Below are 55291 nucleotides of genomic sequence, written 5' to 3' on the forward strand. Positions count from 1 at the left end.
TTGAAGAAGCAGCGAAAAGCAGCATAACCGTTTCTTTTGCTCAATTTCCCGGGGAATCTGGAACAAGTAAGGTGTTTCAACAGACGCTCAGTGAGATGAAGAGAGCGGCACAAACAGATGCCAATGTATATATTTGGGGCGAAACAGGTACAGGGAAGGAACTGGCCGCTAGAGCTATTCACTCAGCCAGTGAAAGGCATAGAGGACCGTTTATTGCTGTTAATTGCGGAGCCATTCCTGAAAGCCTGTTAGAAAGCGAATTATTCGGCTATGCTGAAGGGGCTTTTACAGGGGCAAAACGTCACGGAGCTAAAGGGAAATTTGAACAAGCTCATAAAGGAACACTCTTTTTAGACGAAATTGGCGAAATCCCATATGCGATGCAAGTAGCACTTCTTCGGGTGATAGAAGAAAGGAAAGTCGTTCCGCTCGGCGGGACACACGAAATCCCTTTGGATATTCGAATCATTACAGCAACACACCGTAATATGAACGAACTGCTGAAGGAAGGAAAAATACGAGAAGACTTGTATTACCGTCTTCATGTCTATCCGATCAACATCCCGCCGCTTAGAGAAAGAAAAGAAGACATTCATGATTTATATCGTTATTACCAAAAGAAGCACCACTGGAATGCGGCGTTTCCTGAATCATTTTTTCAGACATTGCAGGAATACCACTGGCCGGGAAACATACGAGAGCTTTTTAATCTGTTTGAACATCTAAGGGTCCTCTTTCCTAAAGGCGGATGGATTGGTGAATCGCAATATGCTTCAGTATTAGAGACGATTGATCAGAAAAAGCAGAAGCTGCATCCAGAAGAGTGTACCGAGATTCCAAAAGAACTCACGTTTAGGGAGCGCATTCAAAAGCAAACAGTGATAGAAGCACTGCATAATACGAAAGGTCATGTGTCAGAAGCAGCGAAGTTAGCAGGGGTGCCAAGAAGTACTTTTTATAAGTGGATGCGAAAGTTTAAGCTGTCTTAGCCTCCTGAGGAAGGCTGCATCAAGGCCCTTGGTCTACGTTAAGAGGTCGGGGGCTTTCTGCCAAGTTAAACAAATGGCATGGAAAAAGGCTTGACTGTTATATTAGTATATGTTAAATTATAAAAGTCGTCGCAAATGGGGCAGGAATGAAACGCTTAAAAATTCTTGACACATTTTTCTGGCATATATATAATGAAACATGTCTTATTATTCCGCAGTAGCTCAGTGGTAGAGCTATCGGCTGTTAACCGATCGGTCGTAGGTTCGAGTCCTACCTGCGGAGCCATAATGGAGAAGTACTCAAGTGGCTGAAGAGGCGCCCCTGCTAAGGGTGTAGGTCGCGTAAGCGGCGCGAGGGTTCAAATCCCTCCTTCTCCGCCATTATTGTATGGCCCGTTGGTCAAGCGGTTAAGACACCGCCCTTTCACGGCGGTAACACGGGTTCGAATCCCGTACGGGTCATGTTTTGTTTTTTGATTCGTTGGGCTATAGCCAAGCGGTAAGGCAACGGACTTTGACTCCGTCATGCGTTGGTTCGAATCCAGCTAGCCCAGCCATTTTTTATATATGTTTTTCTGCATAGCAGATGAGCCATTAGCTCAGTTGGTAGAGCATCTGACTTTTAATCAGAGGGTCGAAGGTTCGAGTCCTTCATGGCTCACCATTGTCACGCGGGTGTGGCGGAATTGGCAGACGCGCTAGACTTAGGATCTAGTGTCTTTATGACGTGGGGGTTCAAGTCCCTTCACCCGCATTGTTTTTTCAAACAGTGCACTTATGAATATAAGAGCACATCATACACGCGGTCGTGGCGGAATGGCAGACGCGCTAGGTTGAGGGCCTAGTGGGTGAATAACCCGTGGAGGTTCAAGTCCTCTCGGCCGCATCCCAATAATACCAAGGGTTTAACCACCTTTGGTATTATTTTTTTTGTGCGGAAAATACAGCTATGGGAGAAGACTTGCTTACCAAAACCATGCACTTTTTACAGCAGAAATATTGAATATTGCTAGTAAAGTAGTAACGGTTTTTTTTCATAATATCTTTTAGCATAATCAAACGCTATGTCATAGGATTTAGATCTAGTATATCCTACTGAAAGAGTTATAGTCTCTGATTAATTTGGAAACAAACTTATATGTACCTCCAATAGCTAGTCTTGGTACTGGTGAAAAGACGATCTATATTTTAGCGGCTAAAGTCCTGAATGCATCAGCAAATTGAGTTGATCTCAATGCATCTAAAGCCAAGCCTGATAACGCCGCAAATGGGGCACGCATTTTACAAGAAACTAGCGGCCATTTTATCCTAAAATGATGGCTTATTTTTTATCAAGTAAATTTATGATGCGTTTTCCTCGTCCACCTCCAGCTTCTAAGGAATGATGAGCTTTGGCAACATCAGATAAAAAATAAATGCTATCAATAACTGGTCTGACCTTGTTGGAATCTACATAAGATGCTAATTCTTTTAGAAGTTCATTTTTGGGATTTGCACTGAATGTGCGAACTCTACGAGAACCGAAAGTAGTTGAAGCTAATATATATATTAAGGACGAAAAACTAGGAAATCCAATAGTAACCATTCTACCGTTCTTTGCAAGCAAGCGCCTATAATGTTTGAGGTCAGTTCCCACTGTGTCCATGACTACATCAAACTTTTTAAGATCAGTAGGAGATGTTTTTTTATAATCAAATACTTCGTCTGCACCTAGCTCTTGAAGAAAAGTAAGATGTTTTTCGTTTGCAAGAGCAGTTACATGAGCACCCAACATTTTGCCAATTTGAATCGCAATGCTTCCGACTCCTCCACTTGCACCACGTACAAGTAACTTTTCGCCTTTTCTAAGTTTAGTTTTATATTTTAAAGCAATAATTGCAGTAGCACCTACGCCAGGCAATGCCGCAGCTTGTAAGAGATCAACCTTTGTAGGAATTTTAGATATTTTCTCAGGTGATATAGCTACATATTCAGCGGCACTACCAATTTGGCTCCTTAATTTCATAGGAAGAACTCCCCACACTCTATCACCTAATTGATAATTTTTTACGTTCGATCCTACCTCAACAACCTCACCAGAAAAGTCTGCCCCTGTTCCTTTAGGGAATTGATTACCCGTTAATAGTTTCATCTTGCCTGATCGAAAAAGCGTATCCATAGAGTTTACACTCGACCCATGTACACGAATGAGTACTTCTCCAGTTTCTATAACAGGTTTTGATATAGAATCTTCAAAAAGAACATTCGGTGATCCATATTTAGTATATTGTGCAGCACGCATCTTTTCATTTTTCATTTACTCACTCCATCTCCTAGAAAAAGTATGAACTTGAAGGGTTTTAAAATCAATTTAGCTCTCTAATACATGGGTGACATGGTTTACATATTTGATTATAATAAATGGAATTGATTTAACAAGTACTCAATATAAACTGACTAAGTAAGGAAAAACTGACTAAGGAGTGGATAAAATATGACTGAAAGTGAGCTAAATAAAGCGATAGCTCCAGCAAGTTATGCCTTAAATATATTAGCGGGAAAATGGAATTTAAAAATCTTAGCTGTACTATGTAGTTACAATGATATTCGATATAATGAGTTAAAGCGTAAAGTGTATGGAATTACAGGAACAATGCTCAATCAATCATTAAAGGATTTGATTGAAAACGGAATTGTTCAACGAGTTCAGTATAATGAAGTTCCATCAAGAGTAGAATATTCATTGACTGGGGCAGGACTAGAGCTGATCCCTATATTTGAACAACTTCTTTTATGGGGCGAAAACCAATTAGAAAAATCAAAATAAAATGAATATAAAAAGAAAACTAGATTATCCAAGGGTAACTTTTGCAGTGCTTGATATGGCTGGCCACAACCTGCAAATTGAACAACCCGATGTATTTAACTCATTAGTCCATAACTGGTTAAACAGACTTGAGTCTGAAAATGTTAAGTAGTTTTTCTCTAAATGACTGTCCACTCATCTTAAGTAAGTGGACGTTTTTGTTTGAGAATAATATTTTTATATAATGCAGTCCAATCATCCCCATACCGTTTGAAAGGTTTTTTTGCTATCCATCGAAATGCTTCAACTATTAGTAAGATTTATATGTTTTCTACCGATTTGACCTATGTTAAAAAAGTCTAACTAAACAATCATAAGGCGGGTTGAGTAAATGCTTGGATTACCAAGAGGGGAGGTTTTTTAGTTCCTTGGTCTGTTGAATGGGTCAAAGAATTTGAAATGGAAAAGAAACGAATAGTAGAGGTTATCGGTCAGTACACAGTGAATGTCCACCATATTGGAAGTACAGCAGTAAAGGGTTTAAGTGCGAAGCCAATTATTGATATTGCAATTGAAATAGATGATTTTCTTGACGGAGAACAGTGCGTAACAGCTTTGGAAGGGCTAGGTTATTCATATAAAGGAACCAATGTTTTACCTGAAAGACACTATTTCAACAAAGGAGAACCACGTACACACCAAATCCATATGTATCAAACAGGCAATAGGTATTTACTCGAACAGTTAAATTTCAGGGATTATTTAAGAAGTAACGAACTAGTAAGAAGTGAGTACGAGCAGCTCAAACTGAACCTATCAATTTTAAATAAAAATGAAAAACACAAATATGCAGAGGGGAAAACTGACTTTGTTCAGTCGATTTTAGAGAGAATTTAGAAAAGATTCTCTCTTTTGGTGATCAAACTAACTGATTTTATGCACAAGTGGACTCGCTACAAAGGGGAGTTTCTTCTTTTTAACCAAAATCAACATTATTCTTTAACATAGCTAAATTAACAAGGGTGAGGGATATGAAATTTGTTTATTCGTTTCATCATTAAACCCCTGTCTTATTTGTGTCACTATATCACGTTTGGTGCTCTTTTAAATCCTAAATTGCAATTATTTCCGATTCATGTTACAATAAGAATAATTATTTTTGTTCGGCGTAAAGGATAGCATGAAGAAAGACTTTTCGTCTTGAGGATACTTTGGGCAAGGATAGTATAATACATTGTGTGGTAACGCACTAGGAGGCAACAAACATGGAACAAGGTACAGTAAAATGGTTTAACGCAGAAAAAGGTTTTGGATTTATCGAACGTGAAGAAGGCGACGATGTATTCGTACATTTCTCAGCTATCCAAGGTGACGGATTCAAATCTTTAGACGAAGGTCAAAAAGTAACATTTGACGTAGAGCAAGGTTCTCGTGGAGCTCAAGCTGCTAACGTTCAAAAAACTGCTTAATCTTCATTTTTAAAAACAGGTTCTCTGTAGAGAGCCTGTTTTTTTGTGTTTCCAATTATTTCTTCAATAAAAAACCCTACTCAGCGTACAAGTAGGGAGATGTTACAAGGTAATCGTAAAAAAATTCATGCTTCAAAGGTTTATCAACAGTATAGCATATTGGATTTACAATATGCGGAATTTGCCTAAATAAATTCTTTTTTCTTTCATAAGTTGAAGGGTGGATAGGTTCTTAGAGAACATGTATTCAAAAATGGTGAGGGATGCCCAAAAGAGCGGCAGAGTTCTTAACAGAAACTTTTTATTTGCTTTTCTGTAATCCCTTTGATGACTTCTAATTCACTTAGCAAAAATTCATGGGCATCATCTAGCATTTTCTTTTCACTTGCATTTAGTGCTTTCTCTTTCTTCATACGCATCAGGTCACGTACAACTTCAGCACCGTCTTGGATGCTACCCGTTTTTATTTTGTTTGTATTAATTGTATGCCGTTCTTTCCATGTCAGTATTTGATCTGATTTGCCATGCTGGAAAATGTGTATCACACTGTTTAATGCCAGTATATCTGTAACAGGTCTAATACGTGAACCCGACATTTTCCGTGTTGGAATCATCACTTTCATATGACTGATTGACATATTAATCACATAATACTGTTGTTTTTCATCAGAAAATTCTTTTTCTTCTATGGCTTCAATTATACCTGCTCCATGCATTGGATACACAATGTTATCACCAATTTGAAACATATCATCCACCTCCATATTAAGTACCTACTATAAGGGTACCACAAATCGATCCGAAATAATCAAATTTTTAATAATAACATGTTTATTTATTTTTTGTCAATAAATTTAGTTCTAAAAAAGAGAGATTATTTTGAAGGAATTTTGGGTGTGATTTTTTTTTTATTATCCATGATTTTTGAACATATCCTCTAGAATCCTCGCTATAAGAAAAACAGGATATCCACCATTAAAAAAGACCAGCCATTGAGCTAGTCTTTCAAAATAGAATCCGATCATAATGTCGAAATATCAATGACAAACCGATAACGCACATCACTTTTCAGCACACGTTCATACGCTTCATCAACTTGACTTGCGTTGATCACTTCAATTTGTGGTGCGATATTGTGAGCAGCTGCGAAATCGAGCATTTCTTGTGTTTCTTGTATGCCTCCAACGAGTGAACCGGCAATGCTGCGGCGGCCAGTAATCAATGAAAAGACGTGGAATTGATCTGGCTCAGGTGGTGCACCGACGTTCACCAAGGTTCCATCCACACGAAGTAGGGACAAATAGGCGTCTATATTGATATTGGCAGAAACTGTGTTGAGAATGAGGTCATACTGACCGGCTAGTGACTGAAAGGTATGAGGATCACTTGTAGCAAAATAATCTTTTGCACCAAATGACAGCGCCTCTTCTTTTTTATTCAAAGAGCGGCTCAATACCGTGACTTCAGCGCCAAGTGCACGTGCGAATTGAATGGCCACGTGACCGAGTCCGCCCATCCCGACGATGGCAACTTTTTTACCTGGCCCTGCTTTCCAGTGCTTTAACGGTGAATAAGTTGTGATTCCAGCGCAGAGAAGAGGACTTGCGGCATCAAGGGATAGTTGATCTGGAATGCTGACGACAAAGCGCTCTGTCACGACAATCTTCTGACTATAGCCGCCGTAAGTCGGTTCCCCGTCATAATCGAGGTTATTATAGGTTTGGACGACCCCTTTCGTGCAATATTGCTCGTCTCCATTTTGGCAATATTCACAGGTGCCGCAGGAATCAACAAAGCAGCCAACACCTACACGGTCTCCGATCTGAAATTTCGTCACATCATCACCAACAGCGGCAACGACTCCAGTGATCTCATGACCCGGAACCATTGGGAAAATACCGCCGCCCCATTCATCAAAGGCACTGTGGATATCTGAATGACAGATCCCGCTAAATTGAATATCGATTAAAATATCATGTGGACGAAGCGCTCTTCGTTCAATGGTTGTCCGTTCAAAGCTCGCTTTTGCATGTGAAACACTTAAAACGTTTGAATGGTGCGTCTGACACATTCTTGATCATCCTTTCAAAAGTAAGATTCTTTACTTCTATACTGTACGTCTTAAAGTGAACTCTAAGTCAATAGAGAACCCTCTTCAAGCTTTTCAACATCCTTAAATAAAGAATTGAGCCAAAAGCATCTTGCGTTCTCTATCAAATTGGAGATGATGAGAAGAAGGAATTTCATTTTTCATAAGGTGAGAGAAGAAGAGAAGGGTGAAAACAATGAAAATAGCACAAGCCGCCAAGCAGCTCGATTTATCTACTGCCACGCTCAGATACTACGAGAATATTGGTTTAATTCGACCGATCCGGCGTGATGAAAACGGTGTTCGTGATTATGCAGAAGAAGATATTCAGTGGATTGAATTTATCAAATGTATGAGAAATGCGGGTCTCTCAATTGATGCACTTAGAGAATATACGGCTTTATTTATCGAGGGCGAGGATCGTACCCTGTCCTCGCGGAAAAGTATTTTGGTCAATGAGAGAGAAAGACTTGTAGAAAAACAAAAGGAAATCGAAGAGACGATTAAGCGGTTAGATTACAAGATAGAAAGTTATGAAGATATTATCCACAGCTATGAACAAAAGCTGGTTCATCAACTAAAAACCAGCTTAATTTAAATGAAGAAAAACCTGTGACTTTTCACAGGTTTTGTGATGTGGTTATCTTTTTGTGTAACGCACCCAGTTATAATGTGCGTGGAGCGGTGTAACACCGTTATAGGAGCCGAGCCATTCATCGACACCTGCACCATTCCAGAGGTTCATCATAATCTTTCCTGGAGTTTGAGGGATTTGAGTAGTGGCAGTATGTTTTAATTGTCCATCTACATACCATTTAATCGAGTTAGGCTGCCAGTCAAATGCATACGTGTGATAAGAGTTTGCTGCATCAAAACCAAGGTTGACGATCTTTTCATGATTTCCTACACCATTGGTATAGTAGTTAAACTGAACCTTTGTCGTATCTTTTCCTAGAAATTCGATATCAATTTCATCCCAAGGCGTACCATCAGTCGGTCCCGTATAAGTAAAGAACGAAGACACGATCCCTACATTTTTGGCTGGTTTCATGCTGACTTCATATAGACCGTAGCCATATGTTTGAGTGGAGCGGTTTTCTCCGCAGTCAAACTTATTATAGGAGGGACTTGTGAGCGATAATCGCATTTCACCTAATGACGTCATGGAGACATTATTTGCACGCCACGTACAGTTAAACATGTTTCCATTCGAGTACCCATCGGCTTTTTGCCATAACCCCGTATTATAGTTGTTAAAAGGCTCGTAAAACGACCCGCCTGTTTGTGCCGAGGCACCCGCAGTAAATGTGGACAAACTCAAGACTATTCCAGTGACAAGCAGCATCAACATTCGTTTCACACGGTAAGACATGTAGGCATTCCCCTCTCCTTTTTTGAAAGCGTTTTCTTAATTGATCATACATGATTCTCTCAAAATGGAAAATCGGTCTAATATATGATATTAAAGAGGATTTTTTGCTAGATTCTTCTCTTATTTCATAGGAAGTTACTAAAGAAAATGGTATAAACAGCAAAAGGTCATCAAAAACTCATTCGTTAAAATTGAGTTTTTGATATTTTTCATGCCATTTAATAAAGAATGATTGACAAAGCGGACAGTTGTCCGTAAGATAATATCGGGACAATTGTCCTAATGAGAATCAAAAGAGATGAGATTTAACACATAGAGATAAGTGCAATATGGATGAAGGTAAAGAAGGTGAGGCATCATGGAAAAGGATATTGGAAAGGAAATTGAAGAGGTCGCTTTTTCTTTGTTTCAGGAATTTGGCGTGGAAAATGTCAGCATGCATAAAATTGCCAAAACAGCTGGTGTTGGGCAGGGCACTCTTTACCGCCGCTATGCCAATAAAAGTGATTTGTGCCTTTCTATCCTTGGAGAAAGATTTGAACAGCTGATCCCTGCTTTGCATCTTTACTTGAGCAAAATCAGTGACCAGCCGGTTCGTGAACGTTTGCGTTATGTGCTCGAAGAAATTCATCTCATCGTCGGTCATCATTTAGACTGGATTCGGATGCTTACAATCTCTGGGAATTTAGAACAGACAAGTAAAGTGTATGATTGTCATTACAGTCAATCGCTTAAACAAATCATTCGTGATTTGCTGGAGGAAGCAGAAGAAAAAGGGGAAGCGAACATACAGGATATTGAGCTGACGACATTATGTATGTCCTCTCCGATGACGCCTGAACTGATGTTTTATATTTGTGAATCTGGTTATTCAATCGAAAAAATCGCTCAATTCGCTGCAGAGAAACAGATTTTATCTGTTTTCAATAGACATTGAAGTGGCTCATTTCTGACCAGCCTGACTTCCTATGATTGATCTAAATTGAAAAAGAAAAGGAGCCAACCTACTATGAACAAACAGCAAGCAGCAGCTTCTCATATTCGAACGCTGCCCATTATTATCTCATTTATCACAGCTGGTTTTATTGGCCTGTTCAGTGAAACAGCACTAAATATGGCGCTGAGAAGCTTAACGTTAGACTTTGGTATTGAAGCAACGACAGCTCAGTGGCTGACAACAGGATATTTATTAACACTTGGTATTCTGGTACCAATTTCAGGACTCATTCTTCAATGGTTTACAACAAGACAGCTTTTCATTACGTCGCTCATCTTTTCGATCATTGGAACATTTATTGCGGCGGTTGCGCCAGTCTTTAGTATTTTAATGGTGGCACGTGTCGTACAGGCAGTCGGTACAGCATTGCTTCTTCCATTGATGTTCAATACGATTTTGGTGATCATCCCGCCTCATAAACGAGGCAGATCAATGGGGATTATAGGTCTTGTGATCATGTTTGCACCAGCTGTTGGTCCAACAGTCTCTGGTCTTATTTTGAAATCGCTGACTTGGCATTGGATTTTCTGGATTTCACTTCCGTTATTAATAGCTGCACTCGTCTTTGGTTTTATCTTTATGCAAAATATTACGGAGCCAACAAGACCAAAAATCGACATTTTATCGATTGTGCTTTCAACCATTGGTTTCGGAGGAATTGTGTATGGCTTTAGCAGTGCCGGTGAAGGCGGCGGCTGGAGCAGTATGCATGTGATCGTTGCAATTGTAGTAGGTGTCATTGGGATTCTTGTATTCTCTCTCAGACAGTTGAATATGAAGGAACCGATGTTGAACTTAAGCCCGTTTAAATATCCGATGTTTGTCATTGGGTTACTGCTGATCTTAGTGTGTATGATGGTGATGCTGTCTGCTATGATGATTTTGCCATTGTATCTGCAAACATCCTTGGCACTAACTACATTTACAGCAGGTTTAATGCTATTGCCTGGTGGAATTATCAACGGTCTGCTATCTCCAATCATGGGTGGGCTATTTGATAAGTTTGGGCCAAAATGGCTTGTGATTCCAGGGCTTGTCATTGTCGCAGCGACGATGTTTGGCTTCACGAATTTAAGTGTGAATACATCGATTGGATACATTGTGACCCTTCATATTACGTTAATGGTCGGAATCGCGATGATCATGATGCCTGCACAAACAAATGGATTAAATCAGCTGCCGCCAGAGCTATATCCGCATGGTACAGCGATTATGAATACATTGCAGCAGGTGTCAGGAGCTATTGGTACTGCGGTCGGTATTTCGATCCTTTCATCAGGGACCCGCAGCTTTATGGAAAATGTGGCTGATCCCGCAAATCCGATGAACCAGCTGCTCGCCTTTACAAATGGCGTCCAGCATGCATTTATCTTTGCTGTGATCATGACCGTCATTGGTTTGATCATCGCTTTCTTCATTAAACGAGTGAAAGTAGAACAGCAAGTTTCATAAAATAGATGAAAAGTACTGAGGACCTAGCGCCGCAGTGCTTTTTTATTTGCCCAATGCTTGTTTCAAAGAGAGCGAAAATGGGGAGATAGATAAAAAGTGAACCAATGAGAATGTGCTGCTGATTCAGTAGAAGGAAAAGAGGAAAAAGGAACGAATGAGTTAGAAGAAATGAATAAGATAGGAGACTGAGATCATGAACTTAGAAGAACAAATCAAAATCGCTGCGTCATTACGTCAACCAGCTGAAGGTTCATTACCGAGTCAATCGGAACTAAAACCAGTCCATCCTCCTGAAGTAAACAAAATGGAATATGACATTCCAACAAGTGCTGGCGAAACAAAGGTATGGGTATTTAAGCCGGTCAACACATCAAAGCAGCCGCTTCCTGTTTTTGTGAATTTACATGGCGGAGGATTTATCCTAGGCAGTGCTGAAATGGATAACCATTGGTGTCCGGTCATTGCAGACCGAGCGCAATGTATCGTCGTCAATGTGGAGTATCAGCTTGCTCCAGAGCACCCTTTCCCGGCCGCTCTTCATGAATGCTACGATGTGCTGAAGTGGCTGTATGAACACCCTGATGAGCTTCAAATAGATCCCAAAGCAATAGCCATTGGCGGACATAGCGCAGGAGGAAACTTGGCAACGGCTGCTTGTCTCTTAAATATTCAAAAAGGGCACCAACTTCCTATTGTCTATCAAGTGCTTGATTATCCGCCGCTTGATTTAGCCACTGATCCAGCACAAAAGCCAGCGTTTGAAGAAGCGATCCCAGTTGAAATGGCGAGACTCTTTAATGCCTTCTATCTGCAAGGCCAAGATCCGCACAATCCGCTCGTTTCTCCGATCTTTGCTGATCGTTCATCCTTGGCACAAATGCCACCAGCTCTCGTCATCACAGCTGAGAGAGATTCGCTAGCTCAAGAAGCCGAGCAATATGCGGACAAGTTAAAAGAAGCAGGGGTAGACGTCACGTACAGACAGTTTAAAGGAGTCCCTCACGCCTTCACGCATGCCGGAGATTTAGCAATAGCTGAAGAGGCTTGGCATCTGATGAGTGATCAATTGAAGAAGGCATTTGAATAAGAAAGGAACAGTGATGTTAAAGCACAGAGCCCAGCGGGACTGTGCTTTTATTGTTGCTTAAGAAAGAAGTGGGTTACAAAAGATCAGATATCTGCCTTCATTGTCGATATAATAGAAAGAATAGAAGACGACTTAAAAAAGGAGCGAATCTAATGGAAAAAGAGAAACTACAGGCATTTTGTCTTTCTTTAAAAGGAGTAACCCATGATTATCAGCCAGAATGGCAGGCAGATCGTTATCATATTGGTGGAAAGATGTTTGCTATGATGGGCGGAGATGCGAATCGAAAACCTGTCATCACTTTAAAATGTGACCCTCAACGTGCTGAAGAACTAAGAGAGGCGCATGAGGGGATTATTCCGGGCTATTATATGAATAAGACTCATTGGAATTCGATTTACCTTGATGCGGACATTCCATCTTCATTTGTAGAGGAGTTAATCGAACATTCCTACCAATTGGTTTTTCACAAATTAACAAAAAAAACTCAACATGACATCCTCCAACATGATGAATGAAGTGAGACAAGTTAATAAACCCTGTGATTCTCTTCAAAATTGACTAGAGCGAAGTGCTGTCGTTATAATTTAACCAGTTAGAAGACGTTAATAGGGGGATATAATTGAGCTATACAGTCATTACAGGAGCAAGTTCAGGTATTGGGTATGAGGCGGCGCTAGCCTTTGCGGCACGAGGCAAAAACCTTATTTTAGCTGCACGACGGCTCGAGAAACTCCAAGAACTGAAGAAAGAGATTCTTGATCAATATCCCGAGATCAAAGTAAACATACAGTCTGTCGATTTAACCGACATGGAGCAAGTGTATTCATTTTATGAATCGTTGGCTGAATATGAGCTTGACACCTTCATTAATAATGCAGGGTTTGGCCATTTCGGTTCAATAGGAGAACAGGATGTAAGTAAAATTGGGGATATGCTTCATCTGAATATCGAAGCCTTAACGATTTTATCCACTTTATTTGTTCGTGATTATGAGCAAGTAGAAGGGGCTCAGCTGATCAACATTTCTTCAAGAGCGGGCTATACAGTCGTCGGCAATGCCGTCACCTATTCAGCCACGAAGTTTTACGTGAGTGCCTTTACAGAAGGACTGGCACTAGAGTTGAAAGAAAAAGGAGCTAACTTACAGGCAAAAGTATTAGCGCCTTCCGCGACAGAATCAGAATTTGCAAAGCGTTCATTAGATGTAGACCAATTTGAATATGAAGGCAATATCAAGAAATATCATACATCAAAAGAAATGGCAGGTTGTCTGCTCGAGCTTTATGATCATGAAAAAACAGTCGGTATTGTTGACGGCAAGACATTCGACTTTGAATTGAAAGATCCGATTTTTTCACATGCTGGTCCAAGTATGAAATAGAAATGACACATCACTGAGGGCAGATTTCCTCGGTGATTTTTTTATGGCATGATTGACTGTGTGGTAACCACATGGTTTAGAATGTGTACACAAGGAGGGAATCTAGTGACGTATGTAACAAGTGGAGAAGTATGTAAGCTATTAAACATCACAAAGTATACGCTCGTCATTATATAGAACAGGAACTCGTCCGCCCTGCGAAATCCGCTCAAACTCAAAATGGATAACAATTATTTGATGAAAAAAACACCTTCACATTAGGTGTTTTGTTCATATGTTCTTTGATAAAGCAAAGAATCAGAGACCCAGTAGATGAGACTGCTCATGATGACGATAGGCACAGATGCCGAGCTCCCAATACCATCAATGACAAAAAGCATGACAACCATTGCAATCAGTAAATAAGCAGCTAAATAAAGAGGATGGAAAGCCTTTGGCTGCAAAGAAAACAACAACTGCAAAGGAACCGCAAAAACGAAATAATAAACAAAAAAGATGGGAATGTAAAATACCAGGAACGCAGGCTCTCCCTGAATCGGTGGATAGAAGCATACGAACAGACTGAGTAAAATCGAACTAAGGAATAGTGTTATTAGGATTTTGTGAAATGATTGAAGCATTTGCAATACGTATACTTCTTTTTTGTAAAATTTACTATATTTTATCATAAATTGATGATCTAGTATTGTTTACTTTTATTGATTGAACAACCTCAATATCTCCTCTTTTAAAAGTAAAGTTAGGTATTTAGATGTAAATAAATGATTGTGATAATGACCATTTTTCCTTTATTTGGTTCTGTATCTTTCGCCTCATGCCGATGAATGAAGGAATGGTATAAAGTAAACCCTATAGAAAGAGATCTAGCTTTGAATCCATCACATTTAAGAAGAGAGATGATCGAATGAACGTAACAAAATGGTTAGGTGCTGTCCTTCTTTCTGCTTTATTACTGTCGACAGCAGCTTGTGCCAATACAAGTACCCAAGAGAAAAATCAAAGCGAAAAAGAAAGCGCAACTAATGAATCAAAGGACAAAACGACAGCCGTAGAAACAGGGAATAAGTCCTTATCTAATATTAAGGTATTAGCGACAGGCGGGACGATTGCTGGCAGTTCGGACAGTGATACAGATACGACAGGATATAAATCCGGTTCACTTGGCATCGATAAAGTCATTGCTTCAGTTCCTCAGCTAAAGGATATTGCAAACGTTACCGGTGAGCAGGTAGCGAATGTTGGCAGTGAAAATGTTGATAATGCCCTTCTTTTAAAATTAGCCAAACGAGTGAATCAACTCTTAAATGATGATCAGGTGGATGGCATAGTCATCACGCATGGAACAGACACACTTGAAGAAACAGCTTACTTTCTACATCTGGTTGTCAAAAGTGATAAGCCAGTTGTGGTCGTTGGCTCAATGAGACCAGCGTCTGCTATCAGTGCGGATGGTCCGCTGAACTTGTATCATGCTGTCAAAATTGCCTCTATAAAAGAAGCAAAAGGCAAAGGTGTCATGGTCACGTTAAATGACCGAATTGCCTCAGCTCGATTTATTACAAAGACAAACACGACCACAACCGATTCCTTCAAGTCACTTGAGCAAGGCTACATTGGAGAAATTGCTGGTGAAGTTGTTTCCTTCTATAACGAAACGACAAGAAAACATACAACTGATAGTGAATTTGATGTATCGAAAATAAAAGAATTGCCACAAGTCGATATTTTATATGGCTATCAAAATGATCAAAAATATGTGTATGATGCAGCTGTAAAAGCAGGAGCGAAAGGCATTGTCGTTGCCGCAGCAGGAAATGGAACGATGTCAACAGAAGCCATCAAAGGGGCAACAGATGCAGTGAAGAAAGATGTGGTCCTCGTGAGGTCAAGCCGTGCGGGAAATGGAATTGTGACCCACGAAAAAATGGATGATGAACATCACTTTGTGTCATCGGATTCATTAAATCCACAAAAAGCGCGCATTCTGCTTATGCTCGCTCTAACGAAGACAAAAGATCCAGATAAAGTACAGACATATTATGAAAAATATTAATGAAGAAAGGGACCCGAAGCTTCGGGTCTTTTTTTATGCATGTTCCTGATGATACTTTTCAGCACGTGTTTTTAAAGAGAGTAAAATATCTCGCCATATATCGTCCACATCTGTAAGAAAATGTCCCGCTTGATCTATATAATAGGTTTTGACGTTTGGAATACTAGGAGCCATTTTTTCTATTTCTACAAATGGAGCCATCGTATCCTCTTTTCCATGCCATACATCAACAGGGATTTGTATATCTTTCATATCGAATGCCCATGGCTGCGAGAGCAAATATGGTTCATGAATACATTCATCCACCGATTGACGAGTGGCTTCGTGTAAATGCGTCATCATCATCTCGAGCTGCTCATCGGTTTGAAGGAATTGACGGTCCCATGGATGTAAATGTTTGTTCCCATTTTTGGCCAGCTTCTTAAATTTCTCTGGTTTTTTCTCAATCATTTTTTTCTGGGAACGATAGCTTGCTTTCAATAGCCAAGGGAACTTCTTACTGAGGAAAAAAGCCAATTTGTTCTCTTTGAGCATACTCTTAGGCGGTTTTCCGTCCTGAAATGGCGTTGTACTTGAGATCAGAGCGGCTGAAAGGACTCGATTCGGCAATTGATAAGCACAGCCAGCAGCGAATGCGCCGCCTCCAGATACACCCATCACTGAAAAATGCTGAATGCCTAAATGATCTGCTACTTCCAGCACGTCTTTTGCCCAGTCTAAAATCGTACGGTCAGGTTGAGGGGTAGATAAACCAAATCCAGGTCTGTCTAAACAGATGAGGCGAACACCGAGCTCTTTAGAGATTGGGTCATCATCTAAAAACATGACTCTTGATCCAGGTGTTCCGTGAAAAAAGAATACTGGAAACCCTTCAAGATCACCGTATTCACACAAACCAATATGACGTCCATCTTGTAAATGAATCCTACCCATATTTTCATCCCCTTAATAGTTTATCTAACTTAAATGTTGGAGAAAAACACCGGATTAAGGCGCTTCTTTCGCAATCTGATAGATTTTTTCGTATAGAGATAATAATGTTTTTAAATCTTCTTTTGGAAGCTTTGCATAGTATTTTTGAATAAGGTGCAATTGAATTTCTTCCGTATTCTTGTGATAGTCATGACCCTTTTGAGCAAAATCAACAATGATTTCTCTTCGGTTATGTGGATTAATTTCTCGTTTGACATAGCCAAGCTGCTCAAGCTTTGAGACAAGCTGGCTAGCGGCACTTGCCGAAATTGAAAAGTAATCAGCTAGTTCGTTGATTGTTCTCGTTTTTGTCCGTAATAATTCAAGTGTCAGCTCTTGTTTGGCTGATAAATCTGCATACTCATGTTTTAAAAATCGTTGATACTCTTCTACATAGATAGAGCCTAGTGCATTCGAGTATTCAATGATTTTTTTACCGTAATGAATGATTTCCTCATCCAATGACATCACCTCTATTCTATTATAGGCAATCCTTATTGTTAAGTGAAGTTAAATATTAAGAATTATTAAATGATGAGAGGGCATAAATGACCGTATTGTTTGTTTTCACATGATTCACTCCTTATGAATTCGATGACTTTTTCATTGTATTTTGAAAAAGATCCATTTATAATAAAAAAATAAACCAACTGGTCGGTTTTGATTTGTCCTTGCAAAGAAAAGCAAGGTAGAAGGGATTGTGAAAGATGACAAGTACACAAAGCGGGGCTGGAAAGAGCGAGAAGACGAAGCAAAAAATCGTCACCGCTTCTCGTGATTTATTTGCGAAAAAAGGATATTCAGAAACATCCGTGCGGGATATTCTAGAGGCTGCTGAGGTTAGTAAAGGCAATCTCTATCACCATTTTAAAGGAAAAGAGTTCTTGTTCCTTCATATCATGGAAGAGGATCACCGTTTGATGATGGAGACGTGGCATCAGGAGAAACAAACGATGCACCGGGCCATTGATAAGCTCGCCGGATTTGCAGAGCTGCTCAGTCAAATGGGGATTAACTACCCATTAATGAGAGCGAGTGAGGAATTCTGTGCAAGTGCCTTTACATCAGACGAGGTCATGGAACGGCTGAACAAGATTGATGCCGACTTTGATGATGTGATGAGAGACATCTTACTTGAAGGAAACGAAGATGGCAGCTGGTCAATTCAGCATGTGGAGTCAAAAGTGAAAATATTACTTTCCGTTTTTTACGGATTAGACGTGTTATATAAAAGTGACACCATCCAACAGAAGAAAGAGTTACAAAAAGAGGCGATCTCATTGTTTATTCACGGAATCAACCATCATGAGTAACAAGTGAGTCAGTAAAGGAGAAACAAACATCATGCAAAAACCGATTAGTGAGCAAAAAGCTGTACTCGTTATTTTATTAAGTAATATATTTATTGCGTTTTTAGGCATCGGTCTCATCATTCCTGTCATGCCGCTATTCATGAACGTGATGCATCTAACAGGAAGTACGATGGGATACCTTGTGGCGGCGTTTGCTGTGGCTCAGCTCATTGCTTCACCTATTGCAGGGAGATGGGTAGACCGCTACGGAAGAAAGATTATGATTGTGTCAGGGCTGTTTCTATTTGCGTTATCAGAACTCGTCTTCGGTCTTGGGACACACGTGTATGTGCTGTATTTTGCAAGGCTGCTAGGCGGCATTAGTGCGGCATTTATCATGCCGGCTGTCACTGCTTATGTCGCAGATATCACGACCGTTCAAGAAAGATCAAAGGCAATGGGCTATGTGTCAGCGGCCATTAGTACCGGTTTTATTATTGGCCCGGGCATTGGCGGATTTATCGCAGAATATGGCGTACGCCTGCCATTCTTCTTTGCAGCAGGGATTGCGTTTATTGCCGTCATTTCGTCTATGTTTATGCTGAAGGAGCCATTAACAAAAGAAGAGCGAGCGAAACAAATGGGTCAAGTGAAGGAATCTACTTTCTTTAAAGATTTGAAAAAATCGATTCATCCAAGCTATCTCATCGCCTTTATCATTGTGTTTGTCCTCGCTTTTGGACTATCTGCGTATGAAACAGTCTTTAGCTTGTTTACAAATCATAAGTTTGGATTTGGACCAAAAGATATTGCCGTCATCATTACCGTCAGCTCGATTGTGGCGGTCATCATCCAAGTACTTGTGTTTGGTAAACTGGTTAATGCCCTAGGGGAGAAAAGAGTCATTCAGCTATGCCTGATTGTCGGAGCGGTCCTTGCTTTCGTTTCGACAGTCGTTTCAGGCTTTTTGGTTGTACTGATTGTCACATGTGTCATTTTCCTTGCGTTTGATTTATTGCGACCAGCATTAACGACCTTCTTATCCAAAATCGCTGGAAACCAGCAAGGATTTGTCGCAGGAATGAACTCCACCTACACAAGCCTAGGTACGATTTTTGGCCCAGCACTTGGCGGCATTTTATTCGATCAAAATATACATTTCCCATTTCTATTCGCAGGTGTTGTCTTATTTCTTGGGTTAGGCTTAACCCTTATTTGGAAGGGGAAGGCAGAAGAGCCTGCGGCAGAATAACAGACAAGAGACCTTTATTGAGGTCTCTTTTTTTATGACTGTGGCTTCAGACGATTCAATGCTTCTGCCATTTTTTGATTTTGATGCTTTTTGTAAAACAGAAAGGCGATGATATGACCAGTCAGTGTCAGAAAGGCAATGCCGATGAAATAACATAATCAATTGCAGTAAAGCAGTCGAATATAACGCGACCGCCCCTAATTGAAAGGCTAAATTGATGGCGGTGGAGATGAGAATGTTGACAGGTGCAGGAATGGTAAAGTAGTTCCACAGTAAAGGGTAAAAAGAGTCACTGCATGCGCACAGCTTTTTATTTATAATGGAAGGAAAGAACATGTTCGTGAAAGGAGGGAGCACTGTGCATCTCTTGGAGAAGCAAAGGTCACCATCGATGAAAGAAGGAATTCGCCAGATCGACCCGGCATATCCAGTGTTTGTAGATGCGGTCATGGATGGTTTCATACAAGGACATCTGTATGTAGATGATGCAGTGCACCCTCTTGTTTTTTTTCTTGAAGCTGCATGCGGCATTTATTATGTTGCAGGCAAGAGAGAAGCGGAGCTGTCACGCTGCTTGGCCTTCATTGTGGATGTTTACGAAAGACAGAGAAGACAAAACGGCCGGTTTACCGTATTTTCAGCGAATCAATCAACAGATGTGATGATGAAAAAATGTCTTGGTTCACATCTGAATGAGATGGAAAGACATGCGTACGTTTTTCCGCAGGCACATTCTTATGTCGATGTGCCTCATCCGGGCTATAGAGTAGAGCGGACAAATGAACAGGTGATCAATGCAAGCAGGGCTTTTCCTCCTAGCTATTACGAAGCCTATTGGGGGAGAGCGGCGCGCTTTCTATCAAAAGGAATCGGAGTTGCCATCTTAGATGGAGAGAACGTGGTGAGTGAATGTGTCTCCATTTTTTCAAGTGAAGATCGTGTGGAGATAGATATTTGGACAGAAGAAGCCTGCCGGGGGAAAGGTTTGGCGCAGCTGGCAGGTCAGCATATGATCAGGAGCTGTCTTGAAAATAAGAGGACACCGCATTGGGATTGCGATGTCCATCACCTAGCTTCGATCAAACTGGCAGAGAAGCTAGGCTTTCAGCGGACAAAAACCTATCGAGTGTTTTATGGCTCATGATGAGAAGGTTTTGAGATACCAAGCATCCATCGCAGAATGCTCAGAGCCATCAATCGGTTCAGAGAGAAGAGAAAAGCCATATCGCTGATAAAGGCCGGTGGCTGCAGTTAATTCCTGGCGGGTTTCTAAATAACATGCTTCGTAGTATGTAGAGGCATATTGCAGCGCCGTATCCATCAGTTTTTTGCCCGCACCTTTTCCTTGTGCCTTTGGACTTAAATAAAGCTTTTGTAATTCACAGATGTCGTTTGTAAATGGAGCAATGCCTACGCCGCCTACAATGTCACCATTCTCTTCAGCAATCCAATAGGCTGCATGAGTCAATGATTGATAGTATTCGAAAAGCTGGTCAAGGTGGGGATCAGTGTAGGCAGTTCCTTCAATCGCCAAATTCGCCGATTCTAGTGACTGGCGGATAATCGCTGCGATATACGGATTGTCTTTTTGCTCAATGGGTCTAATGTTCATTGGAAGTACCTCCATTGTTATAAGATAAAAAAGAGAATGGGAGTTGAAACAACATGTTTTGGCTGCAAACCGCTATTTTTACAATCGTTGTATTGTGTCTCTCATGGTGGGCAGGGAAAAGACGCAGACACCGTCATGCGGGGCTAATCCTCCCTATATGCTTCATTCTATTTGGATTGGTTTTATTGATATTCAGTTTCTTCATTGGCAGATGGGAAGGCATGGCGCTTAGTATATCAAGCATCTCTATCGTTCTCTCTTCCATGATTTGTTTGATCATCGTCACAGCGATTCAATTTTTTAAAAAAGATGACCCTTCTTAAGCGGGGGCATCTCCACTGTTCATCTGATTGTATTCTTCACGAAGGATGCCCATGATGATCACATCTGAGTAGGTTTCATTGAAATAGAGTGCTTGGCGTCTTTTCCCTTCATATTGAAATCCGGCTTTCTCATAGCTTCTGAAGGCTCTTGGATTATGGGAAAAGACTTCGAGCTCAAGACGATTGAGTTCTAATGTATCAAAGGCGAATGCTTGAACCATCCGGACAGCTTCTGTACCATAGCCCTTTTGGAAATGTTCTGGTCCATGAAGCGCAATGCGGAAGCTTGCCGTATGATTAATTGGATCAATGTCCACAATCGCCGCATCCCCAATCATTTCTTTCGTGTCTAGCAGACAAATGGCGAAATCTCGTCTGCTGTCATCTTGTAAAAATCGGGTATAGGCTGAACGAATCTCTTCTAGTGTGAACGTTTTGCGTGTGCCAGTCATATAAAGAGTTTCTGCATGCTGGCATCCTCTTTGAATACCAGGATAATCCTGCTCTTCAATCGGTCTCAAAAATAAGCGGGTCATGACGGATCACCCTCCTCTATATATCGAGAAATTTCAATTAAATTCAGATCAGGATCACGGATATAAACAGATTCAATCGGACCTAATGTACCTGTGCGCCTGACTGGCCCTTCTTCAATAGGAACCACTTGCTTGCGAAGGTGCAGCAGCAGACTATCCATATCTAAATCGGTGATAAAGCACAAATCACTAGAGCCAGGAAGTGGGTGAGCCGCTGCCCGTTCAAATTCATGACCAGCTTCATGAAGGTTGATCTTCTGTAAACCAAAACGAAGCGCTTTACGGCCTTCTCCAAAGGTTTCTTCCTTCATTCCTAATACGTTTGTATAAAAGCGAATGGTGTCCTCCATATGTTGTACAGTCAACACGATATGATCAAGTCGTCGTATCATCAGTCTCTCCTCCAAGTATGATCATTGATTGAACTGATTTTATTATATCATTACCTGAAGAGGATACCTTATTGAATCACGGTTTTGAAGACATGAAAATGGAAGATGGCAAACCCATGTATCCTTTGTCTTTCCTTTCTGATACAATGGGGATAGAATATATGTTCTTATTTAGGGTAAGGAGTGATGGGATTGAGTCAGAAAAGGAAGCTGCTTTTTTATGGGGCGATGAGTATCGATGGCTATTTAGCGAGAGAGGATCACCGGCTCGATTGGCTAATAGGAACAGAGGGCGAGGAAGAAACGAGCTATGATGACTTTTATGCGTCAGTTGATACGCTGATCATGGGGCGAAATACATATGAGCAGGTTCTTCAGCTGTCACCAGATGAGTTTCCTTACGAAGGAAAGACTTGTTATATCATGTCACGAACTTTACAAGACAGTCTGAAAGGAACTCATATCATTCGAGAAGATATCTTATCATTTGTGAAAAAATTAAAAGATGTACCAGGTCAGCATATCTGGATTGTCGGCGGCGGGGAACTGCTTCAGTCTTTCATAAAAGCAGGATTGGTTGATGAGCTTTACCTTCAAATCGCACCTGTCATGATTGGGAGAGGCATTCCTCTGTTTTCCCCAGCGGATATGGAATCCAGGTTTTCATTAAAAGAAGTACAACAATACAAGCAGATAGCTGAAATGCATTTTGTCTTAAAAGAAGAGGATCACTGACCTGAGGTGGTCTTTTTTTTATGAAACAAACTCGTTGACAATAAAATATCCTAGTGTTAGGATAAATTTATCCTAGTTTTAGGATTTATTGAAAAAAGGAGTAGTTGCCATGGTGCAGCATGAACATGAATTAGACTTAAGGCTATTCCGCGTGTGGATGAAAGCCTATCAAGCTCTTTTTACAAATATCCAAAAAGACATTGAACGGTATGATATCGGATTTGAGAACTTTCAGATCCTTGAATTGCTCTATAGTAAGGGGCCGCATCCTGTCCAAAAGATCAGCGACATCCTGTCAATCCCAAGTGGAAGCATGACATATGTCGTGAACAAACTAGAAAAACAAGAGCTGGTGAAAAGGCAATGTGCACCCTCTGATAAACGTGTATTTCATGTATTGCTGACGGAAAAAGGAAAGCAATTGTTTGATGACATTTTTCCTAAACACACAGATGTCATTTCGCTAAACCTATCCTTTATTGAAAAAGAAGAAAAAGAACAGCTCATTGAATTACTAAAAAAAGTCGGTTTAGGTGCAAAACAACTTCACGAAAAGGGGAAACAAGATGACACTCAGCTTTGATACATTGGTACGTGAAAGACGATCCGCATCAAATTTTTTGCCAAATATCTCGATTTCGAGAGAAGAGCTTAACAGCATATTTGAAGAAGTCAAAATGGCACCATCTGCTTTTAACTTACAGCACACACAATATGTCGTCGTCCAAACAGAAGGTCTCAAAGAACAAGTAAGAGAAGCTGCATTTGGACAATATAAAGTGCATTCCGCCTCAGCAGCAATTATTGTACTTGGAGACCCAAATGCTTATCAGCAAGCGGGGAACATCTATGAAGGTCTGAAAATGCTTGGCATTTTAAACACGCAGCAATACGAAGAAATGGTCAGAGAGACGATGACCTTTTATGAACAGAGAGAAGCGGATTTTCAGAAAGAAGAGGCGATCCGCAATGCTTCATTATCTGCGATGCTGTTTATGCTCTCCGCCAAAAACAAGGGATGGGACACGTGCCCAATGATCGGTTTTGACCCTGATGTCATGAAAAAGGTGTTAAATATCGAGTCGGATTTGGTTCCTGTGTTAATGATCACACTCGGAAAAGAAAAAGTAGAGAGCAGACAAGCGAGAGGCTACAGAAAGCCAGTCTCTGAATTCGTAACATACTTATAAGATAGGGGGTTCCACTCATGGAACTAGGAATAAGTACATTTGTAGAAACAACACCTGATTTTCAAACAGGAAAAACAGTCAGTCACGCACAGCGTATTCGAGAAGTAGTCGAAGAAATTATTTTAGCAGATCAAGTCGGCCTTGATGTATTTGGAGTGGGTGAGCATCATCGACAAGATTTCGCTGCATCGAATCCAGCTGTCGTCTTAGCGGCTGCGGCAACACAAACAAAGAATATCCGCCTGACAAGTGCAGTGACAGTCCTTTCATCAGCAGATCCTGTTCGTGTCTTTCAGGATTTTGCAACATTAGATGGACTATCAAACGGGCGTGCAGAGATCATGGCAGGTCGTGGTTCATTTATTGAATCATTTCCGCTCTTTGGCTATGACCTGAATGATTATGAAGAATTATTTGAAGAAAAGCTTGATTTGCTGCTCAAATTACAGCAGTCCGAGCGTGTAACATGGAGCGGAAAGCATCGCCCATCTATTCAAGATGTTGGGGTATATCCAAGACCCGTTCAAGATCCGCTTCCAATCTGGATCGGCAGTGGGGGAAACCGTGAATCTGTTGTACGTGCTGGATTATTGGGGCTGCCGCTAGTACTTGCCATCATTGGCGGGAGTCCTAGACAGTTCGCACCGCTTGTACAGCTGTACAAGCAAGCGGCAGTGCACGCTGGACATGACCCAGAGAAATTAACCGTAGCGTCACATTCGCATGGATTTGTTGCGGAAGAAACAGATCTTGCAGCAGACCAATTCTTCCCTTCCACACAGCATGTGATGAACACGTTAGCAAGAGAGCGAGGCTGGGGTCCATATACTCGTTCTACATTTGATGCAGCGAGAACGTTAGAAGGCGCGCTGTATGTAGGAGATCCAGATGCAGTGGCAGAGAAAGTGATTCACCTTAGAAAAAATGTAGGAATCACGCGCTTTATGCTTCATGTACCGGTTGGTTCAATGCCGCATGATCAAGTATTAAAAGCCATTGAGTTATTTGGAAAAGAAGTCGCTCCTAAAGTAAGAGAAGAGGTTGCCCGCTGGGAAGCAGAGCAAGCATAACGAAAAAGGTCGATCAAGTGAATAGGCTTGATCGACCTTTCTTATGCTTAAGGATCAATGACACAAGGTTTCACTGTAGGGCATGAAGCAGCAGAAGCAAGTGGTGTGGTCGTCAAGGTGAAGAGGAAAACAAGTTGAAAACAGATGAGCCATTTTTTCATGAAATCACCTCCGTTCACAATTGTTTGACGGAATGAGATGAGGATAAAAGCATAGAAGTATAGAACACTCTCTATCCAACATAAGACAATCATATCATAATTTTCAAAAAAATGAAAAAATAACTTATAAAAGGACTAAATTATGGTATGGTTAATATGTTCAACAAAAAAAGGGAGGGATTTTTTTATGAAAAAGGTCATGTCTTCTGTTTTGGTTGGAGCAATTGTCTTAACAGGTGCCGGGGTCACAGCTGCTCCAGTGGAAGCAAAGGAGCAAACAAAAAGTGAAATAACCGTTCAGGCGAGTCGAACTGTCTCAGAAACAAGAACGTATACGACCTCGAACATCCCAGAAAGTATTGTCTATGCAAAGGATGGCTGGGTCGGTATTTTAAAACAAACCTCTATTGAAGAATTAGGATTAGGAAAATACAGAGTCACATTTACTGGAACGGTTGTACGTGATCCGGGATTTAATTAAATAAAACGCAAAGCTGACAGGTGGACAAGCCTGTCAGCTTTTTTCATGAGGATAATAAAGAATCATTTGCAGCCGGACCATTTGTTCTCCGGTTTGTTTATATGCATGCGAACGGTCCGCTTTAAAACGAATGGAGTCGCCGGCCTTTAAGCTGTATTGCTCATCACCAATGGATATATCAAGCGCTCCCTCAAAAACAGTGATCAATTCCTCTGTTCCGCCAATATGTTCATTCGCATGCAGCGACCCGCCAGGATCAATTTCTACTCGGTACACTTCAAATTTTCCCCGGTCATCAAAGGGAAAAGTCGTATACACACGATATCTCCCGTCATCTTCCGTTAAAATCTGTGCATCTTCCTTGCGTACCACCTTGATTTCAGGCTGTGGTGCGTAAATGAGCTCACTAAAAGACACCTTTAATCCGTTGGCGATTTTCCACAAAGTCGTGATGGTAGGGGTTGATTCTCCTCTTTCAATTTGTCCAATCATGGTTTTACTGACACCAGTTAATTCTGCCATCTTTTCTAGGCTTAATTTTTTTTGATCTCTAAGAAGCCTCACATTTTTAGAAATAATCGATTGTACATCTTCCATGAAAAAACTCCTTTCTCTATTTACTTTATAAAGACCAAACGTTACAATAAAACGTAACATACGCAATAAAGTAATTAAAGTCTTAATAACGCACGAGGGAGGCGGCAACTTGATTCTTTCTATGTTGATCTATGCTTTTGTGAGCAGCTTTACCCCGGGGCCAAACAACATCATGGCCATGGTCTTTACGAATAAGTATGGGGTCAAGCAAACATTTCGATTTTGTTTAGGTGTGGGTATCGGATTTCTCGTCATTTTGTGTTTGAGTTGCTTCTTTAATATCATTCTTTATCAAGTGATGCCGAAAATAGGCTGGGTCATGGCGTTCATCGGAGCCGCATACATGATTTATTTAGCTGTCAAAATCATGAAAAGTAAAGGCGGGGATGACGAAACCCTTGACCGCTACAATCATTTTGTTCCTGGTATGATGCTGCAATTTATCAACCCAAAAGCGATCTTGTATGGGTTGACCGTGATTTCAACCTTTGTTTTGCCATATGGACAATCTAATATGCATTATGTGATATGGACATTGATTCTCGCACTTATTGGCTTTCTCGGTACATTCAGCTGGAGCCTATTTGGCTCTTTATATAAGCGCTTTTTGACTGCTTACGAAAAACCGTTCCAGTTTGTCATGGGGCTGCTTCTGATATACAGTGCGATTTCAATGGTATGGGGCTATGTGATGTAAGTAGTCAGAAGCTTGGCCTCTGCCTGCCCATCACAACAGTATTGTAATAAAGTCCATCTGCCAGCCGTTTATCATTTTTTAATACCCCTTCAATCAGAAAGCCATGGCGCTCATATAACCGAATGGCTTTTTGGTTGGTTTCCAGCACGTGAAGTGACATCTTCTGGATGCCTTGCTGATCAGCCCAGTCAATAGAAGCGGCTAAAAGCTCTTTGCCAATGTGATAGCCCCAGGCATCCTTTTGTATGGCGATGCCAAATGTCACTTTGTGAGCAGAGCGCTTGAGTGAATGTCCCTCACATCTAGAGAAACCGACAATCTCTCCTTCAATATCAGCGACCAAAAATAAATGCCTGCTTTGTTTGGCATCCTCTTGAATCAAAACCTCAAAATCTTTTTCATGAAGAAAGGCTTCGCCTGGTTCACGGTCTAAATATTCTGTTTCACCATCAATTTTCAGTCTGAGAGCTGATAACTGCTTGGCATCGCCAATTGCAGCAGAACGAATACGATAGGTCAAGTCACGAACGGTGAATAAGTTTTCAGAGATGATCATTGAACAGAGCACCAACCTTTCTTTCCATTATGTCTATCATACCTGAAACGTGTACATAGCAGGTTAAAGCTTTTAAGCCTGTCTTATAGATAAGTATTTTTTAATCCAGCTGACCCTGGCTGGATCTTCATGATTTAGACTGAGAACTTAAATAAGCTTCTCTCACAACTGTTAAAAAGTGGTCAGCGACGGTTGATGTATCATCTTGTCTCCATGAAACATATAAATTTACTTTTGGTGTAGTTTCTTGGATTTTTCTATAAACAACCCCTGCGCGTTTTACGCTTTCTACTGAGGATGGAACCACAGAGATTCCCATTCCTGCAGCAACTAAATTAACAATCGTATGCATTTGAATAGCTTCCTGAACTACGTTTAAACTTATGCTATTTTCCCAAAAGTAGCTGATAATTAAATCATAAAATGCTGGACCTAGATGACGTGGAAACATGATAAATGGTTCATTGGCTAATAAATGAATTGGAACTTTGGGAAATGAAGCTAAAGGATGATTTTCTGGCAAAACCAAGCTTAATGATTCCTCACAACAAATTTCTGAGGTAAGTATCTTATTATTTTGGTTAGAACGAATAAATCCTATTTGAATTTCTTTCTTATATAGTGCTTTTAACTGCTGTTCTGTAGCCATTTCACATAAGACAAGATGGATGTTAGGGAAATTTTCTCGAAACCTTTTAATAATATCGATCACAATATCAGTAGAATCTACGAAACCGATCGTTAACTGACCGATCCTTCCGTCATCTGCAAGTTGTGTTGCTTTAATCGTTCTATCTACTTGAAGAAGCGTACGGCGGGCTTCTTCTAAAAATACTCTCCCAGAATCTGAAAGTTTAACCTGTCTTTTCGTTCTATGAAAAAGCGTAACACCTAACTCTTCTTCTAATTTACGAATTTCTTGACTTAATGGAGGCTGTGCCATTTTAAGACGTTCAGCTGCCCGGCTAAAATTTAGTTCTTCAGCAACCATGATAAAATAACGTATTTGTCTCAGATCCATTTTTTATGCCCCCCCTATAAATTTCATACTTGCTTATTGTGTAAAATGATTACGAAGGATTGTTATTAAACAGTTTTGCGCTTTTTTAATGGAAATATTTTTAATTATATAAAATATATATATATTTATCTGAATATATATATTATACATATTAACGTCCTCTTTTTATAATGAAAGTATTCTTTCAAAAGGAGGGCATTGTTATGGAATATAGTAAACTTGGATCTAGTGGATTAACAATTAGTAAACTTGCTTACGGAAACTGGATTAATCATGGTGGTAAGATAAATGAAGAAACTGCCCATGATTGTGTGAAAGCTGCTCTTGATGTTGGTATTACGACGTTTGATACTGCTGATGTTTATTCAGACACCAAGGCTGAAGAGATACTAGGCAGGTCTTTAAAAGGGATCCGGCGGGAGAGTATTGAACTTTGTACAAAAGTATGTCATCCAACTGGTACTGGGAAAAACGATAGAGGATTATCACGCAAGCATATTTTGGAAAACTGTCATGCCTCTTTGCGACGTTTACAAACGGATTATATTGATATTTACTATGCACACAGGTTTGACCCAACTACACCTCTGGAAGAAACGATGTTAGCTTTCGCAGATCTAGTAAGACAGGGTAAAGTGAACTATATTGGTGTAAGTGAGTGGACAGCAGAACAAATTACTCGAGGGGCAGCGCTTGCACGAGAGCTAAATGTCCCCCTTATCGCCAGCCAACCTCAATACTCCATGTTATGGAGAATAATTGAAAGTGATGTAATACCGACCTGCCAGCGTGAAGGACTTGGCCAGGTAGTATGGTCTCCTTTGGCCCAGGGGATCCTTACTGGAAAGTATCTCCCAGGAAAATCACTTCCGACTAATTCGCGTGCTAACTCATCTGCTGGAAAACCTTTTTTTAAAAACCTTGCTCAACGCTGGATGAATAATAACACCTTAGAGGCGATACAAAAGCTTAAGCCCGTCGCACAAGAGGTTGATCTTACTCTCGCTCAGCTTGCGATAGCATGGGTACTGCAAAACCAGAACGTTTCTGCAGCAATTATCGGTGCTTCTAGTCCAGAACAGGTGAGGGAGAATGCTTTAGCATCTGAGGTGAAAATTGAAACTGCGATGATGAATCAGATTGACGAAATTCTAGGTGATCTGGTTGAATACGATCAGAGTAAAACAGGTTAAAGCTTTTAAGTCTATCTTATAGATCATTATTTTTAATCCAGCCGACCTTGGCTGGATTTTCATGTTGCTGTAGTTTCTTGGATCGCACACTCAGATGTTTTGTATCTCTCAAAAAGGCTAAATGAATAGTATCAAACGTGGAGGTGGAACAAATGAGTGAAGAAAAAGGACATATGGATAAAGCGAAAGGAAAAACAAATCAAGTCAAAGGTCAAGTGAAAGAAAAGCTTGGCGAAGCAACAGATCATCAAAACCTGAAAGCAGAAGGGAAAAAGGATCAAGCCAAAGGAAAGCTTCAAGATAAAAAAGGGGATGTGAAGAATAAACTAAACGAGTAGCTTTCAGAAAGCTACATAAACCATTTAAGGCATGCCCTGATGATGAATTCCTGATAAGAAAAAAGCTTAACCACATGCGGTTAAGCTTTTTCTTTTAGAAAAACCATCTAGCAGTTCCCATCAGCATGACGCCTACAAGAACAGTAAGTGACAAGCTTTTTGTCCAAATAGCGATCAGTACGGTCGGAACTAAGACAGCAAGGTACATCCAGTGAATGGTGACGCCTGTTGTGGTATGAATGAACAGATGCTCTGCAATCAAAGCTGTAAAGATACAAATGGGAATAAACGATAACCACTTAAGCACCACTTCAGGCAGCTCGATACTTCGTACAAATAAAAAGGGAACGACCCTTGGAATGACGGTTACAATCATACAGCCGAGAATCAGCCATATCATAAAACTGCTGATCATTTATCTGTCACCACCCCAATGGTTGCGACAATCATGGTGGCTAACAGAACAGCCACGTGTGAGGGAACAAAATGAAGCAGAACAAACATTGCAACGACCATATACAAAACAAGTGACAGGCGATGGGTTAACTTACTTTTAGGCACAGTTTGCAAAGAAAGAACCAACAGCGCAGCAAACATAGCGGAAAGGGCAAAATCAAGACCAAGGGCTTCAGGATTTGAAATCCAGTGTCCAAAAATGCCGCCAAGTATACAGGCAGCAATCCAGCACAAATAAGCCGTTATGTTTAGCCCATGCATCCACCGATTATTCAGCTTTCCTTGCTGAGCTAATTTATTCATGGCTACGCCAAAGGATTCATCAGTCAGCAATAGACCGAATCCAATGTTTTGTTTCACAGAGTAGCGTGTAAAATGAGGAGCCAGCGTCAGGCTGAGCAATAAATGACGCAGATTCACAATAAATGTAGTGAGAATAATAGCGGAAAGGGGACTTCCAGTGACAAGCAGTGCACAGATAATAAACTGTGAAGCACCTGCATAAATAAAGATTGATAGAAGCGCAATGTCCCATAAGCTCAACTGTGCGCTAATTCCAACAATTCCGAAGGCAAACCCAATACTCATATAACCAAGCAGGGTTGGCACACAATCTTTTATTCCCTCGAGAAATGGTTCATGTTCCGTGCTGGGAATGTGTTTTCTAGCTTCAATATCCAACGACCTCTACTCCTTTTCTGCGTGACCACCTATAGTTTTACTTACTATATGAAAACGAATTCAGCATGTCAATAGCCGCTTATCTTCTATTATATGAAGAAAAAAGGTGACAAAAAAGGATTGAAGTCAACCAGAATTTGTTATAAAGTATCAGAAAATAAAAATAATTGGAGTGACGGCAATGCTATGGAAGCCTTTGTTTGAACATGATGTTCCAAATGCCCTCCGTCCATAACGGAGAGTGATCTCCGTTTGTGGATATGGTCATCAAAATATCCAGTAACGGAGGGAAAAAGATGAATGAAAAATATATAGGCGCCCTTTACCTAGCAATCGCTGCAAGTATTTGGGGCGGCATGTACGTTGTTGTCAAAGTAACAGTAGCGGTTGTTCCACCACTTGAGCTCGTTTGGATGAGATATGCTGTAGCAGGAGTCGTTTTGGTGTTCACCATTTGGCGCTTGGGCTATTCCTTTCGATTAGATAAAAAAGATATCCCGCTTATAGTGGTGATTGGGCTGATCGGAAATTTTCTTTCAATCGTGACCCAAGAAATCGGGACGATGTATACGTCTGCACAAATGGGGGCCGTTATCACATCTGCAACACCTGCGTTTATGGTGCTGTTTGCGTTCTTTCTATTAAAAGAAGCCATGACTGTTCGAAAGTGCGCATCCATCCTGCTTGCTACAGCAGGTGTATTGCTCATGATTGGACCAGTCGCAGTGCAAACAGATGAATTTGTTGGCGGTCTTTCATTGGTCATCGCTGCTTTAACATGGGCGCTTATGTCTGTTTTGCTAAAACGAGTTCCAGGAAAATACCCTCAGGTGGTGACAACCACATATGCGATCATCATTGCATTCATTGTTTTAACACCGCCAGTATTATTTCGTTTACCTCACCTAGATGTGGAGCAGATGGCAAGGCCAGAGATTTGGGGCGGTATTCTTTATCTAGGCATCATTTCAACAGCTTTAGCATTCTTTTTGTGGAATAGAGGGCTTCAATTGATGGATGCCTCAAGCGGAGGTCTATTCTTTTTCTTTCAACCGATCGTAGGTGCCATTCTTGGATGGCTGCTTTTGGGAGAAGAAATGGGATTACGCTCATTCATTGGAATTCTATGTATATTTGCAGGTGTCTATACTGTGCTGCGTCAAAAGGAATAAGAGAAGATGTCCCTTGTAAAAGGGGCATCTTCTTTAAAATGGGTAGGCTTGAGAGATTGAGAGAGGGTGGGGGAAACAGAATGATACAATTTCCGCATTTACAAAAAGGACAAACGATTGGTGTCACAGCACCTTCCTCAGGTGTACAGCCATCCTTGCATGACATGTTTCAGCTCTCATGCGAACGAATGAAAAAAAAAGGCTATGATGTCATATGTGGAGAGACGGTATGGCACCAGGAAAAGGCAAAATCAGCGCCTGCCATAGAACGAGCAAACGAGCTTCAGTATATGATGACGTGCAATGAGATTGACCACATCATCCCGCCATGGGGAGGACAGCTTTTGATGGAAGTGCTAGAGCACCTTGATTTCTCAACTATGCACAAAAAGTGGATTCTTGGTTACTCAGATACGAGTGCACTCTTGCTGGCATTTACATTAAAAACAGGCATTGCTACAGCACATGGCCCAAACTTAGTGGATTTACGAGGGGAAGAGTCTGATCAAACGACTGCTATGTGGGAAAAAGTGCTTTCCACAGAAGAGGAGATGGACATTACTCAGTTTTCTTCATATAAGTATCAAAAGGAATGGCAGCATGACACCCCGAGTCAACATGTCTTTCATTTAACAGAGCCTACAAGATGGCGCACGGTTCATCCGCAGGAGAAGGCGGTGAAGGGGAGACTGATGGGAGGCTGCATTGATATCATACGTCACTTAGCGGGGACACCTTTTGGAGACGTTAAAGCTTTTCAGGAAACATTCATAAAAGGTGAACCGATTCTCTGGTACTTCGAAAACTGCGCATTAAATGCTACCAGCATGAAGAGATCACTTGTTCAATTAAAACTAGCAGGGTGGTTTGACCACTGTTCAGGTATCATGTTTGGGCGAAGTGCAGTTGATGTGCCTGTAGAAGGGTATCAATATCGGGACGTATATGAAGAATTACAAAAGGAATTACAAATCCCCATTTTCTACGATATAGATTGTGGGCATGTCCCGCCACAAATGACGCTGATTAATGGCGCATATGCAGAAGTGCAGCTGCAACCTCAAGGCAAAGCGGTCCTAAAGCAAGCATTTTTATTATAAGAAAAGGAAAGGGGAACCCCTTTCCTTCATATAACATTACATCCCTTTTGTTTCCTCACCTGCTTTTGGAACTTCCCATGCGGACTCACGGAATACTTTTTCCCATTTCGATACGACAATACATGCAACGGCATGCCCTGGAACATTCACACCTGTTCGTGCCATATCCATAATTCGATCAACACCGGCTATAATGGCGACGCCTTCTGCTGGAAGACCTACTGCATGGGCGGTTGCTAAAAGAACGACGAGTGAACCGGATGGCACTGCTGCAATCCCTTTACTCGTTAACACAAGAACAAGCATCATCAAAAGCTGCTGTGACAGACTCATGTCGACACCAAACGCTTGTGCAAGAAACACACAGGATACCGATAAATATAAACTGGACCCATCACAATTGAGAGAAAGACCAGATGGAATGACAAAGGAGACGATTCTTTTTGGACACCCGTATTTTTCCATTCGTGACATAAGCTGAGGAAGGACAGTTTCTGTACTTGTAGTAGAGAAGGCAACTAAGAACAAATCCCAAATCATTTTTAAAACTTCGAAGTAGTTAAAACGGAAGATCAGTGCGACCAGAGGGAACAAAGCAAAGAGAATAATGAATAATCCTAAAAATACAGTCCCGACAAGCTTCATCATTGGGATTAATAAAACAATGCCATATTGGCCAACGGAAGCGGCCATTAATGCAAGAACTCCAATAGGTGCTGTCACCATGACCATCTGCGTTAGCTTAAACATAATTTGTGCCACTGATTCAAAGAAGGTGAGAACAGGAGCGGATGCTTTACCGATGCCGCTTGCGGCTACACCAAATAATATGGCGAAGAAAATGACAGCAAGTAAATCATTCTGAGCCATGACATCGACGATATTCGTTGGAATGATATCGAGTACCATTTGTTTAAAGTCAACGACTTTCTGCGTATAGCCATCTAATTCACCAATATCTTTCTTAGCTAATTTAGAGAAATCAAGGCCAACGCCAGGCTTTAGAACATTAGCCAGCAATAGACCAATTCCTAGAACGATGGTTGTGATGACCTCAAACCAAATGATCGTCTTTAATCCTAGGCTGCCCATTTTCTTCATACCGCCACTGCCAGCTGCACCAATAACAATGGTAGAGAAAACGATAGGAACAACGATCATTTTAATCAATCTGATGAATCCATCTCCAATTGGCCGCAGTGCCATCCCGAAGTCAGGAAAGAAATGGCCGATAAGAGCTCCTATCACCAAAGCGATCATGATTTGAAAAGCGACGAACTTTTTCATCATCTCCTACCTCCTTTAAATGCTTGGAAAATATTAAGAATTTTCCAATAAATAAAAATTCTATGTGACCATGTTTTGTCCTCCTTTGGATTTAGAAAGATTTTATTTAAGAATCATTAGAATTATGAAGAAAGAGAAGAAAATAGGGCTATTGCATCTCTATTTATCTAAGAAAAAACCACTTCTTAAAAAATATGAAACTTTTTTAGAAAAATGTATTGACCCATTTATGTGATCCATGGTATATTTTTATTCGTCGCTGATGACGTATTTGAAACAAAGCCATTCAAACACATGCGACAAACAAATTTTAAAAAGATGTTGACTTGATAAAAACGACATGTTAAGATAATTAAGTCGCCTGATTAAGCGCCCGTAGCTCAATTGGATAGAGCGTTTGACTACGGATCAAAAGGTTAGGGGTTCGACTCCTCTCGGGCGCGCCAATACAAATCACGCGGGTGTAGTTTAGTGGTAAAACCTCAGCCTTCCAAGCTGATGTCGTGAGTTCGATTCTCATCACCCGCTCCATTTTGAAACGTGATCTTTGAAAACTAAACAAGACAAAACGTACCTGTTAATTCGAGTTTTTATAAAAAAATCCTATGATATATCATAGGTAGTCAGTCAAACACTGACGAGGCAGGAAATGATCACATGCTAAGTTCGCTACATCGTGTAGCAACGCATGTGTGATATGCATCCTGCATACCTCGGAGAGTTTGATCCTGGCTCAGGACGAACGCTGGCGGCGTGCCTAATACATGCAAGTCGAGCGGACAGAAGGGAGCTTGCTCCCGGATGTTAGCGGCGGACGGGTGAGTAACACGTGGGTAACCTGCCTGTAAGACTGGGATAACTCCGGGAAACCGGAGCTAATACCGGATAGTTCCTTGAACCGCATGGTTCAAGGATGAAAGACGGTTTCGGCTGTCACTTACAGATGGACCCGCGGCGCATTAGCTAGTTGGTGGGGTAATGGCTCACCAAGGCGACGATGCGTAGCCGACCTGAGAGGGTGATCGGCCACACTGGGACTGAGACACGGCCCAGACTCCTACGGGAGGCAGCAGTAGGGAATCTTCCGCAATGGACGAAAGTCTGACGGAGCAACGCCGCGTGAGTGATGAAGGTTTTCGGATCGTAAAGCTCTGTTGTTAGGGAAGAACAAGTGCGAGAGTAACTGCTCGCACCTTGACGGTACCTAACCAGAAAGCCACGGCTAACTACGTGCCAGCAGCCGCGGTAATACGTAGGTGGCAAGCGTTGTCCGGAATTATTGGGCGTAAAGGGCTCGCAGGCGGTTTCTTAAGTCTGATGTGAAAGCCCCCGGCTCAACCGGGGAGGGTCATTGGAAACTGGGAAACTTGAGTGCAGAAGAGGAGAGTGGAATTCCACGTGTAGCGGTGAAATGCGTAGAGATGTGGAGGAACACCAGTGGCGAAGGCGACTCTCTGGTCTGTAACTGACGCTGAGGAGCGAAAGCGTGGGGAGCGAACAGGATTAGATACCCTGGTAGTCCACGCCGTAAACGATGAGTGCTAAGTGTTAGGGGGTTTCCGCCCCTTAGTGCTGCAGCTAACGCATTAAGCACTCCGCCTGGGGAGTACGGTCGCAAGACTGAAACTCAAAGGAATTGACGGGGGCCCGCACAAGCGGTGGAGCATGTGGTTTAATTCGAAGCAACGCGAAGAACCTTACCAGGTCTTGACATCCTCTGACAACCCTAGAGATAGGGCTTTCCCTTCGGGGACAGAGTGACAGGTGGTGCATGGTTGTCGTCAGCTCGTGTCGTGAGATGTTGGGTTAAGTCCCGCAACGAGCGCAACCCTTGATCTTAGTTGCCAGCATTTAGTTGGGCACTCTAAGGTGACTGCCGGTGACAAACCGGAGGAAGGTGGGGATGACGTCAAATCATCATGCCCCTTATGACCTGGGCTACACACGTGCTACAATGGACAGAACAAAGGGCTGCGAGACCGCAAGGTTTAGCCAATCCCATAAATCTGTTCTCAGTTCGGATCGCAGTCTGCAACTCGACTGCGTGAAGCTGGAATCGCTAGTAATCGCGGATCAGCATGCCGCGGTGAATACGTTCCCGGGCCTTGTACACACCGCCCGTCACACCACGAGAGTTTGCAACACCCGAAGTCGGTGAGGTAACCTTTATGGAGCCAGCCGCCGAAGGTGGGGCAGATGATTGGGGTGAAGTCGTAACAAGGTAGCCGTATCGGAAGGTGCGGCTGGATCACCTCCTTTCTAAGGATATATGGAGCAGTGTGCGTTTTCGTCTTGTTTAGTTTTGAAGGATCATTCCTTCAAGATATGTCTCTAGCGAGACAGGATTGTTCTTTGAAAACTAGATAACAATAAGTAATACATTCACATTGAATGCAATGCAAAGTTCATCACACATAGTGATTCTTTCTAAAGTAAGAAATGGTTAAGTTAGAAAGGGCGCACGGTGGATGCCTTGGCACTAGGAGCCGATGAAGGACGGGACGAACACCGATATGCTTCGGGGAGCTGTAAGCAAGCTTTGATCCGGAGATTTCCGAATGGGGAAACCCACTGCTCGTAATGGAGTAGTATCCATACTTGAATACATAGAGTATGAGAAGGCATACCCGGGGAACTGAAACATCTAAGTACCCGGAGGAAGAGAAAGCAAATGCGATTCCCTGAGTAGCGGCGAGCGAAACGGGAACAGCCCAAACCAAGAGGCTTGCCTCTTGGGGTTGTAGGACACTCTATACGGAGTTACAAAGGAACGATATAAGCGAAGAGGTCTGGAAAGGCCCGCCAAAGAAGGTAACAGCCCTGTAACTGAAATGTTGTTCTCTCCAGAGTGGATCCTGAGTACGGCGGAACACGTGAAATTCCGTCGGAATCCGGGAGGACCATCTCCCAAGGCTAAATACTCCCTAGTGACCGATAGTGAACCAGTACCGTGAGGGAAAGGTGAAAAGCACCCCGGAAGGGGAGTGAAATAGATCCTGAAACCGTGTGCCTACAAGTAGTCAGAGCCCGTTAATGGGTGATGGCGTGCCTTTTGTAGAATGAACCGGCGAGTTACGATCCCGTGCAAGGTTAAGCAGAAGATGCGGAGCCGCAGCGAAAGCGAGTCTGAATAGGGCGCATGAGTACGTGGTCGTAGACCCGAAACCAGGTGATCTACCCATGTCCAGGGTGAAGTTCAGGTAACACTGAATGGAGGCCCGAACCCACGCACGTTGAAAAGTGCGGGGATGAGGTGTGGGTAGGGGTGAAATGCCAATCGAACCTGGAGATAGCTGGTTCTCTCCGAAATAGCTTTAGGGCTAGCCTCAAGGTAAGAGTCTCGGAGGTAGAGCACTGATTGGACTAGGGGCCCCTACCGGGTTACCGAATTCAGTCAAACTCCGAATGCCGATGACTTATCCTTGGGAGTCAGACTGCGAGTGATAAGATCCGTAGTCGAAAGGGAAACAGCCCAGACCGCCAGCTAAGGTCCCAAAGTATACGTTAAGTGGAAAAGGATGTGGAGTTGCTTAGACAACCAGGATGTTGGCTTAGAAGCAGCCACCATTTAAAGAGTGCGTAATAGCTCACTGGTCGAGTGACTCTGCGCCGAAAATGTACCGGGGCTAAACGTATCACCGAAGCTGCGGACTGTTCTGACGAACAGTGGTAGGAGAGCGTTCTAAGTGCTGTGAAGTCAGACCGGAAGGACTGGTGGAGCGCTTAGAAGTGAGAATGCCGGTATGAGTAGCGAAAGACGGGTGAGAATCCCGTCCACCGAATGCCTAAGGTTTCCTGAGGAAGGCTCGTCCGCTCAGGGTTAGTCGGGACCTAAGCCGAGGCCGAAAGGCGTAGGCGATGGACAACAGGTTGATATTCCTGTACCACCTCCTCACCATTTGAGCAATGGGGGGACGCAGGAGGATAGGGTAAGCGCGGTATTGGATATCCGCGTCCAAGCAGTTAGGCTGGGAAATAGGCAAATCCGTTTCCCGTAAAGGCTGAGCTGTGATGGCGAGCGAAATTTAGTAGCGAAGTTCCTGATTCCACACTGCCAAGAAAAGCCTCTAGCGAGGTGAGAGGTGCCCGTACCGCAAACCGACACAGGTAGGCGAGGAGAGAATCCTAAGGTGATCGAGAGAACTCTCGTTAAGGAACTCGGCAAAATGACCCCGTAACTTCGGGAGAAGGGGTGCTTCTTAGGGTGTTAAAGCCCCGAGAAGCCGCAGTGAATAGGCCCAGGCGACTGTTTAGCAAAAACACAGGTCTCTGCGAAGCCGTAAGGCGAAGTATAGGGGCTGACGCCTGCCCGGTGCTGGAAGGTTAAGAGGAGCGCTTAGCGTAAGCGAAGGTGCGAATTGAAGCCCCAGTAAACGGCGGCCGTAACTATAACGGTCCTAAGGTAGCGAAATTCCTTGTCGGGTAAGTTCCGACCCGCACGAAAGGCGCAACGATCTGGGCACTGTCTCAACGAGAGACTCGGTGAAATTATAGTACCTGTGAAGATGCAGGTTACCCGCGACAGGACGGAAAGACCCCGTGGAGCTTTACTGCAGCCTGATATTGAATGTTGGTACAGCTTGTACAGGATAGGTAGGAGCCTTGGAAACCGGAGCGCTAGCTTCGGTGGAGGCATCGGTGGGATACTACCCTGGCTGTATTGACCTTCTAACCCGCTGCCCTTATCGGGCAGGGAGACAGTGTCAGGTGGGCAGTTTGACTGGGGCGGTCGCCTCCTAAAATGTAACGGAGGCGCCCAAAGGTTCCCTCAGAATGGTTGGAAATCATTCGCAGAGTGTAAAGGCACAAGGGAGCTTGACTGCGAGACCTACAAGTCGAGCAGGGACGAAAGTCGGGCTTAGTGATCCGGTGGTTCCGCATGGAAGGGCCATCGCTCAACGGATAAAAGCTACCCCGGGGATAACAGGCTTATCTCCCCCAAGAGTCCACATCGACGGGGAGGTTTGGCACCTCGATGTCGGCTCATCGCATCCTGGGGCTGTAGTCGGTCCCAAGGGTTGGGCTGTTCGCCCATTAAAGCGGTACGCGAGCTGGGTTCAGAACGTCGTGAGACAGTTCGGTCCCTATCCGTCGCGGGCGCAGGAAATTTGAGAGGAGCTGTCCTTAGTACGAGAGGACCGGGATGGACGCACCGCTGGTGTACCAGTTGTTCTGCCAAGGGCATCGCTGGGTAGCTATGTGCGGACGGGATAAGTGCTGAAAGCATCTAAGCATGAAGCCCCCCTCAAGATGAGATTTCCCATTCCGCAAGGAAGTAAGATCCCTGAAAGATGATCAGGTTGATAGGTCTGAGGTGGAAGCGTGGTGACACGTGGAGCTGACAGATACTAATAGATCGAGGACTTAACCTATATTCTAATGTGAAGCTTGAACATTGTTATCTAGTTTTGAGAGAACATTCTCTCCATCAGGTTTGGTGGCGATAGCGAAGAGGTCACACCCGTTCCCATACCGAACACGGAAGTTAAGCTCTTCAGCGCTGATGGTAGTTGGGGGTCTCCCCCTGTGAGAGTAGGACGCCGCCAAGCTTGTCATATTTATATCATCGCGGGGTGGAGCAGTTCGGTAGCTCGTCGGGCTCATAACCCGAAGGTCGCAGGTTCAAATCCTGCCCCCGCAACCAAAATGGTCCGGTAGTTCAGTTGGTTAGAATGCCTGCCTGTCACGCAGGAGGTCGCGGGTTCGAGTCCCGTCCGGACCGCCATTTTTATGACTTGTAAACGAAAACGTATAGTTTCGTTTTTTTTTATGTCTTTTTCTTTTCGTACGTATCCAAGATGCAATGAATTGGTTTGTGTTTGGCTACACGTTATGTGAAAAGAAAAAGATAGATCACTTCAACCCAGCCTGGTTTTTTCATACCAGGCTTTCTTTATATCATTTTTAATTGGAATTGAAACTCATATTGGCTTACACTAATACTAATTATGTCTGACATCGTGTCTACTCAATCAATTGATTGCATGAAGGGGCTGCTTTTTATGGATGAATTTGATCTTATTCGCCGAATTACACCAAAAGAAACACATCAGCGTTCTTTGGTTATGGGCATCGGTGATGATGCAAGTGTTTATCAACCTCATTCACATTGTGAAGAGGTCGTTTGTGTTGATACAATGGTGGAGTATGTTCATTTTCGTTTTGATTTTTCCACACCTTTTGAGATTGGCTTTAAAGCACTAGCGGTCAATGTCAGTGATATTGCCGCAATGGGAGGAACCCCAAAGTATTATCTTGTATCGATTGCGATCCCCCCTCATGGTGATGAGACGATCGTCTCAGCTCTTTACGAGGGAATGAAAGCATTGGCTGACACCTATCATATGGATTTAATTGGTGGAGATACGGTCGCCACTCGCAGTGACTTTGTCATTACAGTGACGGTCATTGGCGAGGTTCCCAAGGGAACAGCTTGTTATCGTCACAGTGCTCAGACAGGAGACGTCGTCTTTGTCACAGGTGAGCTTGGTTCATCAGCTGCTGGCTTATCACTTTTAATGAACGAAGTAACCCCTACCAAGGCAGTCGACAAAGCCTTTTTTCTTGAGCGTCATAAAAAGCCTCAGCCTCACATTGCTGCTGGACATATTTGCTCAAGCTTCCCACGGGTCACCTTGAATGATGTGAGTGATGGATTAGCGAGTGAGCTGAATGAGATAGCCGAAGCGAGTCATGTGACGATTGAGATAGAAGCAAACAAGCTCCCCGCACATCCAGATTTACCAGTGCTGCGTAAAGACTGGCTGGAATGGGTGTTATTTGGCGGGGAAGACTTTGTATTAACTGGTACGATTCCAGAGGCTGATTGGGAAAGCTTTGAAATGCAATGTAGAAAAGAAGACATTCAAGTCAAACGCATTGGACAAGTCAAAGGTGATCAAGCAGCAAGCGTTATATTAAAAGACAATGAACAGCAAACAATGTTAATGAAAAAAGGATATAATCATTTTAAGAAATGAGGTGACATAACTGTGAAATTAACATGGACGACAAAAGGTGCGGATGAGACGAAACGAATTGCCGCTGCTTTGGCCAAACTTGTGATGCCAGGCGATGTTTTGACATTAGAAGGGGATTTAGGTGCAGGCAAAACTACTTTTTCAAAAGGTTTTGCAGAAGGCTTAGGGATTACCCGTATCGTCAACAGCCCTACCTTTACGATTATTAAAGAATATACCGATGGCAGACTGCCACTTTATCATATGGACGTGTACCGCATGGAAGATGCGGAAGAAGATATTGGGCTCGAAGAATATTTTGAGGGCGAAGGTGTATGCTTGGTTGAGTGGGCACATCTCATTGGACCTCAATTGCCTTCCACCTATTTGAAAATAGAAATGCTGAGAACAGAACGTGAAGAAGAACGTCATCTCACGTTTAGTGCAAAAGGGGAACGCTATAAGACCCTTTGTAAGGAGATGAAAGAATTTGACCATACTGGCAATTGATACGTCTAACCATACACTAGGAATTGCCCTTGTAAAAGATTCCACAGTGATTGGTGAGAGCATCACGTATTTAAAAAAGAACCATTCCGTCCGAGCGATGCCGACTGTTGAGGCATTAATGAAAGAATGTGGTGTAGCGCCAAGTGAACTAAGTAAAATCGTTGTAGCGAAAGGACCTGGTTCCTACACTGGTGTCCGAATTGGTGTGACCATTGCAAAAACACTCGCGTGGACGCTGTCTATCCCGATATCGGCTGTTTCAAGTTTAGAAACACTTGCGGCAAATGGTCAATATTTTGATGGATGGATCTCGCCACTATTTGATGCGAGAAGAGGACAAGTTTATACTGGGCTATATACGTTTGAAGAAGGAAAAATCAAAGAGATCAAACCAGACCAAAATATCTTGCTCACGGATTGGCTTCATGAGCTGAAGCAGACAGGAAAGCCTGTCCTATTTCTTGGGCAGGATGTGCATCTTCATGAAGAGAGCATTCGCTCCATTTTAGGAGAAACTGCTGTGATAGCAGAGGGAGCTTTTCATAACCCAAGACCTTCAATGCTTGCGTTTTTAGGGACAGATCGTCCTGCTGAAGATGTTCATCAGCTTGTTCCTAACTATATTCGTTTGGCAGAAGCGGAAGTGAAATGGCTTGAAGGACAAAAATAATCTCAACATAACAGAGATTCGAAAAATGACGGTAGCGGACATTCCAGAGGTGTATACGATTGAAGTGCATTCGTTTACTGCACCTTGGAAAAAAGAATCATTTGTCTATGAGATTCTCCATAACCAGTACAGCCATTATTTCCTCATTGAAGAAGATAAACAGCCTGTTGGGTATTGCGGGGTCTGGATCGTCATGGACGATGCACAAATTACGAACATTGCGATTCTCCCTGAGCATAGAGGAAAGGGCTACGGGGAAGCATTGCTGCGATATGTCATGGAATTTTGCAAAGAAAAAAAGACAGATCATCTTTCTTTAGAGGTGCGGGTTTCGAATACACCTGCACAATCCCTTTATGAAAAGCTTGGTTTCAGACCAGCTTCTATTCGAAAGAATTATTATACGGATAATGGGGAAGATGCATTGGTCATGTGGGTGAATATAAATGAGTGAACAAACAGATCGATTCATATTAGGTATAGAGACAAGCTGTGATGAAACAGCTGCATCCATTGTAAAAAATGGGAAAGAAATTGTGGCGAATGTTGTGGCCTCGCAAATAGAAAGTCATAAACGATTTGGCGGTGTTGTACCAGAAATCGCTTCAAGACATCACGTGGAACAAGTTACCATCGTATTGGAAGAAGTGATGACACAGGCCAATATGAGCTTTCAGGATTTAGATGCCATTGCTGTCACAGAAGGACCGGGCTTAGTCGGTGCCCTTCTGATCGGTGTCAACGCAGCCAAGGCACTGAGCTTTGCTCATCAGATTCCTCTTGTTGGTGTACATCATATTGCTGGGCATATTTATGCAAACCAGCTTGTAGATGAATTACAGTTTCCATGTTTGGCTCTTGTTGTCTCTGGTGGACATACTGAGCTTGTGCTAATGAAGGAGCATGGATCTTTTGAGGTCATTGGAGAAACATTAGATGATGCGGCTGGAGAAGCCTACGATAAAGTGGCTCGGACGATGGGTCTCCCGTATCCAGGTGGACCTCATATTGATCGGTTAGCACATGAAGGAGAGCCAACGATTAAACTTCCTCGTGCATGGCTTGAAGAAGGTTCCTATCACTTTAGCTTTAGTGGATTAAAATCAGCTGTAATTAACACATTACACAATGCATCTCAAAAGGGAGAAACAATTGCTCCAGAGAATTTGGCAGCAAGTTTTCAAGCAAGCGTCATTGAGGTGCTTGTTGGGAAAACATTAAAAGCGGCTGAGGCCTATGGCGTAAAGCAGGTTGTCCTAGCTGGTGGAGTCGCTGCCAATAAAGGACTGAGAGAAGCTTTGACGACAGCATTCACAAAGCTACCTGACGTGAAGGTCATTATTCCGCCGTTATCTCTTTGCACAGACAATGCAGCCATGATCGCTGCTGCTGGAACCATTGCGTTTGAAAAGGGAATAAGAGGCGATATGGCGATGAATGGCCAGCCGGGCTTACCGCTTGTCTCATATGAATGAAAACTCCTGTGGATACACAGGTTTTTTTCATTTTCAATGAAAGCGATTTATTCACATGTAAACGTTATATATCCACAATTATTTGAAAATTTTGTTTTAAAATGAAGAGAATGTGTATAAAAAAGAAATTTTGTGTGGATATGTGATTAAAAACCTGTGAATAAAGTGGATAAGTCCAAAATTTTTAAGAATAACAAAGAAGTTTTTGTGGATATTAATGTGGATAATAAATTTTCACTGAAAGAAAAAAGAGCACCCATTTGGGCACTCTTTAAGATTCGGATAGCTCTTCCCACTCCGCGAAAAGTGATTCAAGCTCTTGATTAAGTGTATCATTTTCTGTTTGAATGTCTTGGACCTTCTCATGATTTTGGAAAATAGCAGGATCACATAGAAGCTCTTCATTTTCACCAAGTTTCTCTTCAATGACAGCAATCCGCTTTTCAATTTCCTCGATTCTGCGCTGCTTTTGTCTTTCTTTCTTTTTCAGTTCTTTTTCTTCCGCATAAGAAAGCTTTGCTGTTTCTACTGGCTTTGCTGCTTGTTTTTTAAGCGGTTCATTTTCTTGAAGCGCCTCAAGCTCTAATTGTTCATTTTTCTTTTCAAGGTAGTAGTCATAGTCACCAAGGTATTCTTTTGTTTCCGCTCGCGACAGCTCGAATACTTTCGTTGCTAGTCGATTAATAAAATAACGGTCATGCGAGACAAATAAGATGGTTCCTGGATAATCGATCAGCGAATTCTCTAAAATTTCCTTACTATCTAAGTCCAAATGGTTCGTAGGCTCATCAAGTATCAGGAAATTGGCTTTTTGGAGCATCAGCTTTGCCAGGGCAAGCCGGGCTTTTTCTCCACCGCTTAATGCATGAACGGGCTTTAAGACGTCATCACCAGAAAAAAGGAAATTCCCTAAACATGTCCGAATTTCTTTTTCATTCATATGAGGATAGTCATCCCAAAGCTCATTGAGCACTTTTTTGGATGATGTCAGTTTGGCTTGTTCTTGGTCATAGTAGCCGATCGTGACATGAGATCCAAAGGTGATGTCGCCTTTTACAGGCGTTAATGTGTTCGTTAACGTTTTTAAAAGGGTTGATTTCCCGATCCCGTTAGGACCAATGAGTGCCACGCTATCCTCACGTTTGATCTGAAAAGAAAGGGAGGATAGGAGTGGTGTTTTTTCATCATAACGAATGTCGAGATCATGTACCTTCAGCACATCATTGCCGCTTTGTCTCGTAATATCAAAATGAAAGTTTGCGGATTTTTCATCACCTAATGGCTTATCTAAACGATCCATCCGTTCCAGCTGCTTGCGTCTGCTCTGAGCGCGCTTTGTGGTTGAGGCTCTTGCCAGGTTGCGATCTACGAAGTCTTGGAGCTTTGAGATTTCTTCTTGCTGCTTTTCGTAGAGCTTCATATCACGCTCTAGCTGCTCAGCTTTCAGTTCAAGATACTTACTATAGTTGCCTGCGAACTTTTTCATGGCAGTTCTTGAGACTTCATATACATGGTTCACCACTTTGTCTAAGAAGTAGCGGTCATGGGACACGATCAGAATGGCGCCTGTATAATTTTGCAAATACTGCTCCAGCCATGATAAGGTATCAATATCTAAATGGTTGGTCGGCTCGTCCAGAATTAAGAGTTCTGGTTTCATTAATAAGAGCTTTCCAAGCGCTAGACGGGTTTTCTGGCCGCCGCTTAAGGATTGAACGGTTGTCTCATCTTCAAAGTGACTAAAGCCCAGCCCATGAAGAATGGAGCGGACATCAGCTTCGTATTGATAGCCGCCTTGATCTTTAAATTCCTGCTGCAGTCTGTCATAGGTTTTCATGAGGGAATCCAGCTCAGAACCTGTGGAGGAAGCCATTTTCTCCTCAATGGTTCTCATCTCTTGTTCCATCCTTTTTAAATGATCAAAAACCGATAATAATTCGTCTTTTAACTTACGTGTAGACGTCACATCGGTATGCTGTGCTAAATAGCCGATCGATAGGTCTTTCGGTTTGATGATCTCACCTTGCTCGTAAGACAATTGACCGGCAATGATTTTCAAAAGGGTGGATTTGCCTGCGCCGTTACGACCTACAATGGCAATCCGATCCCTTGCTTTGACTTCCAATTTTATATTCGTTAAAACGGTATCAGCACCAAATGATTTGGACAGCTGATTCACTTGTAGAATCATCATGTAACTTCACCTCTGCTATAATATGTTAAGTGTAGCTTATCAGCAGTAAACCGGCAAATGTTACATACAATCGCCATATTCAAATGAAAGACAGATAGGAAAAAATAGTGTATCATTTGAGTGAGGGAGCGTTGAAAGATGAGTCAATTTAGCCACTTTAACGAACAGGGAAGAGCAAAGATGGTCGACATTAGTGACAAATCGTCTACAGTGAGAACCGCCGTTGCTGCTTCAAGCGTTCGTATGATAAAAGAAGTGTTTCATAAAATACAACAACGTGAAATTGGAAAAGGGGATGTGCTGTCTGTTGCACAGGTTGCTGGCATCATGGCAGCAAAGCAAACATCTACCATCATTCCAATGTGTCATCCGCTTGCACTAAAAGGCGTGGATATCTCCTTTGATTGGGAGGAAGACGGAAATGCGCACATTCTGAACATACAAGTACAGGTGAAAACAAAAGGAAGTACGGGTGTGGAGATGGAAGCGCTCACTTCTGCTTCAGTATGTGCACTGACCGTTTACGACATGTGCAAAGCGATTGATAAAGGCATGATCATCGGTCCTACCTATTTAATTGAAAAGACAGGCGGGAAAAACGGTGATTTTCACAGAGCATCTGATATTTAAGTTGGAGGACCTTATATGAATATAGATCAGTCAAAAATTCCACAAGCGACAGCCAAACGTTTGCCGCTATATTACCGTTTTTTAAAAAATCTGCATGCATCAGGAAAACAAAGGGTGTCATCGGCAGAGCTTAGTGATGCAGTCAAAGTGGATTCTGCCACCATTCGCCGAGATTTTTCGTACTTTGGTGCACTTGGGAAGAAAGGGTATGGCTATAATGTCGATTACCTCTTGACCTTCTTCAGAAAGACACTTGACCAAGATGAAATGACCAATGTCATGCTCATCGGTGTCGGGAATTTAGGGACTGCTTTTTTACACTATAATTTCATCAAAAATAATAATACAAAAATTTCAATGGCTTTTGACGTCAATGAGAGTAAAATAGGAAGTGAGATAGGCGGCGTGCCTGTCTATGATTTGGATAAGCTTGAAGAGCATGTTCAAGAGGTAGGAGATATTCCTGTTGCCATTTTGACAGTACCTGCCGTAGCAGCTCAATCCATTACAGATCGTTTGATTGCCCTTGGCATCAAAGGAATCCTTAACTTTACGCCGGCTCGATTGAATGTGCCGGAACACATTCGAATTCATCATATAGATTTGGCGGTTGAACTTCAGTCTCTTGTGTATTTCTTAAAGCATTACTCTGTTACACAGGAGGATTGACGAAAAGGGGTAAAGGGGGTGGAGCAAATGGGTCCGATCGGTCCTGGAAGCTTGGTTCTGATTGCGATTGTTGCGCTCATTATTTTTGGGCCGAAAAAGCTTCCTGAATTAGGAAGAGCAGCAGGAGATACATTACGTGAATTCAAAAATGCCACAAAAGGTTTAGCTGATGATCAGGAAGAAAAAAAGAAAAAAGAAGATCAGTAGAATAGGATGAGCTTCATGAATGTCAAAGATATGCCGCTTATGGAGCATATTGTGGAACTGCGAAAACGTTTAGTGATCATTGCGATGTTTTTTGTCGCCTTTATGGTGGCTGGTTTTTTTCTTGCTAAGCCGGTCATTGTGTATTTACAAAATACCGATGAAGCGGCCACACTGACACTGAATGCATTTAAGCTCACAGATCCGCTGTACGTGTTTATGCAGTTCGCATTTGTCATTGCTTTGGTTTTGACGTGTCCCGTGATTTTATATCAGCTTTGGGCGTTTGTCAGCCCCGGCTTATATGAAAAAGAGAGAAAGGTGACACTTGCTTATATTCCGATTGCACTGCTTTTATTTTTGAGCGGTGTGGCTTTCTCTTATTTTATTTTGTTTCCGTTTGTCGTTGATTTTATGATGCGGATGTCGAATGATTTAAATGTAGAGCAAGTCATTGGGATTCATGAGTATTTTACATTTCTGATGCAGTTAACACTTCCATTTGGCTTTTTGTTTCAGATGCCCGTTGTGTTGATGTTTCTCACAAGACTTGGCATCATCACACCGATGTTTTTATCAAAAATACGGAAGTATGCCTATTTTGTCCTCCTTGTCATTGCCGCACTCATTACACCGCCAGAGCTTGTTTCTCACCTCATGGTCACCTTGCCGATGCTCGTTTTGTATGAAGTGAGTATTGTCATTTCAAGAGTGACCTATCGCAAAATGCAGCAAACAGAGACAGAGGAGAAAAAAAATTATGATGTCTCATAAAAAAGCATCGTGATCCGAATAAGGGTCACGATGCTTTTTCTATTGTAAAAGGAATTGATTGATCGCTTGAAATAGATGCTGATAATAGGCAGGCTCATGCGGTACAAAATCTTGTATACAGACTACTCTGCTTTCTTCACATCGTTCTCCGGATTCATCAACTTCAAAGCCATCAAGCTGCATGTTTTCACATTTTCTTGTGAAAAGCTGCTGTGCATCCATTAGCTTTGCTCTGTAAAGTCCAGCGACTTCTTCTTTTTGTAATTGAATGTTCATCTGCTCTTCTTGATGGACGTAAAGATAGACATGGCAAAATTCACGATCAGTAAAATCGGGTAGATGAATTTCATCCTGTATAACACCTGCAAAGGATAGATCTTCAAAAGGGACAGTAAGACCAAGCTCTTCTTCTACCTCTCTCATACCGTCAGAAGGCTGTTCATTTGCAAGAAGGTGGCCTGCTGCTGTGATATCAAACAGAGCAGGAAAATCTTTTTTTGCGGGGCTTCTTAGCTGAAAATAGAGATACACGGTGTCATGTTCCTTTTTGAGAAGCCAGAAATGAAAGGTTTCATGCCAAAGACCTTGGGCGTGGACATCTGAACGGGGTGCAACTCCAATCGCTTCATGCTGCTCATTTAAGATGTTCAGTTTTTCTTGTTTCATGAAAACTTGTCCTCCATAAAAAAACCATTTTCCAGAGATTAGAAAATGGTTTTTGATTTATTTTTGCTGCTGTTTTTTGAGTTTGACAGAGAAGGCAAACATTTTAAACGCGATATTGATATTATAGGCCGCAAACACCATCAGCAAAATGCTGTAAAATGACCACATGTCACCTGGATTTTGAATGGCCATATAGGTGAAAGCAACACCTACGGCAAAATAAATGACGCCCCATACGACAGGGTTTCTCATGAGAAAAAGCCTCCAATAATCATTTGCATTGTTTGAGATTGTTCTTCAATCATTTTTCTTACTGGCTCAATCTGCACAAGAATGACGAGCGAGTTCATCAGCATATGTGCACCGATTGGAACAATGATACGTTTTGTTTTCGCATATAAAAAGGCAAAGGTAAAGCCCATCGCGGTATAAAGTAAGATATGAGCAAAATCATTGTGTACAGCTGCGAATACCACTGAACTGACAAGCGCTCCAATAAAGAAGTTCGTTTTTTCATAAATCACACCAAAAATGATTTTTCGGAAAATGATTTCCTCTAATATCGGTCCAATCAGGGCGATGACAATTACAAGCCATGGAACTGCATCCATAATGGATAAGATGGCTTGAGTATTTTCGGATTCACGGCCAATGCCAAATGCATATTGTTCAATCGCTCCTGCAATCGATTGTGCAAAGAGGGAAAGAAAGAAACCGCCAATGATCCAGGCGATAGCTAAACCGACTGAAACCGGTGCTTCATTTCGAAGTGAAGCTTTTGGTACAGTCCGAAGAATGAGCAGAATAATGATTAATCCGATACAGAAGCTGATGATTGTCCATGTTCCTGACAATTTAGAGAGCTCTGCTTGTGTCATCGGTGTTTGAATGAATCCTAACCATTTCATAATGATCACATAAGGAATTGCAGAAACCTGTACCAATATATACGTTAAGATGATGTACCAATATTGTTTTTTCAAGTAACGAAAACCCCTTTACTAAAAGAACTAGATTTATTGTAACACAAGTCTTCTTCTTCGATGAAAAGGAAAGAATCTGAGTTGAAAAAAGATCATGAAAGCGTAAAAATTTTTAAAGGTTTTTACTTGAAATTACAGAAGACATTCTTTATTATAATAAATGTGTTAGCACTCACTAGTGATGAGTGCTAAAAAAGACTACATATAAAAATTGAGGAGGTTGTTTCTTATGTTAAAGCCATTAGGCGATCGCGTAATCATTGAACTCGTTGAATCTGAGGAAAAAACCGCTAGCGGTATTGTGTTACCGGATTCTGCAAAAGAAAAACCGCAAGAAGGTAAAATTGTTGCAGCAGGTTCAGGCCGTGTACTTGAAAGTGGTGAGCGCGTTGCGTTAGAAGTAAACACAGGCGACCGCATTATCTTCTCAAAATATGCAGGCACTGAAGTGAAATATGAAGGCAAAGAATATTTAATCCTTCGTGAGAGCGACATTTTAGCTGTTATTGGTTAATCACATAAAAAAACATTGAGATATATTTTTAAAAAGACTGAGGAGGTTTCGTTATTATGGCAAAAGATATTAAGTTCAGTGAAGAAGCACGTCGCGCGATGTTACGTGGTGTAGATGCACTTGCAGATGCTGTAAAAGTAACTTTAGGACCTAAAGGACGTAACGTGGTTCTTGAGAAAAAATTCGGTTCTCCACTTATCACAAATGATGGTGTAACGATTGCAAAAGAAATCGAATTAGAAGATGCATTTGAAAACATGGGTGCAAAACTTGTGGCTGAAGTTGCAAGCAAAACAAACGACGTAGCTGGTGATGGTACAACAACTGCAACGGTTCTAGCTCAGGCAATGATCCGTGAAGGTCTTAAAAACGTAACAGCTGGTGCAAACCCTGTTGGCGTTCGTAAAGGGATCGAAGAAGCAGTGAAAGTAGCACTTGAAGGCTTGCACGAGATTTCTAAACCAATCGAAGGCAAAGAATCAATTGCTCAAGTTGCGTCTATTTCTGCAGCAGATGAAGAAGTAGGCAGCCTAATCGCTGAAGCAATGGAGCGTGTAGGTAACGACGGCGTGATCACAATCGAAGAATCTAAAGGGTTCACAACTGAGCTTGAAGTGGTTGAAGGAATGCAGTTTGACCGCGGATATGCTTCACCATACATGGTGACTGATTCTGATAAGATGGAAGCGGTTCTTGAAAATCCTTACATCTTAATCACTGATAAAAAGATCACAAACATTCAAGAAATCCTTCCTGTACTTGAGCAAGTTGTACAACAAGGAAAACCATTATTGATCATTGCTGAAGATGTAGAAGGCGAAGCACTTGCAACACTTGTTGTGAACAAACTTCGTGGAACATTCAACGCAGTGGCAGTCAAAGCACCTGGATTCGGTGACCGTCGTAAAGCAATGCTTGAAGACATCTCTGTTCTAACTGGCGGAGAGTTAATCACAGAAGACCTAGGACTTGACCTGAAATCAACCGAAATCGGTCAGCTTGGCCGCGCGTCTAAAGTTGTTGTGACAAAAGAAAACACAACCATCGTAGAAGGCTCAGGAGATTCTGCTCAAATCGCAGCACGCGTTAACCAAATCCGTGCGCAAGTAGAAGAAACAACTTCTGAATTCGATAAAGAAAAATTACAAGAACGTCTTGCAAAACTAGCTGGCGGCGTCGCTGTCATCAAAGTTGGTGCTGCAACTGAAACAGAACTAAAAGAGCGTAAACTGCGCATCGAGGATGCACTGAACTCAACTCGTGCAGCAGTTGAAGAAGGTATTGTATCCGGTGGTGGTACAGCACTTGTGAATGTATACAAAAAAGTCGCTTCAATCGAAGCAGATGGTGACGTTCAAACAGGTGTAAACATCGTTCTACGTTCTCTTGAAGAGCCAATCCGTCAAATCGCTCACAACGCAGGTCTTGAAGGATCCGTCATCGTTGAGCGCTTGAAAAACGAAGAAATTGGCGTAGGCTTCAACGCAGCAACAAACGAATGGGTAAACATGATCGAAAAAGGAATCGTTGACCCAACAAAAGTAACTCGCTCTGCACTTCAAAACGCAGCTTCTGTTGCAGCAATGCTTCTAACAACTGAAGCAGTCGTTGCTGACAAACCAGAAGAAGGCGGCTCAGGCGGCGGAATGCCGGATATGGGCGGCATGGGTGGTATGGGCGGCATGATGTAATCAGGGTTTCAAAACCTTGTTATATCAACGTCTGAAATAATAATATGCTTTTCTTGTCGTCGTATTTGTCCTTGTGTTATTAAACACAAGGCAACCTGTGACAAATAAGCTAACTATAGAAGAAGGCCTTTCATCAGTTTGCAAAACTGTTGGGAGGCCTTTTCTTCCATATTAACAGTCATATGAGCATAGATATTCCTTGTAGTATGACTAACCTTTATGTCCACTACGCTATTGTTTTTCATTAATGACGATTCGATCTCAAGCAGTATGGTATGAGCAACCTTGTTGATTAAATGGAACCTCGGAACGGGCCCGACTTTATGCTGCAATTGCAAGGACTATAATAGAGAAAGGTTACTCTCGAAGTTTTTACCACTGGTTAGTTGCTATCAATGTTTAAAGAACCTATAGTAATAGGAGCTTTTAAATCTGAGGAAGATATTTTTAGGTATATTAAAGGAATTGATCTTCTAGTGCTGATGATGTTGGCTCAAAGGCAATCGATGGGAATGGCAAAATATAGTGACTGTAAAGAGAGTGAAGGAGAGTTTTCAATTTGTAGAAAGTTTAAAGCTTAGCAAGAAAAGAGTAAACCCTAAAGGTCTACTCTTTAATGTTTAATCATCTTATGATTAGCAATCTTCTGCTTTGCTATGATGAAGAGGTGGTGGAATTAACCATCCTTTTTCTTTGTTAAGTCTAAGGACTTTTGCTCCAAGTGCTGTCTTTTGAACATGAAACTGTCCAAACATCATAGCTATGTCTTCTCGAATGGATTGCCCCATAATTGTGCTACACGATACTAAGCCTGCCGCAATGTTCGCCGAAAGACCAGCGGCTATTTCTGGATCTTGAAAACGTGCCCCTACTGGAATATCGTCTATACAAGCTTTAGGTCGTTCAGGAGGTGTTGGAGGTAAGCCAATTCCATTTTCTTTTAATAAAGTTTCAATTTCTTTGATTTCTTGTTGCCCACCCTGAATAGCTTCTTCAATTAATTTTTGTAAGTCTTCGTCACCTGCATGGTTTAAGTGGGTTTGATAACCAGCAACTAAACCTTTAGCTACCATCAAGTAAGACCATGTACCAAACACTTCACCATAGTGCATAGGTTCATCCGTTGGATTTCCACTTAAAATTCCCATTGTCATCCTCCCTAATTGTAAAATATTCATTAAGCGACCTTCCTTTCTTGACGATTGGTCACCTTTTTATAGTTCCTAAATTAAACCATTATATTCATCATTTTAATGATGGTTGTTAAAGGTAAAATTCTAATTTTAATCTATGTGGACTCTAACGAATAATGGCTAATAAAACTGGAGAGATTATGTTATAAAAAGAGCGGTTGCATAAAGGGAAATTATCTTCTAGCAACGAATATATATGATAAAATGTAGTGGCATATTATGAGGCTCTCTTCTTCTTTTTCCCATTGCCTAACCACCTTCGTTCGCGATGATCAGAGATCGTTATTTTTTGTAACGATTACCACTATTAAAGAAACGAGCGAAATAAAGAAAATGAAAAAAACACTTTCTCAATGAAGGTGTTTTTTTATTGTGTTTACAACAAAAATAAACTATAATGTTGTTATGTTTTATGTTGTAAATGCAACAAAAGGAGTCGTGATAAATGAGAGAGATTTTGCGAGAGATTGGCGTCATCGCTCGGGCGCTTGATTCTATAAGTAATATTGAATTTAAAGAGTACGATTTAACGAAGGGGCAGTATTTGTATCTTGTGCGTATCTGTGAAGAGCCTGGCATCATTCAGGAAAAGCTGGCGGAAATGATCAAGGTGGATCGAACAACGGCTGCTCGTGCTATCAAAAAATTAGAACTGCATGGTTTTATTGAGAAGAAAGATGATCGAGTGAATAAAAAAATCAAAAAGCTGTTTCCCACTGATAAAGGGGAAGCGGTATATCCAATGATCAAACGAGAAAATGATTATTCGAATCAAGTAGCGCTGGATGGATTTTCTGAAGAGGAAGCAGAACAGATATATGAGTATCTTCTAAGGGTGAGAAAAAATATCGAAAAAGATTGGGATTATGTGAAAAAAGGAAATAAGAGACGCTACTAAATGATAAGGAGAGATGACTTCAATGACCGTCACTTTTATTCCATGTAATGAACAGCATATAGAAGAGCTGCAAAAAGTCGGTATCGACACATTTATAGAAACCTTTCAGAATCAAAACAAAGCGGAACATATCGATGCTTACGTAAAGACAGCCTTTCATCCGAACCAGCTGTTAAAAGAATTACATCATCCATCTTCACAGTTCTATTTTGTTCAAGTGAATGGCGAAGTTGCTGGTTATTTGAAGGTCAATATGGATGATGCGCAGTCAGAAGAGATGGGAAGTGAAGCGTTAGAGATTGAAAGAATTTATATTAAGCAGTCCTTTCAAAAACAAGGATTAGGCCGATATTTAATCAATCAAGCCTTTGAGATCGCGAAGAAATATCATAAACGTGATGTTTGGCTTGGGGTGTGGGAGCACAACAAAGCGGCCATCGCATTTTATCAAAAGCTTGGGTTTGTTCAAA

Annotated in this window: 58 protein-coding genes, 11 tRNA genes, 3 rRNA genes and 2 pseudogenes (2 of these 74 only partly in view); 53 read left to right on the forward strand and 21 right to left on the reverse strand. The window is 41.9% G+C overall.

What is annotated here, in order from left to right:
• The 8 genes from GKC25_RS02485 to GKC25_RS02520 form a co-directional block, all read left to right on the forward strand.
• On the forward strand, nucleotides 1-989 hold the 3' portion of the coding sequence (locus GKC25_RS02485) for a sigma-54-dependent Fis family transcriptional regulator (protein WP_187704350.1). The gene continues 859 nt to the left of window position 1, outside the view; only the last 989 of its 1848 coding nucleotides appear in the window; its start codon lies beyond the left edge, outside the window; its stop codon occupies nucleotides 987-989.
• Nucleotides 990-1200: 211 nt separating this feature from the next.
• Nucleotides 1201-1275 (forward strand) — tRNA-Asn (locus tag GKC25_RS02490).
• 4 nt (nucleotides 1276-1279) lie between these two features.
• Nucleotides 1280-1370: transfer RNA gene (locus GKC25_RS02495), tRNA-Ser, on the forward strand.
• A gap of 9 nt (nucleotides 1371-1379) precedes the next feature.
• Nucleotides 1380-1451, forward strand: a tRNA-Glu gene (locus GKC25_RS02500).
• 20 nt (nucleotides 1452-1471) lie between these two features.
• Nucleotides 1472-1546 (forward strand) — tRNA-Gln (locus GKC25_RS02505).
• Nucleotides 1547-1577: 31 nt separating this feature from the next.
• Nucleotides 1578-1653: transfer RNA gene (locus tag GKC25_RS02510), tRNA-Lys, on the forward strand.
• A gap of 7 nt (nucleotides 1654-1660) precedes the next feature.
• A tRNA-Leu gene (locus GKC25_RS02515) sits at nucleotides 1661-1743 on the forward strand.
• Between the two features lie 48 nt (nucleotides 1744-1791).
• Nucleotides 1792-1875 (forward strand) — tRNA-Leu (locus GKC25_RS02520).
• Nucleotides 1876-2310: 435 nt separating this feature from the next.
• On the opposite strand, the gene GKC25_RS02525 is transcribed toward GKC25_RS02520, so the two are convergent.
• Entirely contained in the window at nucleotides 2311-3285 is a 975-nt protein-coding gene (locus tag GKC25_RS02525) for an NAD(P)-dependent alcohol dehydrogenase (protein ID WP_106037131.1), read from the reverse strand.
• 177 nt (nucleotides 3286-3462) lie between these two features.
• Here GKC25_RS02525 and GKC25_RS02530 point away from each other — a divergent pair, with 177 nt between their 5' ends.
• From GKC25_RS02530 to GKC25_RS02545, 4 genes and pseudogenes are all read left to right on the forward strand, one after another.
• Nucleotides 3463-3795: a winged helix-turn-helix transcriptional regulator gene (locus GKC25_RS02530; RefSeq protein ID WP_106038579.1), complete on the forward strand. Its 333-nt coding sequence runs from the start codon at nucleotides 3463-3465 to the stop codon at nucleotides 3793-3795.
• Nucleotides 3796-3817: 22 nt separating this feature from the next.
• Nucleotides 3818-3946, forward strand: a pseudogene (locus tag GKC25_RS02535) (alpha/beta fold hydrolase); the annotation flags it as partial.
• Between the two features lie 219 nt (nucleotides 3947-4165).
• A pseudogene (locus GKC25_RS02540) lies at nucleotides 4166-4671 on the forward strand (GrpB family protein).
• Between the two features lie 368 nt (nucleotides 4672-5039).
• On the forward strand, nucleotides 5040-5243 hold the full coding sequence (locus tag GKC25_RS02545; RefSeq protein ID WP_003214229.1) for a cold-shock protein: 204 nt from the start codon (nucleotides 5040-5042) through the stop codon (nucleotides 5241-5243).
• Nucleotides 5244-5530: 287 nt separating this feature from the next.
• Here GKC25_RS02545 and GKC25_RS02550 read toward each other — a convergent pair whose 3' ends face one another.
• Both GKC25_RS02550 and GKC25_RS02555 read right to left on the reverse strand, forming a co-directional pair.
• Nucleotides 5531-5992 (reverse strand): CarD family transcriptional regulator, encoded by a 462-nt coding sequence (locus GKC25_RS02550; RefSeq protein ID WP_095286254.1) that lies wholly within the window; start codon nucleotides 5990-5992, stop codon nucleotides 5531-5533.
• Between the two features lie 272 nt (nucleotides 5993-6264).
• Nucleotides 6265-7314, reverse strand: a complete 1050-nt coding sequence (locus tag GKC25_RS02555) for an NAD(P)-dependent alcohol dehydrogenase (protein WP_034666054.1) — start codon at nucleotides 7312-7314, stop codon at nucleotides 6265-6267.
• Between the two features lie 214 nt (nucleotides 7315-7528).
• Between GKC25_RS02555 and GKC25_RS02560 the strand changes: the two genes are divergently transcribed.
• On the forward strand, nucleotides 7529-7930 hold the full coding sequence (locus GKC25_RS02560; RefSeq protein ID WP_034666051.1) for a MerR family transcriptional regulator: 402 nt from the start codon (nucleotides 7529-7531) through the stop codon (nucleotides 7928-7930).
• 42 nt (nucleotides 7931-7972) lie between these two features.
• On the opposite strand, the gene bglS is transcribed toward GKC25_RS02560, so the two are convergent.
• Complete coding sequence (gene bglS / locus GKC25_RS02565) at nucleotides 7973-8704, reverse strand: beta-glucanase (RefSeq protein ID WP_003214284.1); 732 nt, start codon at nucleotides 8702-8704, stop codon at nucleotides 7973-7975.
• 358 nt (nucleotides 8705-9062) lie between these two features.
• Here bglS and GKC25_RS02570 point away from each other — a divergent pair, with 358 nt between their 5' ends.
• From GKC25_RS02570 to GKC25_RS02590, 5 genes are all read left to right on the forward strand, one after another.
• Complete coding sequence (locus tag GKC25_RS02570; RefSeq protein WP_034666049.1) at nucleotides 9063-9641, forward strand: TetR/AcrR family transcriptional regulator; 579 nt, start codon at nucleotides 9063-9065, stop codon at nucleotides 9639-9641.
• A 72-nt stretch (nucleotides 9642-9713) separates the two neighbouring features.
• On the forward strand, nucleotides 9714-11153 hold the full coding sequence (locus tag GKC25_RS02575) for a DHA2 family efflux MFS transporter permease subunit (protein ID WP_034666046.1): 1440 nt from the start codon (nucleotides 9714-9716) through the stop codon (nucleotides 11151-11153).
• Nucleotides 11154-11346: 193 nt separating this feature from the next.
• Nucleotides 11347-12240 (forward strand): alpha/beta hydrolase, encoded by an 894-nt coding sequence (locus GKC25_RS02580; protein ID WP_095286256.1) that lies wholly within the window; start codon nucleotides 11347-11349, stop codon nucleotides 12238-12240.
• 152 nt (nucleotides 12241-12392) lie between these two features.
• Nucleotides 12393-12758, forward strand: a complete 366-nt coding sequence (locus GKC25_RS02585; RefSeq protein ID WP_034666040.1) for an MmcQ/YjbR family DNA-binding protein — start codon at nucleotides 12393-12395, stop codon at nucleotides 12756-12758.
• Between the two features lie 104 nt (nucleotides 12759-12862).
• Nucleotides 12863-13624 carry an SDR family NAD(P)-dependent oxidoreductase gene (locus GKC25_RS02590; RefSeq protein ID WP_095286260.1) on the forward strand — a complete coding sequence of 254 codons (762 nt, stop codon included), beginning with the start codon at nucleotides 12863-12865 and terminating at the stop codon, nucleotides 13622-13624.
• A gap of 257 nt (nucleotides 13625-13881) precedes the next feature.
• Here GKC25_RS02590 and GKC25_RS18435 read toward each other — a convergent pair whose 3' ends face one another.
• A complete protein-coding gene (locus GKC25_RS18435; RefSeq protein ID WP_392387687.1) occupies nucleotides 13882-14067 on the reverse strand; it encodes a hypothetical protein in 186 nt (61 codons plus the stop codon).
• A gap of 461 nt (nucleotides 14068-14528) precedes the next feature.
• Between GKC25_RS18435 and GKC25_RS02600 the strand changes: the two genes are divergently transcribed.
• Entirely contained in the window at nucleotides 14529-15677 is a 1149-nt protein-coding gene (locus tag GKC25_RS02600) for a type II asparaginase (RefSeq protein ID WP_034666034.1), read from the forward strand.
• 33 nt (nucleotides 15678-15710) lie between these two features.
• Here the strand turns inward: GKC25_RS02600 and GKC25_RS02605 are convergent, their stop codons facing one another.
• Complete coding sequence (locus GKC25_RS02605; protein ID WP_106038574.1) at nucleotides 15711-16610, reverse strand: alpha/beta fold hydrolase; 900 nt, start codon at nucleotides 16608-16610, stop codon at nucleotides 15711-15713.
• A gap of 54 nt (nucleotides 16611-16664) precedes the next feature.
• Entirely contained in the window at nucleotides 16665-17117 is a 453-nt protein-coding gene (locus GKC25_RS02610; RefSeq protein WP_034666030.1) for a MarR family winged helix-turn-helix transcriptional regulator, read from the reverse strand.
• Nucleotides 17118-17356: 239 nt separating this feature from the next.
• Here GKC25_RS02610 and GKC25_RS02615 point away from each other — a divergent pair, with 239 nt between their 5' ends.
• From GKC25_RS02615 to GKC25_RS02625, 3 genes are all read left to right on the forward strand, one after another.
• Nucleotides 17357-17962, forward strand: coding sequence for a TetR/AcrR family transcriptional regulator (locus GKC25_RS02615; RefSeq protein WP_060595616.1), 606 nt, complete (start codon nucleotides 17357-17359; stop codon nucleotides 17960-17962).
• Nucleotides 17963-17993: 31 nt separating this feature from the next.
• Complete coding sequence (locus tag GKC25_RS02620; RefSeq protein WP_342689900.1) at nucleotides 17994-19193, forward strand: MFS transporter; 1200 nt, start codon at nucleotides 17994-17996, stop codon at nucleotides 19191-19193.
• A 358-nt stretch (nucleotides 19194-19551) separates the two neighbouring features.
• Nucleotides 19552-20337, forward strand: coding sequence for a GNAT family N-acetyltransferase (locus tag GKC25_RS02625; protein WP_342689480.1), 786 nt, complete (start codon nucleotides 19552-19554; stop codon nucleotides 20335-20337).
• Here the strand turns inward: GKC25_RS02625 and GKC25_RS02630 are convergent.
• On the reverse strand, nucleotides 20332-20805 hold the full coding sequence (locus GKC25_RS02630; RefSeq protein WP_034666017.1) for a GNAT family N-acetyltransferase: 474 nt from the start codon (nucleotides 20803-20805) through the stop codon (nucleotides 20332-20334). The two genes, GKC25_RS02625 and GKC25_RS02630, sit on opposite strands and share 6 nt — an antisense overlap.
• Nucleotides 20806-20858: 53 nt before the next feature.
• On the opposite strand from GKC25_RS02630, the gene GKC25_RS02635 reads away from it, so the two are divergent.
• Nucleotides 20859-21128, forward strand: a complete 270-nt coding sequence (locus GKC25_RS02635) for a YesK-like family protein (protein ID WP_187704352.1) — start codon at nucleotides 20859-20861, stop codon at nucleotides 21126-21128.
• On the opposite strand, the gene GKC25_RS02640 is transcribed toward GKC25_RS02635, so the two are convergent.
• Together GKC25_RS02640 and GKC25_RS02645 are read right to left on the reverse strand one after the other, a co-directional pair.
• On the reverse strand, nucleotides 21125-21664 hold the full coding sequence (locus GKC25_RS02640; RefSeq protein WP_342689901.1) for a GNAT family protein: 540 nt from the start codon (nucleotides 21662-21664) through the stop codon (nucleotides 21125-21127). The two genes, GKC25_RS02635 and GKC25_RS02640, sit on opposite strands and share 4 nt — an antisense overlap.
• The gene (locus tag GKC25_RS02645; protein WP_034666005.1) at nucleotides 21661-22056 is read right to left on the reverse strand and encodes a VOC family protein; all 396 of its coding nucleotides are present in this window, start codon (nucleotides 22054-22056) and stop codon (nucleotides 21661-21663) included. Before GKC25_RS02645 ends, GKC25_RS02640 begins: the two co-directional genes overlap by 4 nt.
• Nucleotides 22057-22248: 192 nt before the next feature.
• Between GKC25_RS02645 and GKC25_RS02650 the strand changes: the two genes are divergently transcribed.
• The 5 genes from GKC25_RS02650 (at nucleotide 22249) to GKC25_RS02670 (ending at nucleotide 25693) form a co-directional block, all read left to right on the forward strand.
• On the forward strand, nucleotides 22249-22791 hold the full coding sequence (locus GKC25_RS02650) for a dihydrofolate reductase family protein (RefSeq protein WP_052004395.1): 543 nt from the start codon (nucleotides 22249-22251) through the stop codon (nucleotides 22789-22791).
• Nucleotides 22792-22900: 109 nt separating this feature from the next.
• Complete coding sequence (locus tag GKC25_RS02655; RefSeq protein ID WP_106038570.1) at nucleotides 22901-23374, forward strand: MarR family winged helix-turn-helix transcriptional regulator; 474 nt, start codon at nucleotides 22901-22903, stop codon at nucleotides 23372-23374.
• Complete coding sequence (locus tag GKC25_RS02660; RefSeq protein ID WP_342689902.1) at nucleotides 23358-23981, forward strand: nitroreductase family protein; 624 nt, start codon at nucleotides 23358-23360, stop codon at nucleotides 23979-23981. Before GKC25_RS02655 ends, GKC25_RS02660 begins: the two co-directional genes overlap by 17 nt.
• A gap of 17 nt (nucleotides 23982-23998) precedes the next feature.
• Nucleotides 23999-25051: an LLM class flavin-dependent oxidoreductase gene (locus tag GKC25_RS02665; protein WP_095286274.1), complete on the forward strand. Its 1053-nt coding sequence runs from the start codon at nucleotides 23999-24001 to the stop codon at nucleotides 25049-25051.
• Between the two features lie 348 nt (nucleotides 25052-25399).
• Nucleotides 25400-25693 (forward strand): hypothetical protein, encoded by a 294-nt coding sequence (locus GKC25_RS02670; protein ID WP_034665989.1) that lies wholly within the window; start codon nucleotides 25400-25402, stop codon nucleotides 25691-25693.
• A 33-nt stretch (nucleotides 25694-25726) separates the two neighbouring features.
• Here the strand turns inward: GKC25_RS02670 and GKC25_RS02675 are convergent, their stop codons facing one another.
• Nucleotides 25727-26290, reverse strand: a complete 564-nt coding sequence (locus tag GKC25_RS02675) for a helix-turn-helix domain-containing protein (RefSeq protein WP_034665985.1) — start codon at nucleotides 26288-26290, stop codon at nucleotides 25727-25729.
• Nucleotides 26291-26399: 109 nt separating this feature from the next.
• On the opposite strand from GKC25_RS02675, the gene GKC25_RS02680 reads away from it, so the two are divergent.
• Nucleotides 26400-26987 (forward strand): LysE family transporter, encoded by a 588-nt coding sequence (locus tag GKC25_RS02680; RefSeq protein WP_095286277.1) that lies wholly within the window; start codon nucleotides 26400-26402, stop codon nucleotides 26985-26987.
• Between the two features lie 4 nt (nucleotides 26988-26991).
• Here GKC25_RS02680 and GKC25_RS02685 read toward each other — a convergent pair whose 3' ends face one another.
• The gene (locus GKC25_RS02685; protein WP_034665977.1) at nucleotides 26992-27543 is read right to left on the reverse strand and encodes a GNAT family N-acetyltransferase; all 552 of its coding nucleotides are present in this window, start codon (nucleotides 27541-27543) and stop codon (nucleotides 26992-26994) included.
• Between the two features lie 127 nt (nucleotides 27544-27670).
• Complete coding sequence (locus GKC25_RS02690; RefSeq protein WP_095286278.1) at nucleotides 27671-28564, reverse strand: LysR substrate-binding domain-containing protein; 894 nt, start codon at nucleotides 28562-28564, stop codon at nucleotides 27671-27673.
• Between the two features lie 203 nt (nucleotides 28565-28767).
• On the opposite strand from GKC25_RS02690, the gene GKC25_RS02695 reads away from it, so the two are divergent.
• Nucleotides 28768-29757 carry an aldo/keto reductase family protein gene (locus tag GKC25_RS02695; RefSeq protein ID WP_034665969.1) on the forward strand — a complete coding sequence of 330 codons (990 nt, stop codon included), beginning with the start codon at nucleotides 28768-28770 and terminating at the stop codon, nucleotides 29755-29757.
• A 152-nt stretch (nucleotides 29758-29909) separates the two neighbouring features.
• Nucleotides 29910-30095, forward strand: coding sequence for a CsbD family protein (locus tag GKC25_RS02700; protein ID WP_034665964.1), 186 nt, complete (start codon nucleotides 29910-29912; stop codon nucleotides 30093-30095).
• Between the two features lie 94 nt (nucleotides 30096-30189).
• On the opposite strand, the gene GKC25_RS02705 is transcribed toward GKC25_RS02700, so the two are convergent.
• Together GKC25_RS02705 and GKC25_RS02710 are read right to left on the reverse strand one after the other, a co-directional pair.
• Nucleotides 30190-30510 (reverse strand): AzlD domain-containing protein, encoded by a 321-nt coding sequence (locus GKC25_RS02705; RefSeq protein WP_034665961.1) that lies wholly within the window; start codon nucleotides 30508-30510, stop codon nucleotides 30190-30192.
• Entirely contained in the window at nucleotides 30507-31232 is a 726-nt protein-coding gene (locus GKC25_RS02710; RefSeq protein ID WP_095286282.1) for an AzlC family ABC transporter permease, read from the reverse strand. The genes GKC25_RS02705 and GKC25_RS02710 overlap by 4 nt, the downstream gene beginning before the upstream one ends.
• A gap of 296 nt (nucleotides 31233-31528) precedes the next feature.
• Here GKC25_RS02710 and GKC25_RS02715 point away from each other — a divergent pair, with 296 nt between their 5' ends.
• Nucleotides 31529-32404 (forward strand): DMT family transporter, encoded by an 876-nt coding sequence (locus tag GKC25_RS02715; RefSeq protein WP_034665952.1) that lies wholly within the window; start codon nucleotides 31529-31531, stop codon nucleotides 32402-32404.
• Nucleotides 32405-32484: 80 nt separating this feature from the next.
• Entirely contained in the window at nucleotides 32485-33504 is a 1020-nt protein-coding gene (locus GKC25_RS02720) for a S66 peptidase family protein (RefSeq protein WP_342689903.1), read from the forward strand.
• 36 nt (nucleotides 33505-33540) lie between these two features.
• On the opposite strand, the gene gltP is transcribed toward GKC25_RS02720, so the two are convergent.
• Entirely contained in the window at nucleotides 33541-34791 is a 1251-nt protein-coding gene (gene gltP / locus GKC25_RS02725) for a glutamate-aspartate/proton symporter GltP (protein ID WP_034666069.1), read from the reverse strand.
• Between the two features lie 369 nt (nucleotides 34792-35160).
• On the opposite strand from gltP, the gene GKC25_RS02730 reads away from it, so the two are divergent.
• The 12 genes from GKC25_RS02730 to tsaD all read left to right on the forward strand — a co-directional run bounded on the left by GKC25_RS02730 (nucleotide 35161) and on the right by tsaD (nucleotide 44405).
• Nucleotides 35161-35237: transfer RNA gene (locus GKC25_RS02730), tRNA-Arg, on the forward strand.
• Nucleotides 35238-35248: 11 nt separating this feature from the next.
• Nucleotides 35249-35322 (forward strand) — tRNA-Gly (locus tag GKC25_RS02735).
• A gap of 179 nt (nucleotides 35323-35501) precedes the next feature.
• Nucleotides 35502-37050, forward strand: a 16S ribosomal RNA gene (locus GKC25_RS02740).
• A gap of 182 nt (nucleotides 37051-37232) precedes the next feature.
• Nucleotides 37233-40163, forward strand: a 23S ribosomal RNA gene (locus tag GKC25_RS02745).
• 61 nt (nucleotides 40164-40224) lie between these two features.
• Nucleotides 40225-40340 (forward strand): 5S ribosomal RNA (gene rrf, locus GKC25_RS02750).
• The 16S, 23S and 5S rRNA genes sit together here with 4 tRNA genes alongside, the layout of an rRNA operon.
• Before the next feature lie 18 nt (nucleotides 40341-40358).
• Nucleotides 40359-40435: transfer RNA gene (locus tag GKC25_RS02755), tRNA-Met, on the forward strand.
• Between the two features lie 4 nt (nucleotides 40436-40439).
• A tRNA-Asp gene (locus GKC25_RS02760) sits at nucleotides 40440-40516 on the forward strand.
• 277 nt (nucleotides 40517-40793) lie between these two features.
• The gene (thiL, locus tag GKC25_RS02765) at nucleotides 40794-41771 is read left to right on the forward strand and encodes a thiamine-phosphate kinase (protein WP_034664914.1); all 978 of its coding nucleotides are present in this window, start codon (nucleotides 40794-40796) and stop codon (nucleotides 41769-41771) included.
• 12 nt (nucleotides 41772-41783) lie between these two features.
• Nucleotides 41784-42260 carry a tRNA (adenosine(37)-N6)-threonylcarbamoyltransferase complex ATPase subunit type 1 TsaE gene (gene tsaE / locus GKC25_RS02770; protein ID WP_106031432.1) on the forward strand — a complete coding sequence of 159 codons (477 nt, stop codon included), beginning with the start codon at nucleotides 41784-41786 and terminating at the stop codon, nucleotides 42258-42260.
• Nucleotides 42241-42930 (forward strand): tRNA (adenosine(37)-N6)-threonylcarbamoyltransferase complex dimerization subunit type 1 TsaB, encoded by a 690-nt coding sequence (gene tsaB / locus GKC25_RS02775; protein WP_034664907.1) that lies wholly within the window; start codon nucleotides 42241-42243, stop codon nucleotides 42928-42930. Before tsaE ends, tsaB begins: the two co-directional genes overlap by 20 nt.
• A 25-nt stretch (nucleotides 42931-42955) precedes the next feature.
• Nucleotides 42956-43384 carry a ribosomal protein S18-alanine N-acetyltransferase gene (rimI, locus tag GKC25_RS02780; protein ID WP_024424460.1) on the forward strand — a complete coding sequence of 143 codons (429 nt, stop codon included), beginning with the start codon at nucleotides 42956-42958 and terminating at the stop codon, nucleotides 43382-43384.
• Nucleotides 43377-44405 (forward strand): tRNA (adenosine(37)-N6)-threonylcarbamoyltransferase complex transferase subunit TsaD, encoded by a 1029-nt coding sequence (tsaD, locus tag GKC25_RS02785; RefSeq protein ID WP_034664904.1) that lies wholly within the window; start codon nucleotides 43377-43379, stop codon nucleotides 44403-44405. The genes rimI and tsaD overlap by 8 nt, the downstream gene beginning before the upstream one ends.
• Nucleotides 44406-44676: 271 nt before the next feature.
• Here tsaD and GKC25_RS02790 read toward each other — a convergent pair whose 3' ends face one another.
• Nucleotides 44677-46599 carry an ATP-binding cassette domain-containing protein gene (locus tag GKC25_RS02790; protein WP_034664900.1) on the reverse strand — a complete coding sequence of 641 codons (1923 nt, stop codon included), beginning with the start codon at nucleotides 46597-46599 and terminating at the stop codon, nucleotides 44677-44679.
• A 138-nt stretch (nucleotides 46600-46737) separates the two neighbouring features.
• Between GKC25_RS02790 and moaC the strand changes: the two genes are divergently transcribed.
• From moaC to tatC, 4 genes are read left to right on the forward strand one after another with little or no spacing between them, the layout of a single operon-like run.
• Nucleotides 46738-47229, forward strand: coding sequence for a cyclic pyranopterin monophosphate synthase MoaC (moaC, locus tag GKC25_RS02795; RefSeq protein WP_034664898.1), 492 nt, complete (start codon nucleotides 46738-46740; stop codon nucleotides 47227-47229).
• A gap of 15 nt (nucleotides 47230-47244) precedes the next feature.
• Nucleotides 47245-47898 carry a redox-sensing transcriptional repressor Rex gene (locus tag GKC25_RS02800; protein ID WP_008355687.1) on the forward strand — a complete coding sequence of 218 codons (654 nt, stop codon included), beginning with the start codon at nucleotides 47245-47247 and terminating at the stop codon, nucleotides 47896-47898.
• Between the two features lie 27 nt (nucleotides 47899-47925).
• Entirely contained in the window at nucleotides 47926-48105 is a 180-nt protein-coding gene (locus GKC25_RS02805) for a twin-arginine translocase TatA/TatE family subunit (protein WP_003214302.1), read from the forward strand.
• Between the two features lie 6 nt (nucleotides 48106-48111).
• Complete coding sequence (gene tatC / locus GKC25_RS02810; RefSeq protein ID WP_034666769.1) at nucleotides 48112-48876, forward strand: twin-arginine translocase subunit TatC; 765 nt, start codon at nucleotides 48112-48114, stop codon at nucleotides 48874-48876.
• 39 nt (nucleotides 48877-48915) lie between these two features.
• On the opposite strand, the gene GKC25_RS02815 is transcribed toward tatC, so the two are convergent.
• From GKC25_RS02815 to GKC25_RS02825, 3 genes are read right to left on the reverse strand one after another with little or no spacing between them, the layout of a single operon-like run.
• Entirely contained in the window at nucleotides 48916-49542 is a 627-nt protein-coding gene (locus GKC25_RS02815; RefSeq protein ID WP_095286061.1) for an NUDIX hydrolase, read from the reverse strand.
• A 57-nt stretch (nucleotides 49543-49599) separates the two neighbouring features.
• Nucleotides 49600-49794, reverse strand: a complete 195-nt coding sequence (locus tag GKC25_RS02820; RefSeq protein ID WP_034664886.1) for a YdiK family protein — start codon at nucleotides 49792-49794, stop codon at nucleotides 49600-49602.
• Nucleotides 49791-50525, reverse strand: a complete 735-nt coding sequence (locus tag GKC25_RS02825; protein WP_095286060.1) for a CPBP family intramembrane glutamic endopeptidase — start codon at nucleotides 50523-50525, stop codon at nucleotides 49791-49793. The genes GKC25_RS02820 and GKC25_RS02825 overlap by 4 nt, the downstream gene beginning before the upstream one ends.
• A gap of 229 nt (nucleotides 50526-50754) precedes the next feature.
• Here GKC25_RS02825 and groES point away from each other — a divergent pair, with 229 nt between their 5' ends.
• Together groES and groL are read left to right on the forward strand one after the other, a co-directional pair.
• Nucleotides 50755-51039, forward strand: coding sequence for a co-chaperone GroES (gene groES / locus GKC25_RS02830; RefSeq protein WP_003214120.1), 285 nt, complete (start codon nucleotides 50755-50757; stop codon nucleotides 51037-51039).
• A 56-nt stretch (nucleotides 51040-51095) separates the two neighbouring features.
• Nucleotides 51096-52730 carry a chaperonin GroEL gene (gene groL / locus GKC25_RS02835; RefSeq protein WP_034320371.1) on the forward strand — a complete coding sequence of 545 codons (1635 nt, stop codon included), beginning with the start codon at nucleotides 51096-51098 and terminating at the stop codon, nucleotides 52728-52730.
• A gap of 635 nt (nucleotides 52731-53365) precedes the next feature.
• On the opposite strand, the gene GKC25_RS02840 is transcribed toward groL, so the two are convergent.
• Complete coding sequence (locus GKC25_RS02840; RefSeq protein WP_034664874.1) at nucleotides 53366-53878, reverse strand: DUF3231 family protein; 513 nt, start codon at nucleotides 53876-53878, stop codon at nucleotides 53366-53368.
• A 490-nt stretch (nucleotides 53879-54368) separates the two neighbouring features.
• Between GKC25_RS02840 and GKC25_RS02845 the strand changes: the two genes are divergently transcribed.
• Together GKC25_RS02845 and GKC25_RS02850 are read left to right on the forward strand one after the other, a co-directional pair.
• On the forward strand, nucleotides 54369-54821 hold the full coding sequence (locus GKC25_RS02845) for a MarR family winged helix-turn-helix transcriptional regulator (protein ID WP_034664870.1): 453 nt from the start codon (nucleotides 54369-54371) through the stop codon (nucleotides 54819-54821).
• Between the two features lie 22 nt (nucleotides 54822-54843).
• Nucleotides 54844-55291: the 5' portion of a GNAT family N-acetyltransferase gene (locus GKC25_RS02850; protein ID WP_034664865.1), read on the forward strand. The gene runs 71 nt beyond the window's last position; only the first 448 of its 519 coding nucleotides appear in the window; its start codon is at nucleotides 54844-54846; the stop codon falls past the right edge of the window.

The sequence above is a fragment of the Bacillus pumilus genome (genome assembly GCF_038738535.1).
Classification (GTDB): domain Bacteria; phylum Bacillota; class Bacilli; order Bacillales; family Bacillaceae; genus Bacillus.

What these genes read in the sequence shown, in the direction of transcription:
- GKC25_RS02840 (WP_034664874.1), bottom strand. Translation starts at nt 53,878, where the DNA reads ATGGGAATTTTAAGTGGAAATCCAACGGATGAACCTATGCACTATGGT.
- GKC25_RS02620 (WP_342689900.1), top strand. Translation starts at nt 17,994, where the DNA reads ATGCAAAAACCGATTAGTGAGCAAAAAGCTGTACTCGTTATTTTATTA.
- GKC25_RS02665 (WP_095286274.1), top strand. Translation starts at nt 23,999, where the DNA reads ATGGAACTAGGAATAAGTACATTTGTAGAAACAACACCTGATTTTCAA.
- GKC25_RS02715 (WP_034665952.1), top strand. Translation starts at nt 31,529, where the DNA reads ATGAATGAAAAATATATAGGCGCCCTTTACCTAGCAATCGCTGCAAGT.
- rimI (WP_024424460.1), top strand. Translation starts at nt 42,956, where the DNA reads ATGACGGTAGCGGACATTCCAGAGGTGTATACGATTGAAGTGCATTCG.
- GKC25_RS02690 (WP_095286278.1), bottom strand. Translation starts at nt 28,564, where the DNA reads ATGGATCTGAGACAAATACGTTATTTTATCATGGTTGCTGAAGAACTA.
- GKC25_RS02700 (WP_034665964.1), top strand. Translation starts at nt 29,910, where the DNA reads ATGAGTGAAGAAAAAGGACATATGGATAAAGCGAAAGGAAAAACAAAT.
- tatC (WP_034666769.1), top strand. Translation starts at nt 48,112, where the DNA reads ATGAGCTTCATGAATGTCAAAGATATGCCGCTTATGGAGCATATTGTG.
- GKC25_RS02670 (WP_034665989.1), top strand. Translation starts at nt 25,400, where the DNA reads ATGAAAAAGGTCATGTCTTCTGTTTTGGTTGGAGCAATTGTCTTAACA.
- GKC25_RS02550 (WP_095286254.1), bottom strand. Translation starts at nt 5,992, where the DNA reads ATGTTTCAAATTGGTGATAACATTGTGTATCCAATGCATGGAGCAGGT.
- GKC25_RS02525 (WP_106037131.1), bottom strand. Translation starts at nt 3,285, where the DNA reads ATGAAAAATGAAAAGATGCGTGCTGCACAATATACTAAATATGGATCA.
- GKC25_RS02600 (WP_034666034.1), top strand. Translation starts at nt 14,529, where the DNA reads ATGAACGTAACAAAATGGTTAGGTGCTGTCCTTCTTTCTGCTTTATTA.
- GKC25_RS02635 (WP_187704352.1), top strand. Translation starts at nt 20,859, where the DNA reads ATGTTTTGGCTGCAAACCGCTATTTTTACAATCGTTGTATTGTGTCTC.
- thiL (WP_034664914.1), top strand. Translation starts at nt 40,794, where the DNA reads ATGGATGAATTTGATCTTATTCGCCGAATTACACCAAAAGAAACACAT.
- moaC (WP_034664898.1), top strand. Translation starts at nt 46,738, where the DNA reads ATGAGTCAATTTAGCCACTTTAACGAACAGGGAAGAGCAAAGATGGTC.
- GKC25_RS02555 (WP_034666054.1), bottom strand. Translation starts at nt 7,314, where the DNA reads ATGTGTCAGACGCACCATTCAAACGTTTTAAGTGTTTCACATGCAAAA.
- GKC25_RS02790 (WP_034664900.1), bottom strand. Translation starts at nt 46,599, where the DNA reads ATGATGATTCTACAAGTGAATCAGCTGTCCAAATCATTTGGTGCTGAT.
- GKC25_RS02615 (WP_060595616.1), top strand. Translation starts at nt 17,357, where the DNA reads ATGACAAGTACACAAAGCGGGGCTGGAAAGAGCGAGAAGACGAAGCAA.
- GKC25_RS02640 (WP_342689901.1), bottom strand. Translation starts at nt 21,664, where the DNA reads ATGACCCGCTTATTTTTGAGACCGATTGAAGAGCAGGATTATCCTGGT.
- GKC25_RS02645 (WP_034666005.1), bottom strand. Translation starts at nt 22,056, where the DNA reads ATGATACGACGACTTGATCATATCGTGTTGACTGTACAACATATGGAG.
- GKC25_RS02805 (WP_003214302.1), top strand. Translation starts at nt 47,926, where the DNA reads ATGGGTCCGATCGGTCCTGGAAGCTTGGTTCTGATTGCGATTGTTGCG.
- groES (WP_003214120.1), top strand. Translation starts at nt 50,755, where the DNA reads ATGTTAAAGCCATTAGGCGATCGCGTAATCATTGAACTCGTTGAATCT.
- GKC25_RS02605 (WP_106038574.1), bottom strand. Translation starts at nt 16,610, where the DNA reads ATGGGTAGGATTCATTTACAAGATGGACGTCATATTGGTTTGTGTGAA.
- GKC25_RS02655 (WP_106038570.1), top strand. Translation starts at nt 22,901, where the DNA reads ATGGTGCAGCATGAACATGAATTAGACTTAAGGCTATTCCGCGTGTGG.
- GKC25_RS02660 (WP_342689902.1), top strand. Translation starts at nt 23,358, where the DNA reads ATGACACTCAGCTTTGATACATTGGTACGTGAAAGACGATCCGCATCA.
- GKC25_RS02815 (WP_095286061.1), bottom strand. Translation starts at nt 49,542, where the DNA reads ATGAAACAAGAAAAACTGAACATCTTAAATGAGCAGCATGAAGCGATT.
- GKC25_RS02530 (WP_106038579.1), top strand. Translation starts at nt 3,463, where the DNA reads ATGACTGAAAGTGAGCTAAATAAAGCGATAGCTCCAGCAAGTTATGCC.
- GKC25_RS02705 (WP_034665961.1), bottom strand. Translation starts at nt 30,510, where the DNA reads ATGATCAGCAGTTTTATGATATGGCTGATTCTCGGCTGTATGATTGTA.
- GKC25_RS02570 (WP_034666049.1), top strand. Translation starts at nt 9,063, where the DNA reads ATGGAAAAGGATATTGGAAAGGAAATTGAAGAGGTCGCTTTTTCTTTG.
- GKC25_RS02580 (WP_095286256.1), top strand. Translation starts at nt 11,347, where the DNA reads ATGAACTTAGAAGAACAAATCAAAATCGCTGCGTCATTACGTCAACCA.
- GKC25_RS02845 (WP_034664870.1), top strand. Translation starts at nt 54,369, where the DNA reads ATGAGAGAGATTTTGCGAGAGATTGGCGTCATCGCTCGGGCGCTTGAT.
- GKC25_RS02675 (WP_034665985.1), bottom strand. Translation starts at nt 26,290, where the DNA reads ATGGAAGATGTACAATCGATTATTTCTAAAAATGTGAGGCTTCTTAGA.
- tsaD (WP_034664904.1), top strand. Translation starts at nt 43,377, where the DNA reads ATGAGTGAACAAACAGATCGATTCATATTAGGTATAGAGACAAGCTGT.
- groL (WP_034320371.1), top strand. Translation starts at nt 51,096, where the DNA reads ATGGCAAAAGATATTAAGTTCAGTGAAGAAGCACGTCGCGCGATGTTA.
- GKC25_RS02610 (WP_034666030.1), bottom strand. Translation starts at nt 17,117, where the DNA reads ATGTCATTGGATGAGGAAATCATTCATTACGGTAAAAAAATCATTGAA.
- bglS (WP_003214284.1), bottom strand. Translation starts at nt 8,704, where the DNA reads ATGTCTTACCGTGTGAAACGAATGTTGATGCTGCTTGTCACTGGAATA.
- GKC25_RS02685 (WP_034665977.1), bottom strand. Translation starts at nt 27,543, where the DNA reads ATGATCATCTCTGAAAACTTATTCACCGTTCGTGACTTGACCTATCGT.
- GKC25_RS02585 (WP_034666040.1), top strand. Translation starts at nt 12,393, where the DNA reads ATGGAAAAAGAGAAACTACAGGCATTTTGTCTTTCTTTAAAAGGAGTA.
- GKC25_RS02545 (WP_003214229.1), top strand. Translation starts at nt 5,040, where the DNA reads ATGGAACAAGGTACAGTAAAATGGTTTAACGCAGAAAAAGGTTTTGGA.
- GKC25_RS02560 (WP_034666051.1), top strand. Translation starts at nt 7,529, where the DNA reads ATGAAAATAGCACAAGCCGCCAAGCAGCTCGATTTATCTACTGCCACG.
- GKC25_RS02575 (WP_034666046.1), top strand. Translation starts at nt 9,714, where the DNA reads ATGAACAAACAGCAAGCAGCAGCTTCTCATATTCGAACGCTGCCCATT.
- GKC25_RS02820 (WP_034664886.1), bottom strand. Translation starts at nt 49,794, where the DNA reads ATGAGAAACCCTGTCGTATGGGGCGTCATTTATTTTGCCGTAGGTGTT.
- GKC25_RS02720 (WP_342689903.1), top strand. Translation starts at nt 32,485, where the DNA reads ATGATACAATTTCCGCATTTACAAAAAGGACAAACGATTGGTGTCACA.
- gltP (WP_034666069.1), bottom strand. Translation starts at nt 34,791, where the DNA reads ATGAAAAAGTTCGTCGCTTTTCAAATCATGATCGCTTTGGTGATAGGA.
- GKC25_RS02800 (WP_008355687.1), top strand. Translation starts at nt 47,245, where the DNA reads ATGAATATAGATCAGTCAAAAATTCCACAAGCGACAGCCAAACGTTTG.
- GKC25_RS02695 (WP_034665969.1), top strand. Translation starts at nt 28,768, where the DNA reads ATGGAATATAGTAAACTTGGATCTAGTGGATTAACAATTAGTAAACTT.
- GKC25_RS02630 (WP_034666017.1), bottom strand. Translation starts at nt 20,805, where the DNA reads ATGAACATTAGACCCATTGAGCAAAAAGACAATCCGTATATCGCAGCG.